Origin of the sequence: Barrientosiimonas humi, assembly GCF_006716095.1 — a bacterium.
In the GTDB taxonomy this organism is placed as follows: domain Bacteria; phylum Actinomycetota; class Actinomycetes; order Actinomycetales; family Dermatophilaceae; genus Barrientosiimonas; species Barrientosiimonas humi.
Map to the genome: position 1 here is coordinate 3,346,091 of NZ_VFOK01000001.1, position 40,801 is coordinate 3,386,891.

The 40,801-nt window shown below is 72.5% G+C and carries 41 protein-coding genes (1 of these 41 only partly in view); 24 read left to right on the top strand and 17 right to left on the bottom strand.

What is annotated here, in order from left to right; all coding sequences use genetic code 11:
* Nucleotides 1–302 carry the 3' portion of a glycosyltransferase 87 family protein gene (locus FB554_RS15545; RefSeq protein ID WP_170206922.1) on the top strand. 985 nt of this gene lie to the left of the window's left edge, so 302 of the gene's 1,287 nt are visible here — the last part of the coding sequence; its start codon lies beyond the left edge, outside the window; it ends in the stop codon at nucleotides 300–302.
* On the opposite strand, the gene FB554_RS15550 is transcribed toward FB554_RS15545, so the two are convergent.
* Nucleotides 184–2,310 (bottom strand): hypothetical protein, encoded by a 2,127-nt coding sequence (locus FB554_RS15550; protein ID WP_142007287.1) that lies wholly within the window; start codon nucleotides 2,308–2,310, stop codon nucleotides 184–186. The genes FB554_RS15545 and FB554_RS15550 overlap by 119 nt on opposite strands.
* A 306-nt stretch (nucleotides 2,311–2,616) precedes the next feature.
* On the opposite strand from FB554_RS15550, the gene FB554_RS15555 reads away from it, so the two are divergent.
* The 8 genes from FB554_RS15555 (at nucleotide 2,617) to thpD (ending at nucleotide 9,199) form a co-directional block, all read left to right on the top strand.
* A complete protein-coding gene (locus tag FB554_RS15555; protein ID WP_142007288.1) occupies nucleotides 2,617–3,096 on the top strand; it encodes a DUF4446 family protein in 480 nt (159 codons plus the stop codon).
* A complete protein-coding gene (pheA, locus tag FB554_RS15560) occupies nucleotides 3,096–4,016 on the top strand; it encodes a prephenate dehydratase (protein ID WP_142007289.1) in 921 nt (306 codons plus the stop codon). The genes FB554_RS15555 and pheA overlap by 1 nt, the downstream gene beginning before the upstream one ends.
* Before the next feature lie 58 nt (nucleotides 4,017–4,074).
* Entirely contained in the window at nucleotides 4,075–4,395 is a 321-nt protein-coding gene (locus tag FB554_RS15565) for a hypothetical protein (RefSeq protein ID WP_142007290.1), read from the top strand.
* Between the two features lie 137 nt (nucleotides 4,396–4,532).
* Nucleotides 4,533–5,834, top strand: coding sequence for an aspartate kinase (locus tag FB554_RS15570; RefSeq protein ID WP_142007291.1), 1,302 nt, complete (start codon nucleotides 4,533–4,535; stop codon nucleotides 5,832–5,834).
* A complete protein-coding gene (gene ectA, locus FB554_RS15575; protein ID WP_142007292.1) occupies nucleotides 5,831–6,361 on the top strand; it encodes a diaminobutyrate acetyltransferase in 531 nt (176 codons plus the stop codon). The genes FB554_RS15570 and ectA overlap by 4 nt, the downstream gene beginning before the upstream one ends.
* A 97-nt stretch (nucleotides 6,362–6,458) precedes the next feature.
* Nucleotides 6,459–7,760, top strand: a complete 1,302-nt coding sequence (gene ectB / locus FB554_RS15580) for a diaminobutyrate--2-oxoglutarate transaminase (RefSeq protein ID WP_142007293.1) — start codon at nucleotides 6,459–6,461, stop codon at nucleotides 7,758–7,760.
* A 43-nt stretch (nucleotides 7,761–7,803) separates the two neighbouring features.
* Nucleotides 7,804–8,193, top strand: a complete 390-nt coding sequence (locus tag FB554_RS15585) for an ectoine synthase (protein WP_142007294.1) — start codon at nucleotides 7,804–7,806, stop codon at nucleotides 8,191–8,193.
* Between the two features lie 100 nt (nucleotides 8,194–8,293).
* On the top strand, nucleotides 8,294–9,199 hold the full coding sequence (thpD, locus tag FB554_RS15590; RefSeq protein WP_338070575.1) for an ectoine hydroxylase: 906 nt from the start codon (nucleotides 8,294–8,296) through the stop codon (nucleotides 9,197–9,199).
* A 72-nt stretch (nucleotides 9,200–9,271) separates the two neighbouring features.
* Here thpD and FB554_RS15595 read toward each other — a convergent pair whose 3' ends face one another.
* Genes FB554_RS15595 through FB554_RS15620 form a run of 6 tightly spaced genes read right to left on the bottom strand, consistent with a single transcriptional unit; the run spans nucleotide 9,272 to nucleotide 16,137 of the window.
* The gene (locus tag FB554_RS15595) at nucleotides 9,272–10,111 is read right to left on the bottom strand and encodes a bifunctional allantoicase/(S)-ureidoglycine aminohydrolase (RefSeq protein WP_142007296.1); all 840 of its coding nucleotides are present in this window, start codon (nucleotides 10,109–10,111) and stop codon (nucleotides 9,272–9,274) included.
* Entirely contained in the window at nucleotides 10,108–11,442 is a 1,335-nt protein-coding gene (gene allB / locus FB554_RS15600) for an allantoinase AllB (RefSeq protein ID WP_142007297.1), read from the bottom strand. Before allB ends, FB554_RS15595 begins: the two co-directional genes overlap by 4 nt.
* On the bottom strand, nucleotides 11,439–12,581 hold the full coding sequence (locus FB554_RS15605) for a glycerate kinase (RefSeq protein WP_142007298.1): 1,143 nt from the start codon (nucleotides 12,579–12,581) through the stop codon (nucleotides 11,439–11,441). Before FB554_RS15605 ends, allB begins: the two co-directional genes overlap by 4 nt.
* 18 nt (nucleotides 12,582–12,599) lie before the next feature.
* The gene (gene gcl, locus FB554_RS15610) at nucleotides 12,600–14,384 is read right to left on the bottom strand and encodes a glyoxylate carboligase (protein WP_142007299.1); all 1,785 of its coding nucleotides are present in this window, start codon (nucleotides 14,382–14,384) and stop codon (nucleotides 12,600–12,602) included.
* On the bottom strand, nucleotides 14,384–15,292 hold the full coding sequence (locus FB554_RS15615; RefSeq protein WP_142007300.1) for a 2-hydroxy-3-oxopropionate reductase: 909 nt from the start codon (nucleotides 15,290–15,292) through the stop codon (nucleotides 14,384–14,386). The genes gcl and FB554_RS15615 overlap by 1 nt, the downstream gene beginning before the upstream one ends.
* On the bottom strand, nucleotides 15,289–16,137 hold the full coding sequence (locus FB554_RS15620; RefSeq protein WP_142007301.1) for a hydroxypyruvate isomerase family protein: 849 nt from the start codon (nucleotides 16,135–16,137) through the stop codon (nucleotides 15,289–15,291). Before FB554_RS15620 ends, FB554_RS15615 begins: the two co-directional genes overlap by 4 nt.
* 171 nt (nucleotides 16,138–16,308) lie before the next feature.
* On the opposite strand from FB554_RS15620, the gene FB554_RS15625 reads away from it, so the two are divergent.
* Both FB554_RS15625 and FB554_RS15630 read left to right on the top strand, forming a co-directional pair.
* A complete protein-coding gene (locus FB554_RS15625) occupies nucleotides 16,309–17,154 on the top strand; it encodes an arylamine N-acetyltransferase family protein (RefSeq protein WP_142007302.1) in 846 nt (281 codons plus the stop codon).
* 4 nt (nucleotides 17,155–17,158) lie between these two features.
* Complete coding sequence (locus tag FB554_RS15630) at nucleotides 17,159–18,391, top strand: low temperature requirement protein A (protein WP_211344626.1); 1,233 nt, start codon at nucleotides 17,159–17,161, stop codon at nucleotides 18,389–18,391.
* Here the strand turns inward: FB554_RS15630 and FB554_RS15635 are convergent.
* Together FB554_RS15635 and FB554_RS15640 are read right to left on the bottom strand one after the other, a co-directional pair.
* Entirely contained in the window at nucleotides 18,381–19,625 is a 1,245-nt protein-coding gene (locus FB554_RS15635) for a DUF6986 family protein (RefSeq protein ID WP_142007303.1), read from the bottom strand. The two genes, FB554_RS15630 and FB554_RS15635, sit on opposite strands and share 11 nt — an antisense overlap.
* Nucleotides 19,622–21,043: an NAD-dependent malic enzyme gene (locus FB554_RS15640; RefSeq protein ID WP_142007304.1), complete on the bottom strand. Its 1,422-nt coding sequence runs from the start codon at nucleotides 21,041–21,043 to the stop codon at nucleotides 19,622–19,624. Before FB554_RS15640 ends, FB554_RS15635 begins: the two co-directional genes overlap by 4 nt.
* A 170-nt stretch (nucleotides 21,044–21,213) precedes the next feature.
* Between FB554_RS15640 and FB554_RS15645 the strand changes: the two genes are divergently transcribed.
* The 5 genes from FB554_RS15645 (at nucleotide 21,214) to FB554_RS15665 (ending at nucleotide 25,463) form a co-directional block, all read left to right on the top strand.
* Complete coding sequence (locus FB554_RS15645) at nucleotides 21,214–21,990, top strand: IclR family transcriptional regulator (RefSeq protein ID WP_142007305.1); 777 nt, start codon at nucleotides 21,214–21,216, stop codon at nucleotides 21,988–21,990.
* A gap of 215 nt (nucleotides 21,991–22,205) precedes the next feature.
* Entirely contained in the window at nucleotides 22,206–22,727 is a 522-nt protein-coding gene (uraD, locus tag FB554_RS15650; RefSeq protein ID WP_211344627.1) for a 2-oxo-4-hydroxy-4-carboxy-5-ureidoimidazoline decarboxylase, read from the top strand.
* Nucleotides 22,728–22,738: 11 nt separating this feature from the next.
* Complete coding sequence (gene uraH, locus FB554_RS15655) at nucleotides 22,739–23,077, top strand: hydroxyisourate hydrolase (protein ID WP_142007306.1); 339 nt, start codon at nucleotides 22,739–22,741, stop codon at nucleotides 23,075–23,077.
* Nucleotides 23,078–23,082: 5 nt separating this feature from the next.
* Nucleotides 23,083–23,976, top strand: coding sequence for a factor-independent urate hydroxylase (pucL, locus tag FB554_RS15660; RefSeq protein WP_142007307.1), 894 nt, complete (start codon nucleotides 23,083–23,085; stop codon nucleotides 23,974–23,976).
* Between the two features lie 5 nt (nucleotides 23,977–23,981).
* Nucleotides 23,982–25,463 carry a nucleobase:cation symporter-2 family protein gene (locus FB554_RS15665; protein ID WP_142007308.1) on the top strand — a complete coding sequence of 494 codons (1,482 nt, stop codon included), beginning with the start codon at nucleotides 23,982–23,984 and terminating at the stop codon, nucleotides 25,461–25,463.
* A gap of 452 nt (nucleotides 25,464–25,915) precedes the next feature.
* On the opposite strand, the gene thiE is transcribed toward FB554_RS15665, so the two are convergent.
* Nucleotides 25,916–26,560 (bottom strand): thiamine phosphate synthase, encoded by a 645-nt coding sequence (gene thiE / locus FB554_RS15670; protein WP_142007309.1) that lies wholly within the window; start codon nucleotides 26,558–26,560, stop codon nucleotides 25,916–25,918.
* Between the two features lie 27 nt (nucleotides 26,561–26,587).
* Between thiE and thiO the strand changes: the two genes are divergently transcribed.
* Genes thiO through FB554_RS15690 form a run of 4 tightly spaced genes read left to right on the top strand, consistent with a single transcriptional unit; the run spans nucleotide 26,588 to nucleotide 29,833 of the window.
* Nucleotides 26,588–27,676: a glycine oxidase ThiO gene (thiO, locus tag FB554_RS15675; RefSeq protein WP_236022173.1), complete on the top strand. Its 1,089-nt coding sequence runs from the start codon at nucleotides 26,588–26,590 to the stop codon at nucleotides 27,674–27,676.
* 24 nt (nucleotides 27,677–27,700) lie between these two features.
* A complete protein-coding gene (thiS, locus tag FB554_RS15680; RefSeq protein ID WP_142007311.1) occupies nucleotides 27,701–27,940 on the top strand; it encodes a sulfur carrier protein ThiS in 240 nt (79 codons plus the stop codon).
* Nucleotides 27,941–27,992: 52 nt separating this feature from the next.
* On the top strand, nucleotides 27,993–28,712 hold the full coding sequence (locus FB554_RS15685) for a thiazole synthase (protein ID WP_236022414.1): 720 nt from the start codon (nucleotides 27,993–27,995) through the stop codon (nucleotides 28,710–28,712).
* Entirely contained in the window at nucleotides 28,709–29,833 is a 1,125-nt protein-coding gene (locus FB554_RS15690) for a ThiF family adenylyltransferase (protein WP_142007313.1), read from the top strand. The genes FB554_RS15685 and FB554_RS15690 overlap by 4 nt, the downstream gene beginning before the upstream one ends.
* 293 nt (nucleotides 29,834–30,126) lie before the next feature.
* On the opposite strand, the gene FB554_RS15695 is transcribed toward FB554_RS15690, so the two are convergent.
* From FB554_RS15695 to FB554_RS15705, 3 genes are all read right to left on the bottom strand, one after another.
* Nucleotides 30,127–30,531 carry a RidA family protein gene (locus FB554_RS15695; protein ID WP_142007314.1) on the bottom strand — a complete coding sequence of 135 codons (405 nt, stop codon included), beginning with the start codon at nucleotides 30,529–30,531 and terminating at the stop codon, nucleotides 30,127–30,129.
* Between the two features lie 64 nt (nucleotides 30,532–30,595).
* A complete protein-coding gene (locus FB554_RS15700) occupies nucleotides 30,596–31,348 on the bottom strand; it encodes an IclR family transcriptional regulator (protein WP_142007315.1) in 753 nt (250 codons plus the stop codon).
* A gap of 13 nt (nucleotides 31,349–31,361) precedes the next feature.
* The gene (locus FB554_RS15705; RefSeq protein WP_142007316.1) at nucleotides 31,362–32,372 is read right to left on the bottom strand and encodes a sugar kinase; all 1,011 of its coding nucleotides are present in this window, start codon (nucleotides 32,370–32,372) and stop codon (nucleotides 31,362–31,364) included.
* A 174-nt stretch (nucleotides 32,373–32,546) separates the two neighbouring features.
* Between FB554_RS15705 and FB554_RS15710 the strand changes: the two genes are divergently transcribed.
* The 4 genes from FB554_RS15710 to FB554_RS15725 are packed head-to-tail and all read left to right on the top strand — an operon-like array spanning nucleotide 32,547 to nucleotide 37,536.
* On the top strand, nucleotides 32,547–33,824 hold the full coding sequence (locus tag FB554_RS15710; protein ID WP_236022174.1) for a type III PLP-dependent enzyme domain-containing protein: 1,278 nt from the start codon (nucleotides 32,547–32,549) through the stop codon (nucleotides 33,822–33,824).
* Between the two features lie 10 nt (nucleotides 33,825–33,834).
* The gene (locus FB554_RS15715; protein ID WP_142007318.1) at nucleotides 33,835–35,457 is read left to right on the top strand and encodes an N-acyl-D-amino-acid deacylase family protein; all 1,623 of its coding nucleotides are present in this window, start codon (nucleotides 33,835–33,837) and stop codon (nucleotides 35,455–35,457) included.
* A complete protein-coding gene (locus tag FB554_RS15720) occupies nucleotides 35,457–36,095 on the top strand; it encodes a bifunctional 4-hydroxy-2-oxoglutarate aldolase/2-dehydro-3-deoxy-phosphogluconate aldolase (protein WP_142007319.1) in 639 nt (212 codons plus the stop codon). The genes FB554_RS15715 and FB554_RS15720 overlap by 1 nt, the downstream gene beginning before the upstream one ends.
* 49 nt (nucleotides 36,096–36,144) lie before the next feature.
* Nucleotides 36,145–37,536, top strand: a complete 1,392-nt coding sequence (locus FB554_RS15725; protein WP_142007320.1) for a GntP family permease — start codon at nucleotides 36,145–36,147, stop codon at nucleotides 37,534–37,536.
* A 293-nt stretch (nucleotides 37,537–37,829) separates the two neighbouring features.
* On the opposite strand, the gene FB554_RS15730 is transcribed toward FB554_RS15725, so the two are convergent.
* The 4 genes from FB554_RS15730 to FB554_RS15745 all read right to left on the bottom strand — a co-directional run.
* On the bottom strand, nucleotides 37,830–38,420 hold the full coding sequence (locus FB554_RS15730; RefSeq protein ID WP_142007321.1) for a DUF6801 domain-containing protein: 591 nt from the start codon (nucleotides 38,418–38,420) through the stop codon (nucleotides 37,830–37,832).
* A gap of 116 nt (nucleotides 38,421–38,536) precedes the next feature.
* Nucleotides 38,537–39,145: a hypothetical protein gene (locus FB554_RS15735; RefSeq protein ID WP_142007322.1), complete on the bottom strand. Its 609-nt coding sequence runs from the start codon at nucleotides 39,143–39,145 to the stop codon at nucleotides 38,537–38,539.
* 91 nt (nucleotides 39,146–39,236) lie between these two features.
* Nucleotides 39,237–40,292, bottom strand: a complete 1,056-nt coding sequence (locus FB554_RS15740; RefSeq protein ID WP_211344628.1) for a DUF6801 domain-containing protein — start codon at nucleotides 40,290–40,292, stop codon at nucleotides 39,237–39,239.
* 186 nt (nucleotides 40,293–40,478) lie between these two features.
* Nucleotides 40,479–40,801 (bottom strand): hypothetical protein (locus FB554_RS15745; RefSeq protein WP_211344629.1); only part of this gene is annotated, 323 nt, incomplete at its 5' end.

Sequence of the window (40,801 nt, forward strand, 5' to 3'; positions counted from 1 at the left end):
TCGTCGCGACCCGGCGCCGGGCGTACGTCCTCGCCGGCGTGGCCCTGTGGCTCACCTTCGTGCTGCACCTGACCTGGTGGGCGCACTGGCGGCTGGTGGACCAGGTGATCTTCGAGCCGTCGCTCAGCACCGGCGACCCGTTCTGGACGGTGCTGCACAACTCCTACGCGATCGCGGCGGTGCTCACCGTGATCCTGCTGGCGCGTCTTGCCGCGCAGCGGTCTCGGCCGGACGCCGCGCCGCCTGCCGACGCAGCACGTCCTTCGGCGCCGAGCGTCCCTGCCACGCCGCGACGAGGATGACCAGGGGCGCGATCACGAGCATCCCGCTCGGCGGGATCGCGGTGCCGGAGTCGTTGGTGGCGAAGCCGATCAGCCAGCAGATGGTGATCGCGGCGAGGCCGTGACCGAGCAGCGTGACCCGCTCGGTCACGCGCGCGAGCGGTCGGCCGACGCGCGAGGTCGGGCGCATGAGGGCGTACATCGTGAGCACGAGCAGCACGGGCACGAACAGGTTGACCCACTGCGAGGTCAGCATCTGCCAGTTGAGCATCACGTTGCGCTGCAGCGCCGTGGTCTGGCCCGACTCCAGGAAGCCGGCGACGAACGTGCCGATGTGCGTGCGATATTGCGGCGGCCGCAGCGAGTCGAGGTAGCCCAGCCCGCCGACGACGAGCAGACCGATGCCGCCGACCACGACGATGCGCTGCCAGGTGACCTTGATGCCGCCGGCGTTGAGCGCGAGGTAGGCCAGCGCGGGCAGCATCGCGATCGGGCCGCCGGCGTCGGCGCCCCAGCTGGGGTGGCCGTCGACGACGATCGCGGCGAAGCCGATCGCCGCCACGGTGAGCGCGGCGAGGCGGGGGTGGCCGCGCTGCACCCAGCGACCCGCGAGCAGCGCGGCCGCGAAGAGCATGGTGCTGGCGTACATCGCGCTGGCGACGTTGCCCATGCCGAAGTAGCGGCCGCCGTAGACCGGTTGCAGGCCCATGATCGAGATGAGCTGCAGCCGCGAGCTGTGCGTGACGTCGAGCGCGATGGTGAGCGCGGTGACCGACGCCAGGAAGACCGCCGGGCCGGCGACCCAGGTGCGCCACGGGCCGAGCAGCGCGGCCGCCGCGAGCACCACCGCGATGCCGAGGATGCCGCCGACCAGGGCGATCCCGGGCGACGGGGCGTTCCACCACGGCGGGATGCCGATGAGGAACGTCGAGACCGGCACCGCGCCGCACCAGGCCCCGAGCAGGGCGAACCAGCGCCGCCCCGTGGGGCCGCGGGTGCGCAGCAGGAGCAGCCCGACCGCCAGCGCGATGAGCACGACGACGACATAGGTGTAGAAGAACGGCGCGACGAGCTGGTGCTCCTTCTCCAGCGCCTTGCTCACGCCATAGACGTGCTCGATCGAGGCGTCGGCGTCGGTCTCGGGCTGCACGAACGGCTGGCGCCCCTCGAGCAGCACGTCGGCCGGGTCCTTGACGACGCGCTGGACCAGCAGACCGGTGAGGTCGGTGCCCTGGATCAGGCCCTGCTGGCGGGTGATCGGCGAGCGCAGCATGCCCTGCGGCACGCCCGGCCCGGACACGATGACCGTGCGCAGCCGCTCGGGCGTCTTGTCGTCGGCGAGGCCGGTGACGACGATCGTCGCGTCGAGCGGGGCGCGGTTGAGCAGCTGTCGCAGCGCCAGGTCGGAGGTGCTCTCCAGGTCGACGAGGGTGACCGGGCACGCCTCCAGGTCGGCCTGCTGGGCGCTGGGCCAGTAGCGCGCGACCCGGCCGGAGCGGTCGGCCGCGCCGTACGCCGCCATCGGGCCGGCCGCGGCCACGCACTGCCCGCGGGTGTTGAGCATCGTGGCCATCGAGCCGATGTCGGCCTTGATCGCCCGGGCCATCGACTGCTGGCGCCAGGCCGGCCAGCGGGGGAAGACCGCGCCGGCGCCGGACTGCTGGGGGCGCGGGGCGTACGGGCAGGGGTCGACGATGCCGTCGGACCCGGTCTGCCCGGGCGGGTATCCCCAGGTCGCGCGCGCCCCCGCCGACATCGTCATCCAGGCCGCCTGCGAGCAGCTGTGCGGCGCGATGGAGCGGGTGATGACGTTGCCCACCGCGCCCTGCTGGGCCATCGACCACAGGGTGGGGGTGTACTCCGGCGACACGTCGTCCCAGGTGAGGGTCGGCATCGCGACGACGATCGTCGGGCCGGGCTGCTCCATCGGCTGGTGCGCGGGGCGGGCCAGCAGCCAAGAGAGCGCCAGGTTGGCCGCGAAGAAAGCCACTGCGGCCATGGCGGTCAGCAGCAGCCAGCGGCGAGTCACCGGGCAAGGGTACGGGCGGCAACCTGAGCGGGGGCTGCGCACCGGCTGAGGTGACGGAGTCGTGACCTGGGCGTGCTCGGGCGTCACGTGCACGGTGCGGCGGTGGTCCGTCAGGGGGTGCGGTGGGGCGCACGGTGCGGCGGTGGTCCGCGAGGGCGTACGTGCGTGGCGGCCGGTTCCGCTGCGGCGGTTCTCCGTCGGGGGGTGCGCTGAGGCGCACGGTGCGGCGGAGGTCCGGCATCCCGCGCGGGTACGCCGGCGAGACGGGCGACGGGCCGGGCGGGCTCGGTGACTACCCTGCCCAGGGTGAGCCCCACCCTCGTCGCCGCGGTCGCGGCCGTCGTCGCGCTGGTCGCGCTGCTGCTCGCGCTCGGCGCGCAGCTGCGGGTCGCCGCGCTGCGCCGCCGGCTCGCTGCGGTCGGGGCCGACGGCAGCGCCGACCCGGCCGCCGCGGCGGCTCGCGAGCACGAGCGGCTCACCCGGCTCGGGGCCGAGGTCGACGCGCTGCGCACCCGGCTCGACGCGGTCGACGGTCACGTCGCGGCCGGGCTGCGACACGTCGCGGTCGTGCGCTACGACGCGTTCGGCGACATGGGCGGGCGGCTGAGCTTCTCGGCCGCGCTCGTCGACGACGCCGGTGACGGGCTGGTGCTCTCCTCCATCCACGCGCGCGGCGAGTCGCGCACCTATGCGAAGGGCATCGTGGCCGGCAGCAGCGAGATCACCCTGACCCCCGAGGAGCAGCAGGCGCTCGCCGCTGCCCGCACCGACCGGGCCGACGCCTGATGCGCCACGGATACTTCGGCCCGCGCGGCACGTTCACCCAGATGGCCCTCGCCCGGTGGCTGGGCGACGACGACGCGCTCGCGGCGGCGACGGCGTACGCCACCGTGCCGGCGGCCCTCGAGGGGGTGCGCGCCGGCGAGGTCGACGCGGTCATGGTCCCCATCGAGAACTCCGTCGAGGGCGGCGTCTCGGCCACGCTCGACGCGCTCAACAGCGCCGACCCGCTCGCCATCCAGGGCGAGGTGCTGGTGCCGATCACGTTCGTGCTGGCCGCGCCGGGCGGGGTCGAGCTGGCGTCGGTGCGCACCGTCGGCACCCACTCCCACGCCTGGTCGCAGGTGCGCGGCTGGATGGCGCGCGAGCTTCCCGAGGCGGCCTACGTGCCGACCCTGTCGACCGCCGCCGCGGCCGAGGGGCTCGCCGAGGGCGGGGCGACGTACGACGTCGCGGTCTGCGCGCCGCTCGCCGCCGAGGTCTTCGGGCTCGACGTGCTCGCCGACGACATCGGCGACAACCGTTCTGCCGTCACGCGATTCGTGCTCGTCGGCCGGCCGGGCCAGGTGCCCGAGCCGACCGGCGCGGACAAGACGACGCTGGTGCTCTACCAGCACGAGGACCACCCCGGTGGCCTGCTGGAGCTGCTCGAGCAGTTCGCCGCCCGCGGCATCAACCTGAGCCGGCTGGAGTCGCGCCCGACGGGAGCGGCGATGGGGTCGTACTGCTTCTCCGTCGACGTCGACGGGCACCTCGCCGAGGAGCGGGTGGGCGAGGCCCTGGTCGGGCTGCGCCGGGTCTGCGCCGACGTGCGCTTCCTCGGCTCCTACCCCCGCGCCGACGCCCGGCGCGCCCAGGTCCCGGCCACCGCCGACGACGCCGCCTACGCCGACGCCCGCGCCTGGCTCCGCTCCCTGCGCACCTGACTCCCTCAGAACGGGTCGGTACCGACCCGGGGTGGCCGGCGTACGGCACGATCGAGGCATGACCGACCGATACGACGGCAAACCCTTCCAGCGGCTGCTCGACGCCTACGTGCTCGACGTCATCGGCGCGCTCGACCCCCGCACCGACCAGCAGCTCACCGCCGACCTGCCCCGGCTGACCCAGGCGCTCGGCTCCGACGCCGCCACGTGGCAGGCGCTCGTGCGCGAGCAGATGCGGTTCAGCCCCGACGAGGACGAGCGCATCCGCGCCTCGTGGGCCAAGGCGAAGGAGGCCGACGAGATCGCCGGCCGAAGCCCCGACCCGACCAGCTTCGCGCTCGCGCTGGGTGACCTCCTGGCGGGCGACAAGCCGGGCTGACCAAGCGCCGCCGACCCCGCCGTACGACCGGGGCCGGCTCAGTCGTACGACCTCGCCAGGCGTGGACTCGATTAGCCATCAACGAGATTCGCCGTAAACTCGTGCCACGTCCAGACAGCGATCTCTATAGGAGACCTATGGCCCTGGTCGTTCAGAAGTACGGCGGTTCGTCCGTCGGTGACGCTGATTCTCTCCACCGAGTCGCCCGCAGGATCGTGCAGACGCGTGAGGCAGGCCACGACGTCGCGGTCGTGGTGTCCGCGATGGGAGACACCACCGACGACCTGCTCGATCTCACCCGCCAGATCACCCGAGAACCCACTGCCCGCGAGCTCGACATGCTCCTCACCGCGGGGGAGCGCATCTCGATGGCCCTGCTGGCCATGGCGATCCACGAGCTCGACCACCCCGCGGTGTCCTTCACCGGAGCCCAGGCGGGTCTGCGCACCACCGACGACTTCGGGGCGGCGCGCATCCTGGAGGTGACGCCGGACCGCATCACCGAGACCCTGCGCAGCGGCGCCGTCGCGATCGTGGCCGGCTTCCAGGGCTGGTCCGACGACGACGTCACCACCCTCGGGCGCGGCGGCTCCGACACCACCGCGGTGGCGCTGGCCGCCGCCCTCGACGCCGACGTCTGCGAGATCTACACCGACGTCGACGGCCTCTACTCCGCCGACCCGCGCGTGGTCTCGCACGCCCAGCAGCTGCCCGTGCTCACCAGCGAGGAGGCGCTGGAGCTGTCGGCCCACGGCGCCAAGATCCTGCACCTGCGCTCGGTCGAGCTGGCCCGTCGGCACGGCGTGCCGCTGCACGTGCGCTCCAGCTTCGGCACCGGCGCGGGCACCTGGGTCACCGACGACCCGACGGTCGTCCCGCCCGACCACCCCACCGTCCCCGGCAGCAATCGAGAGGAATCTGTGGAAGAACCCGTCATCAGTGGCGTCGCTCACAGCCACGACCAGTCCAAGGTGACCGTCGTCGGGGTGCCCGACGTGCCCGGCACCGCCGCCGCGATCTTCGCCGTCATGACCGGCGCCGTGTCCACCGTCGACATGGTCGGTCAGACCCACACCGCCGCCGACACCGGCCTCATCGACTTCTCCTTCGCCCTCCCGGTCGAGGACGGGCGACGCGCGATGGACGCCCTGCGCGCGGCGCAGGAGCGGCTCGGCTTCGCCGACATCACCTACACCGATGCCGTCGGCAAGGTCTCGGTCGTGGGGGTCGGCATGCGCTCCACGCCCGAGGTGCCCGCGCAGCTGTTCGAGGCGCTGGCCCAGGCCGGCATCACCGTGCACCTCATCGCGACCTCCGAGATCCGCCTGTCGGCCGTCGTCGACGAGGACCAGCTGGAGGAAGCCACCCGCGTCCTGCACGAGGCCTTCGGTCTCGGCGCCGAGGACGAGGCGGTCGTCCACGCCGGGAGCGGCCGATGAGCCTCGACGCCCCCGAGCAGACCGTCGTCCTGCGCCACCCGTGGCTGCACGACGGTGCCGAGATGTGGCGGGTCGCGCGCGACAGCAAGCGGCTCGACCTCAACACGCCGTACGCCTACATGCTGTGGACCCGCGACTTCCACGCGACCAGCCTGGTCGCCGAGGTCGACGGCACCGTGGTCGGGTTCGTCACCGGATACTGGCGGCCCGAGGAGCCGACCACCCTCATGGTCTGGCAGATCGCGGTCGACGAGACCCAGCGCGGGAAGGGCCTGGCCGGCCGGATGCTCGACGAGATCGTGGCCCGCACCGACGCCTACAGCCTCGAGACCACGATCGTCGCCGACAACCCGGCGTCGAACCGGCTCTTCGCGTCGTTCGCCGAGCGGCACGCAGCGCAGCACACCGTCACCGACCTGTTCGCCGAGGAGCACTTCCCCGACGAGGACGAGTGGCAGGCCGAGCTGCTGCACCGCATCACCCCGCTGCGGCGGGAGGGCCTGCGCAGGACCACCGCACTGGCCTGACAGCACGACCCGCAGGGGTCGAATCCCCTTGCGGCTGAACGCGTTTGATCATCTGTCCCCCAGACGGGCACGTCTGCGTGCCCGAGCAAGGAGCACCATGACCATCGCCAACCCCACCGACACCGCCGCGGCTGGCACGAGCGCCGACCAGGCGTCCTCGGTCTTCGAGCGCCGTGAGTCGGTCGTCCGGTCCTACTGCCGCTCCTGGCCGGTCGTCTTCGACCGCGCCTCGGGCGCCGAGCAGACCACCGAGGACGGCCAGACCTTCCTCGACTTCTTCTCCGGAGCGGGTGCCCTCAACTACGGGCACAACCACCCGGTGCTGAAGCAGGCGCTGCTGGACTACCTCGGCACCGACCGGGTCATCCACTCCCTCGACATGTTCTCCGTCGCCAAGCGCGAGTTCCTCGAGGCCTTCGAGGAGCACATCCTCATCCCCCGCGGGCTCGACTACCGGGTGCAGCTGCCCGGCCCGACCGGCACGAACTCGGTCGAGACCGCGCTCAAGATCGCGCGCAAGGCGACGGGCCGCGAGCAGGTCGTCTCGTTCACCAACGCCTTCCACGGCATGACGATGGGTTCCCTTGCGGTCACCGGGAACTCGATGAAGCGCAAGGGTGCCGGCATCCCGCTGCACCACACCACGACCGCGCCGTACGACGACTACCTCGGCGGCGACACGACCGACTTCCTGTGGCTCGAGCGGGTCTGGTCCGACAGCGGGTCCGGCGTCGACCTGCCGGCGGCGGTCATCGTCGAGACCGTGCAGGGCGAGGGTGGCCTGAACGCCGCCCGCGCCGAGTGGCTGCGCGCGCTGGCCGACCTGTGCCGCCGTTTCGAGGTGCTGCTCGTCGTCGACGACGTGCAGGCCGGCTGCGGGCGCACCGGCACGTTCTTCTCGTTCGAGGAGGCCGGCATCGTGCCCGACGTCGTGTGCCTGTCGAAGTCGCTGTCCGGGCTCGGCCTGCCGTTCTCGGTCACCCTCATGCGTCCCGAGCTGGACCTGTGGGAGCCGGGTGAGCACAACGGCACCTTCCGCGGCTTCAACCCCGCGTTCGTCACCGCGACGGCGGCGCTGCGCGAGTTCTGGTCCGACGACGAGCTCGCCGCGACCGTGCGCGAGCGGGGCGACCAGCTGCGCCGCGGGCTCGAGGCGATCGGCGCCGACACCGGCGGTCACTACCGCGGGCGCGGCCTGCTCGCCGGCCTGCACTTCGACGACCCCGAGGTCGCCGAGCGGGTCGCCGCCGAGGCGTTCGACCGCGGCCTGCTGGTCGAGACCTCCGGGCCGGAGAGCGAGGTCGTCAAGGTGATGCCGCCGCTCACGATCTCCGCGGCCGACCTCGACCGCGGCATCGGTCTGCTCGGCGACGCCGTGCGTGCGGCGACGCCCGCCTGACCGGCCGCCACAGACATACCTCGATCTGCGAAAGGACTTGCCCATGAAGGTGATTCACCTCGACGAGCTCAACGACACCGACCGCGACGTCGACCACGGCAACTGGCGCAGCCGCCGGTTCGTGCTCGCCTCCGACAAGGTCGGCTTCTCCTTCCACGACACCCTGCTGCGCGCCGGCACCGAGACCGAGATGTGGTACGCCAACCACGTCGAGGCGGTGTACGTCTACGAGGGCACGGGCACGCTCGTGAACCGCGACACGGGGGAGGAGTTCGCGCTGCGCCCCGGCACGATGTACCTGCTGAACGACCACGACAAGCACACCGTCCGGGCCGACACCGACATCCGCACGGCCTGCGTCTTCAACCCGCCCGTCACCGGGCGCGAGGTGCACGACGAGGACGGCGTCTACCCGCTGCTGCAGGAGGCGTGAGCCTGCACCGGCAGCCATGAACCAGCCGGACAGGGACTCGCCTCCGGGCGGGTCCCTGTCCGTCTGTCCGAGAGAACGAGTGACGACAGAGAGGACCGAGTTGACCATCTCCACCGACACGACGACCGACCTGTACCCCACTCGCCAGGCGGCGCAGCCGACGGTGCTGGACCGGACCGAGCCCGTGGTGCACGGGTCCGCCGGCGACGGCCCGTTCGACGCGGCCGGGCTGGCCGACCTCGAGCGCACCGGCTACGCGCAGATCCCCGACCTGGTCACCGCCGACGAGGTCGCCCGGATGAACGCCGAGCTGGAGCGCCTGGCCCAGGACCCGAAGGTGCTCGACGACGAGCGCACGATCGTCGAGGCCGACAGCGTCGCCGACATCGCGGTGCGCTCGATCTTCCAGGTGCACGAGACCAACGAGGTGTTCCGGGCGATCGCGCACGACCCGCGCGTCGTCGACCGGGCGCGGCAGGTGCTCGGGTCGGACGTCTACCTGCACCAGAGCCGGGTGAACTTCAAGCCGGGATTCTTCGGCAAGGACTTCTCCTGGCACTCCGACTTCGAGACCTGGCACGCCGAGGACGGCATGCCGACCCCGCGCGCGATCAGCGTCTCGATCTCGCTGACCGACAACTACACCTTCAACGGGCCGCTGATGATCATGCCCGGGTCGCACCGCAAGTACGTCTCGTGCGTGGGTGAGACCCCCGACGACAACTACAAGCAGTCGCTGGTGATGCAGGGGGCGGGCACGCCCGACCGGGCGGTCCTGGAGGAGTTCGCGCAGACGTACGGCATCGACGTGCTCACCGGATCCGCAGGCGGGGCAACGATGTTCGACTCCAACTGCATGCACGCCTCGAACGGCAACGTGACGCCGTTCGCGCGCTCGAACGTGTTCCTCGTCTTCAACTCGGTCGAGAACGCCTGCGTCGAGCCGTTCGCGGCGCCGACCCCGCGCCCGGACTTCCTCGGCGCGCGCGACCACACCGCCATCTGATCGAGCGGCCCGTACGTCCGTCGGCGGCGCCGGTGCTCCCGGCGCCGCCGAGCGGCGGGCCTTCGCGGCCGGTCAGTGCAGGTATCCGCGCAGCGGCGCGTGCCGGTTGACGTCCTTGTAGAGCAGGTAGCGGAACGGGCCGGGGCCGCCCGCGTAGCACGCCTGCGGGCAGAAGGCGCGCAGCCACATGAAGTCGCCCTCCTGCACCTCGACCCAGTCGGAGTTGAGCAGGTAGACGGCCTTGCCCTCGAGGACGTACAGGCCGTGCTCCATGACGTGGGTCTCGGGGAAGGGGATCGCCCCGCCCGGCTGGAACGTCACGATGTTGACGTGCATGTCGTGCCGCATGTCGGCGGTGTCGACGAAGCGGGTCGTGACCCACGCACCGTCGGTGTCGGGCATCGGGATCGGCTCGACGTCCTTCTCGTTGGTGACGAAGGCCTCGGGCACGTCGACCCCCTCGACCCGCATGTATGCCTTGCGCACCCAGTGGAACCCGGCCACCTCGTCGCCGGTGTTGCGCAGGGTCCACCGCTGGCCCGGCGGGAGGTAGGCGTAGCCGCCGGCCTCGAGGGTGTGCTGCTGGTCGTCGATCGTCAGGTCGAGCCGGCCGGTGGTCACGAACAGCACGCCCTCGGCGTCGGGGTCGAGCTCGGGCCGGTCGCTGCCGCCGCCGGGGGAGACCTCGACGATGTACTGCGAGAACGTCTCGGCGAAGCCGGAGAGCGGGCGCGCGATGATCCACATGCGCATGCCCTCCCAGAACGGCAGGAAGCTCGTGACGATGTCGGTCATCGTGCGCCGCGGCAGCACGGCGTAGGCCTCGGTGAAGACCGCCCGCTCGGTGGTCAGCTCCTTCTGGCCGGGAAGACCCCCGCGGGGGACGTAGTAGGGCGCGCTCTGCTCGGTCATGCCTCTCCTCGCTCCAGGAAGCGGCCGTCGGCCCGCTCCGTGCTGATCTCGTTGCCGCGCAACCAGACTCGGCGCGCGACGCCGGTCAGGTCGAGCTCGTCGTAGGCGGTCACCGGGTTCTTGTGCTCGAGCCCGGCAGCCGTCACGTGGGTCACCTCGTCGGGGGCGAAGGCCACCAGGTCGGCGTCGGCGCCGACCCGGATGCCGCCCTTGTGCTGCAGCCCGGCCACCTGCGCCGACCGCTCGCTCATCCAGCGCACGACGTCGGCCAGGCCGTGCCCGCGCTCACGCGCGCCGGTCCACACGGCGGCCAGCGCGACCTGCACCGAGGCGACCCCGCCCCAGGCGGTCTGGAAGTCGTCGGTCTTGAGGTCGGCCGTGCTCGGGCTGTGGTCGCTGACGACGCAGTCGATCGTGCCGTCGGCCAGCGCCTTCCACAGCCGAGTCTGGTTCTCGCTGCTGCGGATCGGCGGGCAGCACTTGTGCGCGGTCGACCCGTCGCGGATGGCCTCGGCCGTGAACGACAGGTAGTGCGGGCAGGTCTCGACGGTGAGCGGCAGCCCCTCGCGCTTCGCGTCGCGGATCAGCGGCAGCGCCTCGGCGCTCGACAGGTGCAGGATGTGTGCCCGCGACCCGGTCTCGCGCATCGTGTCGATGACGACCTTGATCGCGCTGACCTCGCTCGCGTCGGGGCGCGAGGCGACGAAGTCGGCATAGCGAGGGCCGGGAACCGTTGGGGCTGCGTCGATCTCGGCGGCGCTCTCGGCGTGCACGATCATCAGCGCGCCGATCAGCGCGGTGCGTCGCATGTGTTCGCGCAGCTGCTTGGGCGACAGCGGCGGGAACTCCGGCACCCCCGAGTCGATGAGGAAGCACTTGAAGCCGAAGACGCCGGCATCGTGCAGCGGCAGCAGGTCCTCGACGTTGCCCGGCACCGCCCCGCCCCAGAAGCCCACGTCGACGAAGCACTGCCCGTCGGCGGCCTTCTGCTTGATCTCGAGCGCGTCGACGGTGGTCGTCGGCGGCAGCGAGTTGAGCGGCATGTCGACGATCGTCGTGGTGCCGCCGCGCAGCGCCGCGCGGGTCGCGCTGGCGAAGCCCTCCCACTCGGTGCGGCCGGGCTCGTTGACGTGCACGTGGGTGTCGACCATCCCGGGGATCAGCACCTCGTCGTCGGCCAGCACCACCTCGGCGGCGGCGGACCAGTCGGCGTCGCGCGGGCCGATCTCGGCCACCCGACCCCGACGTACGCCCACGCTCGCCGGGCGCTCGGCGCCGTCGACGACCGCACGGTCGGCTCGGATCACGAGGTCGAAGGGTTGGGTGCTCATCGTCGGTCCTGCTCTCGGGTCTCGGTCTCGGGTCGGTCGGCCAGGATGCGTGGCGCCAGTGTCTCCAGCAGCGCGCCGGCCCTGGTCATCGACTCCTCCTGGTCGTCGGTCAGCTCGGTGAGGGCGTACGCCCGCTCGATCCCGGCCGCGCGCAGCCGGTCGTCGTCGACGGTGACCCGGCCGGCCACCGCGACGACCGGGACGCCGTGCCGGGCGGCCGCGTCGGCCACGCCCACGGGCGCCTTGCCGTGCAGGCTCTGCTCGTCGAGCGAGCCCTCGCCGGTGATCACCAGGTCGGCGCCGGCGAGGTGGTCGTCGATGCGCGCGAGCTCCAGCACCAGCTCGATGCCCTGCCGGAAGGTGCCGCCGAGCAGGTAGGCGGCGTAGCCGGCGCCGCCGGCCGCCCCCGCGCCCGGCTCGTCGGCGACGTCGCGCCCGGTCGATTCGCGCACCAGCCCGGCGAACCTGCCGAGCGCCGCGTCGAGCCGCGCGACGTCGGCCTCGGTCGCGCCCTTCTGCGGGCCGTAGACGGCGGCCGCGCCGTGCTCGCCGGTCAGCGGGTTGTCCACGTCGCTGGCGAGCACCAGGTCGACGTCGCGCACCCGCTCCAGGGCGGGGTCGAGGTCGACCGTCGCGACCTCGTCGAGCCCGGCTCCGCCGAGCGGGACCTCGGCGCCCGAGGCGTCGAGCAGCCGGGCGCCGAGCGCGGTGAGGATCCCCGCCCCGGCGTCGGTGCTGGCGCTGCCGCCCAGGCCGAAGATGACCGTGCGGCAACCCGACTCGATCGCCGCGTCGATCGCCTGACCGGCGCCGAGCGTCGAGGCGGTCAGCGGCTCGAGCCGCCCGCCGGGGAGCAGCTCGAGACCACAGGTGGCGGCGAGTTCGACGACCGCGGTGCCCTGGCGTACGGCGATGGCGGTGTCGACCGGCTCGCCGGTCGGGCCGCTCACCCGCACCGGCACCCGCTCGAAGCCGGCGGCCAGCGCCGCCTCGAGCGTGCCGTCGCCGCCGTCGGCGACGGGCACCCGGACGACCTCGACGTCCGGACGCCCGTCGCCCAGCCCGCGGGCCAGGTGCTCGGCAGCCTCGGCTGCGGTGAGCGAGCCCTTGAACTTGTCGACGGCGACGACGATGCGCATGGTGCGATCCTGCCTCGCTCAGTCCAGCAGCGCGACGGTTGCGGTCGGGGCGTCCTCGCCGGCGGCGGCGAGCTCCTCGAACTCGACGACGTTGTCGATCTCGGTGCCCATCGACACGTTGGTGACGCGCTCGAGGATGACCTCGACGACGACCGGGACCTCGAACTCGACGAGCAGCTTCTTCGCCGTCTCCAGCGCCGGCAGGATCTCGTCGGGCTCGGTGACCCGGATCGCCTTGCAGCCCAGGCCCTCGACGACCTTGACGTGGTCGACGCCGTAGCCGGCCGGGGCGTCGCCCTCGGCGTTGACGTTGTCGAACGACAGCTGCACGCAGTAGTCCATCTCGAACCCGCGCTGCGCCTGCCGGATCAGGCCGAGGTAGGCGTTGTTCACCAGCACGTGGATGTACGGGATCTTGAACTGCGCGCCGACCGCGAGCTCCTCGATGAGGAACTGGAAGTCGTAGTCGCCGGACAGCGCGACGACCGTCGCCTCGGGGTCGGCCGTGGCCACCCCGAGCGTCGCCGGGACGGTCCAGCCCAGCGGGCCGGCCTGGCCGGCGTTGATCCAGTGCCGCGGCTTGAACACGTGCAGCAGCTGGGCCGCCTGGATCTGCGACAGGCCGATGGTCGAGACGTAGCGGGTGTCGGGCCCGAACGCCTTGTTCATCTCCTGGTAGACCCGCTGCGGCTTGATCGGCACGGCGTCGAAGTTGGTCTTGCGCTGCATCGTCGCCTTGCGCTGCCGGCACTCCTCGGCCCACACGGTGCGGTCGGGCAGGCTGCCGGCCGCCTGCTGCTCGCGCGCGACCGCGACGAGCTGCTCGAGAGCGGCCCGGGCGTCGGACACGATGCCCAGGTCGGGCGCGAAAACCCTTCCGATCTGGGTGGGTTCGATGTCGATGTGCACGAACGTGCGGTCCTTGGCGAAGACCTCGACGCTGCCGGTGTGCCGGTTCGCCCAGCGGTTGCCGACGCCCATCACGAAGTCGGAGGCGAGCATCGTCGCGTTGCCGTAGCGGTGCGACGTCTGCAGCCCGACCATGCCGGCCATCAGGTGGTGGTTGTCGGGGATCGTGCCCCAGCCCATCAGGGTCGGGATCACCGGCACGCCGGTGACCTCGGCGAGCTCGACCAGCAGGTCGGAGGCCTCGGCGCTCACGATGCCGCCGCCGGCCACGATGAGCGGACGCTCGGCGGCGTTCATCATCGCCAGCGCCTTCTCGGCCTGGGCCCGGGTGGCCGCCGGCCGCGCGACCGGCAGCGGCTCGTAGGCGTCGATGTCGAACTCGATCTCGGTGAGCTGCACGTCGATCGGCAGGTCGATGAGCACCGGCCCGGGCCGGCCCTCACGCATCAGCCAGAAGGCGCGCTGGAAGGTGCCCGGGACCTGCCCGCCCTCCATCACCGTGACCGCCCACTTGGTGACGGGCGCGGCGATCGAGGCGATGTCGACGGCCTGGAAGTCCTCCTTCTGCAGCTTGGCGACCGGAGCCTGACCGGTGAGGGCCAGGATCGGGATCGAGTCGGCGGAGGCGGCGTACAGCCCGGTGATCATGTCGGTGCCGGCCGGGCCGGACGTGCCGACGCAGACGCCGATGTTGCCGGCCTTCGCGCGGGTGAACCCCTCGGCCATGTGCGACGCCGCCTCGACGTGGCGCGCCAGCACGTGCTTCAGTCCGCCGTGCGCGCGCACCGCGCTGTAGAACGGGTTGATCGCCGCGCCGGGGAGCCCGAAAAGCTGTGTGGCGCCTTCCTTCTCGAGGATCAGGCAAGCCGCGTCGACTGCTCGCATCCGTGCCATCACGCACCCCTCCCGTCGTTCGTCGTGCCGGTCGCCCCGCTCAGGCGTTCGACGCCGCGCAGGAGCCCGCTGTGGTCGAGCCCGCCGTCGCCGTTGGCCCGGGCCGACGCCATGAGCTGTGCGACGACCGCGCCCATCGGCAGCACGACCCCGACCTCGCGGGCAGCGGAGGTCACGATGCCCAGGTCCTTGTGGTGCAGGTCGATCCGGAAGCCCGGGTCGAACGAGCGGGTCAGCATGTTCTCCCGCTTCTGGTTCAGCACGGCGCTGCCGGCGAGTCCGCCGCCGAGCACGTCCATCGCCGCCGCGGTGTCGACGCCGTACGCCTCGAGGAAGACCAGCGCCTCGGCGAGGGCCTCGATGTTGGCCGCGACGATGAGCTGGTTGGCTGCCTTGACCGTCTGGCCGGCGCCGCTCGGGCCGACGTGCACGACCGTCTTGCCGACGGTCTCCAGCAGCGGCTGGGCCTCCTTGAAGTCGGCCTCGTCGCCGCCGACCATGATCGACAGCGCGGCGTTCTTGGCGCCCGCCTCGCCGCCGGACACGGGGGCGTCGAGCAGGCGTACGCCCGCCTCACCGGCCGCCTCGGCCAGCTCCTTGGTCACGTCGGGGCGGATCGAGGAGAAGTCGATCACCAGCGCGCCCTTCGGCACGTTGGCGAGGACGCCGTCCTCCCCGAGCAGGACGTCCTGCACGTCGGGGGAGTCGGGCACCATCACGCACACGACCTCGGCGTCCTTGACGGCCTCGGCGGTGCTGTCGGCGGCGGTGCCGCCTGCCTCGACCAGCGGCTGGGTGGCCTCCGGCGAGCGGTTGAACCCGGTGACGTCGTAGTCACCGTTCTGCAGGTGGACGGCCATGGGCGACCCCATGATGCCCAGCCCGATGAATGCGACCTTCGTGCTCATGCGTGGCTCCTAGCGGAATCTGCACCGGCGCTGCGCTCGGCGCGCGGCAGCCACGCGTCGAGCCCTTCGGTGGTGGTGGAGGTGGTCTTGTACTCGAGGGCGACGTAGCCGCTGTAGCCCTGCTGGGCCAGCTCGTCGAGGTAGCGGTCGAGATCGAGGTCGCCGGTGCCCGGCTCCCCGCGACCGGGGTTGTCGGCGATCTGCACGTGCGCCGCACGCCCGCCGTACGTCTGCACGGCCGCCTCGACGTCGTCGCCGTTGGCCGCGAGATGGTAGAGATCGCAGAGGAATCCGAGGTTCTCGGCTCCGGTCTCGGCGCGCACGCGGTCGATCACCGCGACGGCCTCGGCGGCGGTCTTGAGCGGGTAGGCGGGGGTGCCGCTCACCGGCTCGATCAGCACGGTGCCGTCGATCTCGGCGACGGCCGCGGCGGCCTCGCCGAGCATCGTCGTGGCCTGGGCGTCGGCGGTCTCGGCGTCGACGCCGTCGATGCGGTTGCCGTACAGGCCGTTGAACGCCCGGCACCCGAGGCGCCGCCCGATCTCGACGACGACCGGGATGTTGGCGCGCAGCTCCTCCTCGCGCTCGGGCCAGGCGAACAGGCCGCGGTCGCCGCCGGGCATGTCGCCGGCGAAGAAGTTGAGGCCGACCAGCTGCACGCCGGCGGACTCGATCGCTTGCACGAACGCGTCGACCTCCTCCTGGCTCGGGGTCGCGGTCGGCCACGGCCACCACGACTCGACGGCGTCGAAACCGGCGTCGGCGGCGGCCTGCGGGCGCTCGAGGAAGGGCACCTCGGTGAACAGGATCGACAGGTTGACCGCGTAGCGGCGTGGGCTCGGCATCTGGCTGGCTCCTTGCTGGATCGTTCTCCGTAGTCCTGCATTCCGTAATGCGGAAGAACTATTCCGATGTGAGGAATCTAGGGGTGACCCGGCGGTAGGTCAAGGTCCGTCCACCCACCGGCTGCGGCGGCTCCGGTCGGCGCCCCCGACGGCGCCCGCGAGGATGAGGTCATGCCCTGGGACTCCTCCGCCCTCGACCTCGACGCCTACCTCACCCGCACCGGCGCGAGCGTCCGGCCGCCGTCGCTCGCCGCGCTCACCGACCTGCTCGTCGCGCACGCGCGCACCTTCCCCTTCGACAACGTCGACGTGCTCCTCGAGCAGCACCCGGGGGTCTCGCTCGAGGTCGTCCAGGAGAAGTTCGTGGGCCGTGGCCGCGGCGGCTACTGCTTCGAGCACGGCACCCTGGTGCACGCGGTGCTCGACCGACTCGGCTATGCGGTCGAGCCCCACCTCGGGCGCGTCGGCGACGTGCGCGAGGGCTCGCGCACCCACCTGACCCTGGTGGTGACGCTCGACGGCGTGCGCTATCTCTGCGACCCGGGGATCGGCGTCCCGCCGCTCGCCCCCGTCGCGCTCGCCGACCACGCGCAGGCACCAGAAGGCTTGTGGCCGCACGAGATTCGCGAGACCGGCAAGGAGCAGCCGGGCGGCTCGGCGTGGGAGCTGTGGCGGCGGCGCACCGACGAGTGGGAGCTGATGCACCTGGTCGACGAGCTCCCCGCGCGACGCATCGACGTCGAGATGGGGCACTTGTGGACCAGCACAGCACCCACGTCGCACTTCCGCAGCGCGCTGATCGCCAACCGGCACCAGGTCGACCCCGACGGCACCCCCGCGCTGGTCACGATCAACGAGCACGCGATCACCGAAGGCCGCGCGGGCGAGGAGCCCGTGCGCCGGACGTACGACCTCGCCGAGCTGCCCGAGCTGCTCACCCGGGTCGGCGCGCACCTGAGCGAGGACGAAGCCGCGCGGCTGATCGAGCGGGTGCGCGAGCTGCGGGGCCTACCGTGAAGCCATGACCACCGAGTCCGCCGGCAGCCGCACGCGGCTGCGCCTGGCGCCGATGCGGCCGCGTGACCCCAGCGAGCCGGGGCGCTCGGCCTCCACCCTCGAGCTGTTCTTCGACCTGGTCTTCGTCGTCGCGGTGAGCATCGCCTCGGTGCAGCTTCACGAGGCGCTCACCGAGGCGCACGTGGTCGACGGCCTGGTGTCCTACGCCCTGATCTTCTTCGCGATCTGGTGGGCGTGGATGAACTTCACCTGGTTCGCGACCTCGTTCGGCACCGACGACTGGCTCTACCGGCTGCTCACGATCGTGCAGATGGCCGGGGTGCTGATCCTCGCCGCGGGGATCCAACCGCTGTTCGCCGACGGCGACTTCACGCTCGCGGTCGCGGGTTACGTCGTCATGCGGGTCGGGTTGGTGGCGCAGTGGATCCGCGCCTCCATCTCCAACCCCGACCTGCGCCGCACGACGCTGACCTACGCCGTCGGCGTGACGGTCATGCAGATCCTGTGGATCGCGACGCTGCCCCTGGAGGGGACGGCACGCTACGTCGTGGTCCCCCTGCTCGTCGCCGGGGAGATCTCGGTGCCGGTGATCGCCGAGCGGCAGCGGGCGCTGCCGTGGCACCCGCACCACATCACCGAGCGCTACGGGCTGTTCACCCTGATCCTGCTCGGCGAGAGCCTGCTCGGCTCGTCCAACGCGATCATCGAGGGGCTGCGCGGCGAGCACGACCTGGTGCAGCTCGTCTCGGTCGCGGTGCTGACCCTGGTGTCGACGGCCGCCCTGTGGTGGATCTACTTCTGGCCGCCGCACCACGAGTCGATCGGCAGCCTGGGCCGGTCGGTGCGCTACGGCTACACCCACTACTTCGTGTTCGCCGCGGCGGGCGCCCTGTCGGCCGGCATCGAGGTCGAGCTCGACGTGATCAACGGCGACTCCAAGCTGTCCGACGTCGCGGCGGCCTTCACCTTCACCGTGCCCGTGGCGGTGTTCATCCTCGGCATCTGGTGGATCGCGATGTGCGACTTCGCCGACCGGTTCACCAACATCGTGATCCCGGCCGGCGCCGCGTTGATCCTGCTCGACCCGATCGTCCCGCTGCCGTTCGCGATCACCTCGGTCGTGCTCGTCGTGATGCTCGTCGTGCTCGTGGTCCACCCGACGGTGCAGCGCGGTCAGGGCGAGGGCGACCGGCCTCTCGTGCAGTACGAACGGGAGCAGCGCGGGCTCAACGAGTGAGCGCCACCAGGTCGGCCTCGGTCAGCCCGGTGGCCGCCGCGACATCGCCGGAATCGACTGCGCCGCAACGCATCCCGCGCAGCAGTGCGTGCGAGAGCATCCGCGCGGTGGCGGGCTCGTCCATCACGTCGCCCTCCACGCGCGCGACGTACGCCTTCAGCCGGGCGGCCGCGCTCGGCGCCGCCCGCCGGAAGAAGGTGTAGGTCGCGAGGTAGCGCGAGACCAGGTGGCCCGGGTGCATGTCCCAGCCCTGGTAGATCCCGCGCACCAGCGACCGGTCGACCAGCCCGGCGTGCAGCCGCCAGGTCGCGGCCGCCTGCTCGGCGTCGCCGAACGCGACGACGTTGGTGGAGCCGTCGCTCATCCGCACGCCGGTCTGGGCGGCGGCCACCTGCATGACGAACTTGGCGTGGTCGGCGGCCGGGTGGTCCAGCGACTGGTAGGCCGCCGCGATGCCGAGCCCGGCGCTGTAGTCGAACGTCCCGTAGTGCAGCGAGCTGGCCCGCCCCTGCGCCGCGCCGATCATCCGCGCGACCGCCGCCGTGCCGTCGGGGGCCATGATCGACTGCGCGGTCTCGACCTGGATCTCGAACGTGATGGCGCCGGCCCCGAGCCCGTACGCCTGCTCCAGCCGCTCGCACGCCGTCACCATCGCCTCGACCTGGGCGATGGACGTGACCTTGGGCAGGGTCAGGGTGAAGCCGTCGGGCAGCGCGCCGCCGTCGGCGAACGCGCCGACGACCTGGGTCAGCGTGCGCACCCCGCGCGCCCGGGTGGGCGCCTCGAAGCTCTTGAACCGCACGCCGAACCACGGCGGCCGGGTGCCGTCGTCGGCCATCCGGCGGAACGCCTCGACGGTGCCGCGCAGGTGGGCGTCCTCGACGTCGTCGGGCCGCAGGCCGTAGCCGTCCTCGAGGTCGACCCGCAGGTCCTCGACCGGCTCGACCTGCAGCTTGCCGCGCACCGCGTCGTACGCCTCGCTCACCTCGCCCGGGTCGAACCCGGTGGCCGCGGCGAGGGTCGGTGCGTCGGGGGCGAAGGTGTCGAGCAGCCGCAGGGCCTCGGTGCCCCACGCGCGCACGGTGCCGGCGCCGAACCGGTCGGCGGGGACGTACACCGTGTGCACGGGCTGCCGGTCGACCCGCTCGCCGGGATAGCGCGCGGCGAGCTCGGCGTCGGCCTGCTGCAGCTGCCGGTCGAGCTCGGCGGTGAGCTCGGTGGTGACGTCGGTCATGAACGGCCCACCTCCGTGGTCTTGCCCTTGGCGATCTCGGCCTTGGCGACGTCGGCGACGGCCTCGGCCACGGCCGGTGCGACCTCGGGGTCGAACACGCTCGGGACGATGAAGCTGGCGTTGAGCTCGTGCTCGCCCACGCACGCGGCGATCGCGCGCGCGGCGGCGGAGAGCATGTCGTCGGTGATGTCGCTCGTGCCGCCGTCGAGCAGCCCGCGGAAGAAGCCGGGGAAGGCCAGCACGTTGTTGATCTGGTTGGCGAAGTCGCTGCGGCCGGTCGCGACGACCGCGGCGTGCTCGGCGGCCGCGACCGGGTCGACCTCGGGCACCGGGTTGGCCATCGCGAACACGATGGCGTCGTCGGCCATCCGGGCGATGTCGTCGCCGGTGAGCAGGTCGGGTGCGGACACGCCGATGAACACGTCGGCGTCGACCAGCACCTCGGCGAGCGTGCCGGTGCGGCGCTCGAGGTTGGTGTGGGCGACGAGCCACTCGCGCATCTCGCCCGAGCCGGGCTTGGCCTCGGTGACGGCGCCGTGCCGGTCGCACCCGATGACGTCGGTCGCGCCCTCGGCCAGCAGCAGCTTGATGATCGCGGTGCCGGCCGCGCCCACGCCGCTCACGACGATGCGCACGTCGCCGATCTTCTTGCCGACGACCTTCAGCGCGTTGACCAGCGCGGCGAGCGTGACGATCGCGGTGCCGTGCTGGTCGTCGTGGAAGATCGGGATGTCCAGCTCGTCGCGCAGCCGCTTCTCGATCTCGAAGCAGCGCGGCGCCGAGATGTCCTCGAGGTTGACCCCGCCGTAGACCGGGGAGATCGCCTTGACGATCTGCACGATCTCGTCGGTGTCCTGCGTCGCGAGGCAGACCGGCCAGGCGTCGACGTCGGCGAACCGCTTGAACAGCGCCGCCTTGCCCTCCATGACGGGCAGCGCCGCCTCCGGCCCGATGTTGCCGAGGCCGAGCACGGCCGAGCCGTCGGTGACGACCGCGACGGTGTTGCGCTTGATCGTGAGTCGCCTTGCGTCCTCAGGCTTCTCGGCGATCGCGGTGCACACTCGGGCGACGCCGGGGGTGTACGCCCGGCTCAGGTCGTCGCGGTGCTTCAGCGACACCTTGGGCGTGACCTCGATCTTGCCGCCGATGTGCAGCAGGAAGGTGCGGTCGCTGACCTTGTCGACGGTGAACCCGTCGAGCGCCTCGATCGTGGCCCTGATCTGCTCCACGTGCTCCTGGCCGGAGGCGTTGCAGCCCACGTCGACGAGGATCGCGTCGTGCCGGCTCTCCGCGACGTCGAGCGCGGTGACCATGGCCCCGGCCTCGGCGATGGCGCTCGACAGGCGCGCGGTGGCCGACGGATCGGTGGGGCAGGCGACCCGCAGGGTGATGGAATAGCCAGGGCTCGGAGCTGACACGTGAATCTCCTGGGGTTCGTGGGTCCGGCTCCTCCTCCGGGAGCCGCTTGCTGCGCTGCGCGTCTCCCGGCATCGTCGCCGAACCGGTGGGGCTCTGGTGCAAATGTTCTGCGATGCGGAGTGTAGATTCCATCCATCGGAATGACGAGTCTGTCTCACGAGGAGCACCCATGGTCGACACCCCGGCCGACAAGACGCGAGCGGGAGGCGTCCAGTCGGTGGCGCGCGCCCTCGACATCCTCGAGGTGGTCGACGCCGCCGGCGGCGAGACCTCGCTGAGCCAGATCAGCGCGGCCACCGGTCTGCCGATGCCGACCATCCACCGCATCGTGCGCACCCTCGTCGACCGGTCGTACCTGCGCCAGCTGCCCGACCGGCGCTACGCCCTCGGAACCCGGCTCATCCCGCTCGGCAACAGCGCCCGCGAGGGGTTCGGCGCCCGGGCCGCGCGCGAGCTCGCCGCGGTGGTGCACGAGTTCGGGGAGACGGTCAACCTCGCGACGCTCGACGGCGACCAGCTGGTCTACGTCGGCCAGGTGCCCTCGCCGCGCGCGATGCGCATGTTCACCGAGCTCGGCCAGCACGTGCAGCCGCACTGCCGTGCGGCCGGCAAGGCCCTGCTGTCGCGGCTGCCCGACGACGAGGTGCGCGCGCTGCTCGACCGGGTCGGCATGCCGGCGATGACGCCCAGCACCATCACCGACCCCGACGTGCTGCTGCGCCAGCTCGCCGACGTGCGCACCGAGGGCTATGCCACCGAGGACGGCGAGATGGAGCTCGGCGTGCGCTGCGTCGCCGTGCCCGTCCCGAGCGAGCAGGGCAACTTCTCGATCTCGCTGTCGGCGCCGGAGTCGCGCCTGACCGACGACGTGCGCGATCGTGCCCTCCCCGTGCTGCGCACCGTCGCCGAGCGGCTGGCCGAGCAGCTGGAGCCCGGCGCAGCCTGAGTCGGCGGCCGGGCGGGGGCGCTCGCCCGGCCGTCGGGCGGGGACGCTCGCCGGCCGCCGTCGCGGCGCCGGTTACCCCCGGGTGTGAGGTATATCTCGAAAACCCTTGACGGCACTGACCGTCTCCGGTCTACTTTCTGGATACGGAATACAGATTCCGCATCGCGAAACATCCAGCAGGCCGCGCGGGAGCGCCAAGACCGGGAGACGACCCAGTGCCGGACGACCAGCAGCTGACCCTCGAGCGGCTCAACGCCGCTCCCGCCGAGCAGCTGCGCGAGACCCTGCGGGCCTGCTGCGCCAGCGACGCCTGGGTCGACCAGCTGCTCGCCCACCGCCCCTACGCGGACCGAGCCGCCGCGCTCGCCGGCTCCGACACCGCCATGGGCGAGATCGCCGACGCCGACGTCGACCAGGCGCTCGCCGGCCACCCGCGCATCGGGGACCGCGCCGAGGGCGAGGGCACCGACGCTCGCTGGAGCCGCGAGGAGCAGGCGTCGGTCGCCGACGCCGGCGATGACGTACAGCAGCAGCTGCGCGACGGAAACCTTTCCTACGAAAGGCGATTCGACCGCGTCTTCCTCATCCGTGCCGCGGGCCGCAGCCCGCAGGAGATGCTCACCGAGCTGACCCGCAGGCTCGACCAGGACGACGAGACCGAGCGCGCCGAGGTGCGCGAGCAGCTGCGTCAGATCACCCGGCTGCGCCTCGAGCGGGCGCTGTCGCCCACGGAGTGAAGGAGCGCCCCATGTCCACGCTGTCCACCCACGTGCTCGACGCCGTGTCCGGCAACCCGGCCACCGGCATGCGTGTCGAGGTGCAGTCCCGGTCGCAGACCGGCGCCGACCCGCAGACCGTCGGGTCCGGCACCACCAACGACGACGGCCGGGTCGCCGAGCTGGTCCCAGAGGGACTGGCCCCCGGTGACTACCGGATCGTCTTCGCCACCGGCGAGTGGTTCGCCGCCCAGGGCGTCACGGGGTTCTACCCCGAGGTCGCCATCACGTTCACGGTGGACGAGGAGCGGCACTACCACGTGCCGGTGCTGCTCAGCCCGTTCGCCTTCTCCACCTACCGAGGGAGCTGATCCATATGTCCTACGTGCTCGGGCACAACCAGTACGGCAAGGCCGAGGTGCACGCGGTGCGCGTCTATCGCGACGGCGGGCGCGAGGCGGAGCACGAGATCGTCGACTACAACGTCTCGGTCGCCCACCAGGGTGACTTCGAGGACGCCCACGTCACCGGCGACCAGGCCAAGGTCCTCACCACCGACGCGACCAAGAACACGGTCAACGCGTTCATGAAGGAGCACGGCGACGAGGCCCGTGAGCCCGAGGGTCTGGCCCTCGCGCTCGCCCGCCACTTCGTCGACACCGTCCCGCAGATCACCAGCTGCCGGGTCAACGTCGAGGCCTTCCCGTGGGAGCGGGCGCACGGCACCCCGCACGGCTTCGTGCGCAACAAGGACTACGTGCGCACGGTCACCGTCACCAAGACCCCCGACGCGGAGTACGTCGTCTCCGGGCTGAAGGACCTGACGGTCCTGAAGACCACGGACTCGGAGTTCCACGGGTTCTACGAGGACAAGTACACGACGCTGAAGCCGACGAAGGACCGCATCATGGCGACCGACGTCAAGGCGCAGTGGCTGCACAACGGCACCGACGTCGACTGGGGCAAGAGCTTCTCCACCGTGCTCGACGCGGTGACCAGCTCGTTCGCCAACGCCTACTCGTACGCCCTCCAGCAGACGATCTGGGACATGGGCACCGCGGTGCTCGACGCGGCCGACTCGGTCAGCGAGATCCGTTTCTCCTGCCCCAACAACCACCACTTCGTGATCGACCTGTCGCCGTTCGGGCTCGAGAACGAGTTCGAGGTGCACCACGCCGACGACCGGCCGTACGGCCTGATCGAGGCGACCATCCAGCGCGACGAGTCCTCCTCGAACAGCAAGGCGTTCGACCCCGGCCAGGCCTGGTGATCTGAATGAGCGAGGCCAGCGGCACCAGCACCGCCACGCGTCACCCGGTCGACACCCCGATGGCCCCCGGGCCCTCGATCCTCTACGGCCTGCAGCACGTCCTGAGCATGTACGCCGGCGTCGTCGCCGTGCCGCTCATCATCGCCGGGGCGTTCAAGCTCTCGACCGCCGACACGATCTACCTGGTCTCGGCCTCGCTCTTCATGGCCGGGCTGGCGACGATCCTGCAGACGATCGGCGTGTGGAAGATCGGCGCCCGGCAGCCGATCGTGCAGGGCACCTCGTTCGTCGCGGTGTCCACGATGCTCGCGATCGGTGCCGCCACCGGCGGCGGCGCGGCGGGGCTGCAGCGGATCTACGGCGCGCTGATCGTCGCCGGCGTGGCCGGCTTCCTGATCGCGCCGATCTTCACCCGGCTGCTGCGCTTCTTCCCCGAGGTCGTCACCGGCACGGTCATCACGATGATCGGTCTGTCGCTGATCCCGGTCGGTGTCGGCTGGGCGATGGGTGGCGTCGGCACGCCGGAGTTCGGCCAGCCGAAGCACCTGGCGCTCGCCGGCGCCACGCTGGTGCTGATCGTGCTGATCTATCGCTTCCTGCCCGGCTTCTTCAGCCGCATCGCGATCCTGCTCGGCCTGGTGCTCGGCACGCTCGTGGCGCTGCCGTTCGGGATGGCCGACTTCGGCGCGATCGGCGAGGCGCGGGCGTTCCAGGTGCCGACGCCGTTCCACTTCGGCGCCCCGACCTTCGAGGTCAGCGCGATCGTCTCGATGTTCATCGTGATGCTGGTGATCATGACCGAGGCCACGGCCGACATCCTGGCCCTCGGCGAGGTCACCGAGAAGCACGCCGACCGCGACACCGTCACCAACGGTCTGCGGGCCGACACCCTCTCGACCGCCGTCGCCGGCGTGTTCAACAGCTTCTCGCTGAGCGCGTTCGCGCAGAACGTCGGGCTCGTCGCGATCACCGGCATCCGCAGCCGCTACGTCGTCGCCGTCGGCGGCGGGATCCTGGTGCTGCTCGGCCTGTTCCCGGTGCTCGGCGCGTTCGTCGCCGCGGTGCCGATGGCGGTGCTCGGCGGTGCGGGTCTGGTGCTGTTCGGCACGGTCGCCGCGAGCGGCATCCGCACGCTGAAGGGCGTCGACTTCTCCGGCAACAGCAACATCGTCATCGTCGCCACCTCGATCGCCTTCGGCATGGCGCCGATCGTGCAGCCGGAGGTGTGGGAGCACTTCCCGGCCTGGTGGCAGACGATCTTCGACTCCGGCATCACCTCGGCCGCGATCATGGCGGTGCTGCTGAACATCGTGTTCAACATCATCGGCCGCGAGACCGACGAGGGCCCGGTGTTCTCCCACGGTGGTGCCCCCGGCGCGATCAGCGACGAGGACGAGGAGCGCCTCGACCCGCGCGGCGAGCGCCGCGACCGCGGCCAGGCCGACCGCAGCGACCTGCCGAGCGGCCGGCGCCGCCGGGAGGACTAGCCCGGCGAAGGCGTACGTCGTCGGGGCGGGGCGACGACGGCGGCCCACAAACCACGACGGCGGCACAGAAAAGATCTGTGCCGCCGTCGTGGTTACTGTGCCGCCCTCGACGATGCCGGGCGGGTGAGCCTGCGAGCCCGGCCGGAGGAGGAGAGGCGGCCAAACGGTATTCCTGTGCCGCCCTCGACGATGCCGGGCGAGTGAGCCTGCGAGCCCGGCCGGAGGAGGAGAGGCGGCCAACGGGCGTTCCTGTGCCGCCGTCGACGATGCCGGGCGGGTGAGCCCTGGGGGTGGGCCGGGCAGCCGGGCGCGGGCGTAGCATCGGTCGCACCACACGGGAGCCCGAGCACGGGCTGAGATCAGGCTGACGCTGCCGAGACCGTCGAACCTGTCCGGGTCATGCCGGCGTAGGAAGTAGGGGTCCGATGAGCATCGTCCCGGGCGCGCCCGCGTCAGGGCAGAGCGGGCAGCCGGTCGCGCAGCCGGCGCGCCGCCTCGGCCGGGTCGTCGGCCTCGGTGATCGCGCGCACCACGACGACCCGGCTGGCGCCTGCCGCGACGACCGCGTCGACGGTGTCGTGGTCGATCCCGCCGATCGCGAACCACGGGCGGCTCGCCCCACTGACCCGGTCGGCCTCGGCAGCGGCGCGCACGAGCTCCAGGCCGGCGGGCGTACGTCCGGGCTTGGTGGGCGTGGCCCACACCGGTCCCACGCAGAAGTAGCCCAGACCGGCCTCGGCGCGGGCGGCGGCCAGCTGCGCTTGGTCGTGGGTGGACAGGCCGAGCGCGACGGCGTCGCCGACAATGCGGCGCGCCTGCGGGCGCGGGAGGTCGCCCTGGCCGAGGTGCAGCACGGGCGCGGCGGAAGCCGCGGCGACGTCGGCCCGGTCGTTGACCGCCCACAGTCGGCCGTGCCGCTCGGCGGCCGCGCGCAGGGTGGCAAGCAGCTCGAGCTCCTCGGCCGCCTCGATGGTCTTGTCGCGCAGCTGGACGATGTCGACCCCGCCGGCGTAGGCCGCGTCGACGAAGGCGGCGAAGTCCCCACGGTCGCGGCGGGCGTCGGTGCAGACGTACAGCTGGGCGCGGGAGAGGTGCACCCGGCGAGCGTAGGCGCGCGGTGCGACGTGGTCGTCGTCGGCGGGGGCGTGGTCGGGCTCGCGATCGCGTGGGAGCTGGTGCGGTCGGGTCGGGACGTGCGTCTGGTCGACCCCGAGCCTGCGTCCGGGGCGACCCACGCCGCGGCCGGGATGATCGCGCCGATCAGTGAGCAGCGGCTCACCGAGCCGGCGCTGCACGCGGCGGCCGAGGCGTCGGCAGCGGCCTACCCCGCCTTCCTCGACGGGGTGCCGGGTGGCGGTGGGTGCGGGTTCGAGGGCGTCGACACGTTGCTCCTCGCGGTCGACGACGCCGACCGGCGAGCGCTCGACGACATCGCCGCCCGGCACCCGGGGGAGGTGGAGCAGGTGGGCCTGCGCGAGGCGCGCCGGCTCGAACCGCTGCTCGGTCCGCGGGTGGTGGCCGCGAGGCGCGTGCAGGAGCACCGCGTCGACCCGCGGGCGCTCGCGGCCGCGCTGCAGGGCGCGCTCGCGGATCGCGTGGTCCGGGCCCGGGTGGTCGGTCTGCTGCCCGCCGACGCCGACGCTGACGCCGGCGCCGTCACCGGGGTGCGGCTCGCGGACGGCACGACGATCTGCGCGGACGAGGTCGTGGTCGCGAGCGGTCTCGGGGCGGCCGACCTGCCGGGGATGCCGTTCGCCCCGCCGCTGCGGCCCGTGCACGGTGACATCCTGCGACTCGAGGCACCCGCCGGGCTCCGGCCTTTCCTGACCCGCACCGTGCGCGCGCACGTGCGCGGCTCCAGGGTCTACCTCGTGCCGCGCCTCGACGGCACGGTGGTGATCGGCGCGACGCAGCGCGAGCACGGCGGCGCCGGGGTGTCGGCGGGCGGGGTCTACGAGCTGCTGCGCGACGCCGTGGCCGTGATCCCTGCCGTGGCCGAGCTGACCCTGCTCGAGACCACGGCCCGCCCGCGTCCGGTCACCCCGGACAACGCCCCGCTGCTCGGCCGCGCGGCGCCCGGGCTGCTCGTCGCGACCGGCTTCGGCCGGCACGGCGTGATGCTCGCACCGCTGGCCGCCCAGGCGGTCGCCCAGCTGGCCGAGGGCCGTACGCCATCCCTCGCCGACCCGTTCCGTCCCGATCGCTTCTCCTGAAGACCCCGCCCCCTTGGAGGTTCCATGATCGACATCCAGCTCAACGGCGCCCCGACGCGCGTGGAGGAGGGCGCGGCCGTCGTGGACCTGGTGGCCGACCTCACCGGTCGCGACATCCGGCCCGACGGCACCGCGGCCGACGGTGCCGCCCTCGGCCTCGCGGTCGCCGTCAACACCGCGGTCGTCCCGCGCAGTCGCTGGAGCGAGGCGCGGCTGGCCGCGGGCGATGAGGTCGAGGTGCTCACGGCGGTGCAGGGTGGCTGAGCAGCTCGACCCGTTCGAGGTCGCCGGGGCCACCTTCTCCTCCCGGCTCATCATGGGCACCGGCGGGGCGGAGAGCCTCGCCGACCTGGACGCCGCGCTCGCGGCCTCCGGCACCGAGCTCACCACGGTGGCCGTACGCCGGTTCGCGCCCGGCGACGGAGCGGGGCTCTATCCGTTGATTGCCGGGCGCGGCATCCGGCTGCTGCCCAACACGGCCGGCTGCTTCACCGCGCGGGAGGCGGTGCTCACCGCCGAGCTCGCCCGTGAGGCGTTCGAGACCGACTGGGTCAAGCTCGAGGTGATCGCCGACGAGGACACCCTGCTGCCCGACGGCGCCGAGCTGATGGACGCGACCGAGCAGCTGGTGCAGCGGGGGTTCTCGGTGTTCGCGTACACCAACGACGATCCCGCGCTCGCGCTGCGGCTGGAGCACCTGGGGGCGGCAGCGGTCATGCCGCTCGGGGCGCCGATCGGCACCGGCCTCGGCATCCTCAACCCGCACAACATCGAGCTGATCGTCGCCCGCGCGTCGGTGCCGGTCGTGCTCGACGCGGGCATCGGCACGGCGTCGGACGCCGCGCTCGCGATGGAGCTCGGCTGCGACGCGGTGCTGCTGGCCACGGCGATCACCCGCGCCGACGACCCGGCCGGGATGGCCGCGGCGTTCCGGCACGCCGTGATCGGCGGACGCCTCGCCGCGCGCTCGGGCCGGATCCCGCGGCGCGAGCACGCCCTCGCCTCCTCGCCGATGACCGGAAGGCCGGACCTGTGAGCGCCCCGCTGGTCGAACCGACCGGCCTGCTGGACGACGCCGCCCGCGACCGCTACGCCCGCCAGCTCGCCCTGCCCGGCATCGGCGAGACGGGGCAGCGCCGGCTCGCCGCGGCGCGGGTGCTCGTGGTCGGCGCCGGCGGGCTCGGTACGCCTGCCCTGGCCGCACTCGCCGCGGCCGGGGTCGGGACGATCGGCGTCGTCGACGACGACGTGGTCGAGACGACGAACCTGCACCGCCAGCTGCTGCACGGCACGTCCGACGTCGGTCGCCCGAAGACGACGTCAGCGCGCGAGGCGATGCTGGAGATCAACCCGACCGTCACGGTGCGCGAGCACCGCGAGCGGCTGACGAGCGCGAACGCGGACCGGGTGCTCGCGGACTACGACGTGGTGGTCGACGGCTCCGACAACTTCGCGACCCGGTACCTCGTCGCCGACGCCGCCGAGCGTCGCGGCATCCCGACCGTCTGGGGTGCGGTGCTCGGCTTCACCGGCCAGGTGAGCGTGTTCTGGCCGCCGCACGGACCCGCCTATCGCGACCTGCACCCCGACGTCCCCGAGGGTGCGGCGACCTGCCAGACCGGTGGCGTGCTCGGGATGGTGTGCCACGCCGTCGGCGCGGTGCTGGCGGCGGAGACGGTCAAGCTCGTCACCGGCGCCGGCACCCCTCTGCTCGGAAGGCTGCTGCTGTTCGACGCGCTCGCGGCCACCTGGCGCACGCTCACCATCACCGCGGACCCCGGGCGCCAGTCGTCCGCGGAGCGCGCGTCGCGTCCTGCGGACGACCGGACCAGCAACAGCGGCAGTACGCCCGCCTCGCCCCGCCCGGGCGTCGTCACCCCGGGCGCGCTCGGCAGGGAGCTCGCCGCAGGCCATGGCCCGGTCGTCATCGACGTGCGCGAGCCGGGCGAGACCGACGGCATCGTGCCCGGCTCGCTGCGGATCCCTCAGGGGCGCATCGCCTCCGCGGCGCAGATCGACGCGCTCGACGTCGCCGACCCGGTGGTGACCGTCTGCGCCTCGGGTGCCCGCGCGGCCCAGGCCGCGGCGCTGCTGGCCGAGCGCGGCTTCCGCGACGTGCGCTCGCTCGCGGGCGCGGTCACCGCGGTCCGCCCCTGACCAGGGTCAGCCGCCGGGAGAGCCGGCGAGGGCGTACGGCACCCGGCGGAGCCGACGACGGCGGCCCACAAACCACGACGGCGGCACAGATCTTTTCTGTGCCGCCGTCGTGGTTCCTGTGCCGCCGTCGACGATGCCGGGCGGGTGAGCCTGCGAGCCCGGCCGGAGGAGGAGAGGCGGCCGAAGGATGCTCCCTTGCCGCCCTCGACGATGCCGGGGCCGGGGCCTGCGTAAGGACCGCCCCTGGTCCGAAGGGGGAGGGGGACCAGGGGCGGGGCACGGGGGTCAGGGCTTCAGTCGGTGGCGGCCAGGGCGTCGATCTCGACGAGCATGACCTCGTGCGGGAGGCCGACGAAAACCGTGGTGCGGCACGGGAGCGTGGCGCCGCTCGGGACGTGCTGCTCGATGAACTCGCCGTAAGCCTCGTTCATCGCGGCGAAGTCCTCGCGCTTGGTGAGGTAGACCCGGAACATCAGCACGTCGGCGACGGACGCTCCGCCCGCCTCCAGGATCGCCTGCACGTTCTGCAGGGTGCGCAGCGTCTGCGCGCGCACGTCTCCCTCGGCGATGTAGGTGTTGGTGGCCGGGTCCATCGGGCCCTGGCCGGAGACCTGCAGCAGGTTGCCGCGCCGCACCCCCTGGCTGAACGTGTGGGCGGGGGCGGGGGCGGCGTCGGTCTGCACGCGGGTGGCGGTCATCGGTGGTCGGCTCCTTCGCTGTCGTGGCCGGACGGTCCGGCCTGGTCGGGGTGGGTCGGGTGGTTCAGGACTCGGGTGGTCGATATCCGCAGTCGACCGAGATCGCGGTGCAGGTCGCGCCCAGGGGGTCGAGCAGCCCGAGCAGCTCCTCGTACGGCAGCACCACGTCGGGCACCGACACCGAGACCGCGCCGAGCACCCGCCCGGACTGGCCGCGCACCGGCATCGCGATGCAGTTGATCGAGGGCTCGTTCTCCTCGCGGTCGGTCGCCCAACCGCGCTCGCGCACCTCGCGCACCTCGCGGAGGAAAACCCCGGGGTCGGTGATGGTGTTGGGCGTCCGGCGTACGAAATCGATCCGGTCGACCTCGAGCTCCAGCTGGTCGTCCGGCAGGTCGGCCAGGATCACCTTGGCGACTCCGGTCGAGTTCAGGTTGGCCGCCGTGCCCACCCGGGAGAACATCCGGATCTGGTCGCGCGACTCCAGCTTCTCGATGTAGACGACGTTGGATCCCTCGCGCTCGGCGAGGTGGGTGGTGCGACCGTACTCCCGGTTGAACGAGGTCAGGTGCGGCGAGGCGATAACGCGCAGCGTGCGCTGCTCGGCCGCTGCCGCGGCGAGCTCGAGCAGCCGGGCGCCGAGGTGATAGCGGTGCTGTTCGTCGCGATAGGTGAAGTGCTCCTCGGTCAGCGGCCTCAGCAGGCGCAGCACCGTCGTCTTGTGCACGCCCAGCTGGCCGGCGAGGTCGTCGAGGCTGGCCGGCTCGTCGCCGAGCAGGGTGAGGATGTGCAGCGCACGCTGCAGGCTCTGGCTCATCGCACGCTCCTTGTCAGCCGACCGGCTCGAGCACGTCGGCGCCGGTGAACCGTATCCCGGCCCACTGCTCGTGGTCGGCGGCCAGCAACCGGCGTACGACGTCGGCGCGAGCGCGGGCGAAGTCGCCGTGCACGGTGAGGGTCGCGGCGGCGCCGATGTGCCCGCGGCGCAGGCAGGTCTGCAGGTGTTCGCCCGCGAGCCAGCCGTGGAGGAAGCCGGCGGCGAACGAGTCACCGGCGCCCACCGCCTCGACCACCTCGACGCGCAGCGCGGGCACCTCGGTCTGCGTCCCGTCGCGGCCGACGGCGACGGCGCGGCGGTCGGCGTCCTTGATCACGAGCAGCTCCGGCTCGGGCAGCAGCGCCCGCAGCCGCGCCGGGTCGCTCTCGCCGAGCACCCGCTCGGCCTCGTCGGCGCCGACGAGCACCAGGTCGGCCAGACCCGCTAGCCGTACGACCTCGGACGGGTCGCCGCTCGGCCACAGCTTCTCGCGCCAGTTGACGTCGAAGCTCACCTGCCCCGCGACGCCGCGGCGCTCGCCGACGAGCGCGTCCATCAGCGCGGCGCACTGCGGGGACAGGGCCGGGGTGATGCCGGAGCAGTGCACGAGGCGGGCGCCGCCGAGGAGGTCGCGCACGGCGGGGTCGACGAGCAGCTCCGGGCCGGCGGCGGAGAAGGCGGAGCCGGCCCGGCGGTAGTCGGCCACGGTGGACGGCTCCCCCGACGCGTCCGGGGTGACGACCTTGGTGAAGCGGCCCGTGGGTCGCTGCGGGTCGACGCCCAGCGCCGAGACGTCGACCCCGGCCTGCTCCAGCGCGGTCACGACGTCACGGCCGGCCGCGTCGGCGCCGACCCGACCGACGTAGCCCACCGGCACCCCCGACCCGGCGAGCCCCACGGCGACATTGGCCTCGGCCCCGCTCAGGCCGGCCTCACCGGGGGCGGGCACGAGGTCGAGGCGCTCGGGCGCGACCAGGGCCAACGGCTCGCCGAGGCAGGCGACGGTGGGCTGGGCAGCGCGCATGCGCGGGCTCCTTCCGGGTCATCGGGTGGGTGATCCGAGCGGGATGTGTGCGTTGCCACACCGCCGCGACGATGCTAACGTCAACGCTGCTCAATACGCAACATGCGTTGCATATTACGCAACACAAGCCGTAGAACCCCCAGATCGACCGGCATCCGAGAAGGACGTGATCGCGTGCCGCACCAGCTCACCGGCCGCCCCGAGGGCCCGCTCTCCGCGACGGACAAGGCCCTCCCGCCGCAGGCCGACGGACTCACCGCCGAGCAGTTCTTGGCCACCGCGCCACGCCTGTCCTCGCTCGCGACCCCGCTGCTCACGTTGTCCGAGCCGGCGATCGCCGCCAATGTCGAGACCCTTGCCGCCTGGTCGAGCGACCACGGCATCGCGCTCTCCCCGCACGGGAAGACCACGATGTCTCCGGTCCTGTGGCGCCGGCAGCTGGAGGCGGGCGCGCACTCGATCACCGTGGCCAACTACCCCCAGCTGCGGGTGGCGGTCGCGGCCGGGGTGCGCTGCATCCAGGTCGCCAACGACCTCGTCGACCCCGCCGCCCTGCGCTGGCTCACCGAGGCTGTCGACACCGACCCCGAGCTGGAGGTCATGGTCTGGGCGGACAGCCTCGAGTCGGTCGCGGTGCTGCGCGAGCACTTCACCGGCAACCGTCCGCTCACCGTGCTGGCCGAGCTCGGCGGGGCGCACGGCCGCACCGGGGCGCGCAGCGTCGAGGTCGCCGTCGCCATCGGTCGCGCCCTCGCCGAGGCCGGCAATCTGCGACTCGGCGGGGTCGCCGGCTACGAGGGCGCCCTCGCCCACGACCCGACGCCCGAGGCGGTCGCCGCGGTCGACGCCTTCCTGCGCAGGATGGCGGCGACGCACCAGGCGCTGCACGACGCGGGGAGTTACCCCGCCGACGGGGAGATCGTGCTCACCGCCGGCGGCAGCGCCTACTTCGACCGGGTCGCCGCAGTGCTCGCGCCCCTGGCGTCCGACCGGGTCCGCGTCGTCATCCGCTCGGGGGCGTACGTCATCCACGACTCCGGCTTCTACACGGCCATGACGCCTTTCGCCCGCACCGACGACGGCGCGACCTATCACCTCACTCCCGCGATGACGGCGTGGGCGCGGGTGGTCTCGCGGCCCGAGCCGGGGCTGGCGCTGCTCGACGTGGGCAAGCGCGACGTGTCCTTCGACGAGGGGATGCCCACGGTGCTCGGCGTCGCCGCGCAGCTCGGCGCGCCCCGCCGGGAGCTCGAGGGCGCACAGGTCACCGCGGTCAACGACCAGCACGCGTTCGTGCAGCTGCCGGCGGAGGCCGACCTCGCCGTGGGGGAGGTCGTCGCGCTGGGCCTGTCGCACCCGTGCACCGCACTCGACAAGTGGCGCACCATCCCGGTGCTCGCCGACGACAGCGACGACCCGGTGGTCGCCGACCTCCTCACGACCTACTTCTGAGGGCAGCACGATGAGCAACGACCTGCGCGCCCCGCGCCTGCTGATCACCGGCGCCACCGTCGTCGACGGCACCGAGACCCCCAGCTTCACCGCCGACGTGCTTGTCGACGGCGACCGCGTCGCAGCCGTCGGGGGTGACCTCGGAGCGCGCGACGCCGACCGGGTGATCGATGCTGCCGGTCTGGTGCTCGCGCCCGGCTTCATCGACATGCACGCCCACTCCGACCTGCAGGTCTTCCTCAACCCCGAGCACCCCTCGCGGCTGACCCAGGGCGTGACGACCGAGGTGATCGGCCAGGACGGCCTGTCCTACGCCCCGGTCACCGACGAGACACTGTCGGTGCTCCGGCGCAAGATCGCCGGCTGGAACACCGACCCCGACGACTTCGACTTCCCGTGGCGCTCGGTTGCCGACTATCTCGACGTCATCGACCGCGGCGTCGCGACCAACCTCGCCTACCTCGCTCCGCACGGCACGATCCGCGCGCTGGCCCGCGGCTGGAACACCGGCGTCGCGACCGACGACGAGATCGACCAGATGGCCCGGATCCTCGACCGCGCGCTCGAGGAGGGGGCGGTGGGCCTGTCGACCGGCCTGACGTACACGCCGGCCATGTACGCCGAACGCGGCGAGCTCGTACGCCTGTGCCAGGTCGTGGCGCGCCGCGGCGGCTTCTTCTCGCCGCACCACCGCAGCTACGGTGCGGGCGCCCTGGACGCCTACCGCGAGATGGTCGAGGTGACGTCGGCGGCCGGCTGCGCGCTGCACCTGTCGCACGCCGCGATGAACTTCCGGCCCAACGCCGGCAAGGGTCAGGAGCTGCTCGCGCTGCTCGCCGAGGGCGCCGCCGGCGGGGCTGACATCAGCCTCGACACCTATCCCTACCTGCCCGGCGCGACCACGCTCTCGGCGATCCTGCCCAGCTGGGCCGGTGCGGGCGACACCGACGAGATCATCGCGCGGCTGCGCGACCCCGACGCGCTGGCACGCATCCACGAGCACCTGGAGGTCACCGGGTCCGACGGCTGCCACGGGGTCGTCGCCGAGTGGGACACCATCGAGATCAGCAGTGTGGGCAACCCCGCGCTCGCCGACCGCGTCGGCCGGACGATCGCGCAGGTCGCCACCGAGACCGGGCGCGAGCCGTTCGACGTGTGCATCCAGCAGCTCGTCGACGACCGGCTCGCGACGGGCATCCTGCAGCACGTCGGGCACGAGGGCAACGTGCGGGCGATTATGACCCACCCGTGGCACACCGGCGGCAGCGACGGTCTGCTCATCGGCGCCAAGCCGCACCCGCGCGGCTTCGGGACGTTCGCCCGATACCTCGGCCGATACTGCCGCGAGCTCGGCATCTTCTCCCTCGAGGAGTGCGTGGGACACCTCACCGGGCGCGCCGCCCGCCGGCTGCGGCTCGTCGACCGCGGCTTGGTCCGCGAGGGCTACGGGGCCGACCTGGTGCTGTTCGACCCCGACACCGTCGCCGACCGCGCGACGTTCGACGCCCCGCGGCAGCCTGCCGCCGGCTTCCACCACGTCCTCGTGCGCGGGCAGCTCGCGCTCGACGACGGCCATCTCACCGGCGCGCGCTCCGGACGGGCCCTGCGCCGCACCGACGAAGGAGTCCGTTGATGACCGCGCCCTCACCGCAGCAGGTGCTCGCAGACCTCACCGCCGACCGGGTGCTGGCCATCGTCCGCGCCCCCGGCATCGCCGACGCCGGCGCCCTGCGCGACGCGCTGGCCGCCGGGGGGATCCGGTGCATGGAGCTGACGTTCACGATCCCCGACGTGCTGCGTCACCTCGAGCGAGCGGCGAGCGCCGCCGGCGGTGACGTGCTGCTCGGCGCCGGCACCGTGCGTTCGGCGGGGGAGGCGCGCGACGCCGTCTCGGCGGGCGCCACGTTCCTCGTCGCGCCTGACGTGAACGAGCAGGTCGCCGAGGCCGCCCGCGACCTCGGCGTGGCCTACTTCCCGGGCGCGATGACCCCGACCGAGGTCGCGCGGGCCGAGACGCTCGGGGCCACCGCGGTCAAGGTCTTCCCGGCCGCGACGCTGGGCGCCCGGTTCCTGCGCGACCTGGCCGGGCCGTTCCCGCAGGTCCCGCTGCTGCCCTCCGGCGGGATCACCGAGCAGAACGCCGCCGACTTCCTGTCCGCCGGCGCGGTCGCCGTCGCCGCGGGCACCGGCGTGGTCCCGCCCGACGCCGTCGCCGGCGGCGACTGGGCCGACATCACGGCTCGCGCGCGCAGCTTCCGCTCCCACCTCTGAGCCCCTCAGCCGGGCTCCACCCGCGAGCCCCGCCCCACCCAGGAGAGTCATGACGTCCTTCATCGACTGGTTGCAGACCAGCACCGGTGGCCTGCTGCTGCTCGCGGCGCTGTCCATCGCGGGGCTGCTCGCGATGATCATCAAGGCCAAGATCGAGCCGTTCATCGCGCTCATCGTGGTCTCTCTCGCGCTCGCGCTCGTCGCGGGCGTACCGGTCGAGGAGCTGGTCGGGACCCCACGAGCGGCCGGCGAGTCGATCCTGGAGACCGGGTTCGGCGGGATCCTCGGCCACATCGCGCCGATCATCGGCCTCGGCACGATCCTCGGCGCGCTGCTCGAACGCTCCGGCGGCGCCGACGTGCTTACCGAGCGGCTCATCCGGCTGTTCGGCGAGCGTGGTGCCCCGCTCGCGATGGGCGTCTCCGGCCTGATCCTCGGCATCCCCGTGTTCTTCGACATCGGCGTGTTCATCCTCGCGCCGCTGGTGTACGTCACCGCGCGCCGTGGCGGGAAGTCGCTCGTGCTCTACGCGATGCCGATGCTCGCCGGACTGTCCATGACGCACGCGTTCCTGCCGCCGCACCCGGGCCCGGTCGCGGCCGCGGGCGTGCTGGAGGTCTCGCTCGGCTGGATCATCGTGATGGGCCTCGCGTGCGGCATCCCCGCGTGGTTCGTCGCCGGCATCCTGTGGGGTTCGTGGATCGGCAAGCGGGTGCAGGTCGAGGTGCCCGAGGACCTCGTGCCCGAGGAGCGCAACGCCTCGGCCCAGCCGCCCGGCATCGGCACGATCGCGTTCATCATCGCGGTGCCCATGCTGTTGATCCTCGGCGCGACGTTCGGCGACGTGCTGCTCACCCCGGGCACCACGCTGCACGGCGTGCTGATCTTCCTCGGCACCCCTGCGGTCGCGCTGACCATCGCCGTGCTCATCGCGCTGTACCTCCTCGCGCTGCGGCGGGGCACCTCCGCCAAGGAGGTTGCCGAGATGACCTCGAACGCGCTGAAGCCGATCGGCATGATCCTGCTGGTCGTCGGCGCCGGAGCGTTCTTCGGCGCGGTGCTCAAGGCGACCGGGGTCGGGCAGGCCATCGCCGACTCGATGTCCGACCTCGGCCTGCCGGTGATCGTGTCGGCCTACATCATCAGCTCGGCCCTGCGCATCGCCCAGGGCTCGGCGACGGTGGCGATCGTGACCACCGCGGGCATCGTCGCCCCGACCGTCACCGCCGGCGGGTTCAGCTCGGCGCAGGTCGCCCTGATCGCGATCGCCATCGCGGCCGGCTCGATCATCCTCAGCCACGTCAACGACGGCGGCTTCTGGATCGTCTCGCGCTACTTCAACATGTCGGTCAAGCAGACCCTGCTGACCTGGACCGTCCTCGAGACGGTGCTCTCGCTCGTCGGCTTCGGCGTCGCGATGGTGATCTGGGCCTTCGTGTAGCTCGCAGGACGAACCCGGCACGGACGGCTCCGGACGTACGCCTCGCCCGGCGAGGGCGTACGGCACCCGGCGGAGCCGACGACGGCGGCCCACAAACCACGACGGCGGCACAGATCTTTTCTGTGCCGCCGTCGTGGTTACTGTGCCGCCCTCGACGATGCCGGGCGGGTGAGCCTGCGAGCCCGGCCGGAGGAGGAGAGGCGGCCAAAGGATGCTCCCTTGCCGCCCTCGACGAGGAGCGGCCCCGTCCCTGACGGAGGTCCAGGACGGGGCCGCCGGTGCTGCAGCGGGAATCAGGAGACGCTGATCGTGTCGATTACCCGGTTGCCCGACTTGTAGGTGCAGCTGGACTGGATGACCGGCTGGGGTTCGCCCGCGGCGTCGTACGGCGTGATGTCCATGGTCACCGTGGTCGGGGCGAGCAGCGTCCAGTCGCCGGCGACGTCGGCGACCGGGGTGGTGCCGGCGGCGCCCGTGGCGTTGAGCGTGGTGCCCGAGCCGTTCAGCTTCACCTTCGGGGCGTCGAGCGAGGAGTCCATCGTGGCGCGGGTGGCGCCGGTCGGGTCGACGACCTGCACGCTCGTGCCGGCGACGCCGGAGATGCTGTCGTAGCCGAGGAACATCAGGCCCGTCGACAGGGAGCTCGGCAGGGTCGCGGCGACGGTGCCGGTGCCTCCGGAGAACGACTCCCCCATGGGCAGGGTGGCCGGCGCGTTGGTGTCGATGGTGGTCGACACGTCGGCCGGCCCGACCGGGCTGGTGCAGCTGTAGACCAGCGTGGTCGCGGCCGACGCCGAGGGGGAGCCCGCGGCGACCCCCGCCCCGGCGAGGAGCAGGCCGGTGGCGGCGACGCCGAGGGCGCGGGTGGTGCGGTGTGCAGACATGGTGCTGTCCTTTCGAGAGGGGGCGGACACGTGCGGTGGTGCAACCCGCCGACGGCGGGGCGTTGGGGGCGCGCGGTCGGGCCGGGCGCGGTGCGGACCGGCGCAGGCCGGCCTGGTCAGGTCCCGGCGGGTGACAGGTCGACGGTCACCGTGTTGCCCGGGCCGGAGACCGCGGCGGTGACCAGCAGGTCGCGGCCGAAGCCGCACCCGGAGAAGCTCGGGATCGTCAGGTCGCCGGTCAGCGTCGCCGGCTCGGTGATGCCGGTGAAGTCGCCGCTCAGCGCCACCGTCCCCGCCGACGTCGTCTTGCACGTGGGCTTGACCAGGTTGATGCCGGGCGCGATGACCGGCCTGATCGACTCGATCTCGACGTTCAGCCGCTGGGTGGTCCTGATCCAGCCCTCGGTCGGGCTCATCGACCCGACGGCCGGTCCGTCGGGGACGATCCGCAGTCGTACGTCCGCGAGCGGCAGACCCGCCAGCGCCAGTCGGGTGGTCGTGGTCTGAGCGGGCATCGTGCTGGTCATCGACCCGTCGTCGGTGTCGATGGTGCTGGTCATCGTGGTGGCCGGGAAGCTCACCGTGCTGCCGAGCTTGGCGAGCCGGGTCGAGGTCGTGGCCTGCTGGGTCGTGGTCAGCTCGACCGCCGACGCGGACGGGGCGGCAGCCAGCAGGAACGCGACGGGCAAGGTGGTGAGCGCGGCGGAGCGGGCGATGGTGGGCATGACGAGATCACCTCTGGTGCGAAGTCGGGCGAAGGCGGGGTGGAACGAGTGCGGGGCAGGCACCGCTGCGGGTGCCTGCCCCGTTCGTGGGCTACTGCCGGGTGAGGCGGCGGCGCGCGGCGAACCCGCTCGCGCCGGCGGCCGCGCCGAGTGCACCGAGCGTCATCAGCGTGGCGGTGTTGCTGCCGCTGCCGACGACTCCGGTCTGCACGGGCGGGCCGCTCACCGACGGCTCGCCGCTGCCGGCGTCACCGGCTCCCGGGCCGGACGGCGCGGTCGTGCCCGGCGCGGTCCCGGTCGGTTCCGACGTGGGCTCGCTGGTGGGCTCCGAGGTCGGCTCGCTCGTGGGCTCAGAGGTCGGCTCGGAGGTCGGCTCGCTCGTGGGCTCAGAGGTCGGCTCGCTGGTCGGCTCGCTGGTCGGCTCCGCGGTGGGCTCGGACGTCGGCTCGCTCGTCGGCTCCGGGCTCGGCTCGCTCACGGCCGGCGCGACCGTCAGGTTGCCGACCACGTCGTCACCCTGCGGCGTGCAGCTCATGAACACGTCGACCTTGGTGCCGTCGGCCTTGGTGACGACCGTGTTGGCCGTGAAGTCCGACACCCGGATCACCAGGTCGCCGGCCTCGGCGGCGGTCAGCCCGGTGGCCGAGCCGGTCCCGGTGGCGGTCATCGTCGACCCGGCCTCCTGAGGCACGTCGGACTCGGGGATCGTGATGTCGCCGCTGATCGTCTGCTCGGAGGCGCTGTCGTCGTTCAGCGTCGTGGTGATCGTGGTGCTGCCCGTGCCGCCGAGCGTCTGGCCCTGCAGGATGCCGCGGGTCGCGTCCATCAGGCCGGCGGGGATCGTCATCGCCGCGGTGATGTCGGTGTCGTACGACTCGCCCGCCACGGGCTCGTCGGGCGCCGTCGCGGAGATGGAGACCGGGAACGGGTCCTGGTTGGCGTCGGTCGCCTCGGGGTCGCCGGGCAGGTACCAGAGCTTGAACGGGCCGGTGTCGTCGGTGCCGAGGTAGACCTCGCAGCCGAAGGTGAGGTCCTTGGAGATCGTTGCGGCCTGCGCCTGGCCGGGGGCGACGGCCATGAGTCCGAGGGCGAAGGCGCCGGCCACGCTCACGCGGGCGGCGGTGGTGAGGGGGTTGCGAGGGGTCACGTGCGGCTCCCTGTCCGAATGGGTGAAGTGGGCACCCCTACGAAACCGTAGCCCGCAACTGTGGGCAAGGTCACAGATGCTGTGAAGTCCTGTGAATCCGGTCGCGGTCCGGACACGACCAGGTGAACGACAGATCCGGCGGATCCTCAACGGGGAGAACGCATTTCGCGTGCGAGTTCGCCGTGCTCAGCCGCGCAGACCGTTGACCGCGTCGACCAGCAGCAGCAGCCCGACGGCCACCGCGACGAGCCCGCCGACCGCGCGCACGACCGGGTTGAAGTCGACGAACATCGAGCGCGACAGGCGCGGGCTGACCAGCACCGTGATGGCGTCGCCGACCGCGGGCGGCAGGTCCGAGTGCCACCGGGCCACCCCCTCGCGCGAGCGGCCGGACCGGTCCTGGAAGGCGTACCGGATCTTCCACCGCACGTCGCCGACGTCGTCGACCCACACGCTGCTCAGGTCACCGGTGGCTCCCACGGCATCCGCATCACCCGGCTCGCGCCGAT

What these genes read in the sequence shown, in the direction of transcription:
- pheA (WP_142007289.1), top strand. Translation starts at nt 3,096, where the DNA reads ATGCGCCACGGATACTTCGGCCCGCGCGGCACGTTCACCCAGATGGCC.
- FB554_RS15565 (WP_142007290.1), top strand. Translation starts at nt 4,075, where the DNA reads ATGACCGACCGATACGACGGCAAACCCTTCCAGCGGCTGCTCGACGCC.
- FB554_RS15570 (WP_142007291.1), top strand. Translation starts at nt 4,533, where the DNA reads ATGGCCCTGGTCGTTCAGAAGTACGGCGGTTCGTCCGTCGGTGACGCT.
- ectA (WP_142007292.1), top strand. Translation starts at nt 5,831, where the DNA reads ATGAGCCTCGACGCCCCCGAGCAGACCGTCGTCCTGCGCCACCCGTGG.
- ectB (WP_142007293.1), top strand. Translation starts at nt 6,459, where the DNA reads ATGACCATCGCCAACCCCACCGACACCGCCGCGGCTGGCACGAGCGCC.
- FB554_RS15585 (WP_142007294.1), top strand. Translation starts at nt 7,804, where the DNA reads ATGAAGGTGATTCACCTCGACGAGCTCAACGACACCGACCGCGACGTC.
- FB554_RS15595 (WP_142007296.1), bottom strand. Translation starts at nt 10,111, where the DNA reads ATGACCGAGCAGAGCGCGCCCTACTACGTCCCCCGCGGGGGTCTTCCC.
- allB (WP_142007297.1), bottom strand. Translation starts at nt 11,442, where the DNA reads ATGAGCACCCAACCCTTCGACCTCGTGATCCGAGCCGACCGTGCGGTC.
- FB554_RS15605 (WP_142007298.1), bottom strand. Translation starts at nt 12,581, where the DNA reads ATGCGCATCGTCGTCGCCGTCGACAAGTTCAAGGGCTCGCTCACCGCA.
- gcl (WP_142007299.1), bottom strand. Translation starts at nt 14,384, where the DNA reads ATGGCACGGATGCGAGCAGTCGACGCGGCTTGCCTGATCCTCGAGAAG.
- FB554_RS15615 (WP_142007300.1), bottom strand. Translation starts at nt 15,292, where the DNA reads ATGAGCACGAAGGTCGCATTCATCGGGCTGGGCATCATGGGGTCGCCC.
- FB554_RS15620 (WP_142007301.1), bottom strand. Translation starts at nt 16,137, where the DNA reads ATGCCGAGCCCACGCCGCTACGCGGTCAACCTGTCGATCCTGTTCACC.
- FB554_RS15625 (WP_142007302.1), top strand. Translation starts at nt 16,309, where the DNA reads ATGCCCTGGGACTCCTCCGCCCTCGACCTCGACGCCTACCTCACCCGC.
- FB554_RS15630 (WP_211344626.1), top strand. Translation starts at nt 17,159, where the DNA reads ATGACCACCGAGTCCGCCGGCAGCCGCACGCGGCTGCGCCTGGCGCCG.
- FB554_RS15635 (WP_142007303.1), bottom strand. Translation starts at nt 19,625, where the DNA reads ATGACCGACGTCACCACCGAGCTCACCGCCGAGCTCGACCGGCAGCTG.
- FB554_RS15645 (WP_142007305.1), top strand. Translation starts at nt 21,214, where the DNA reads ATGGTCGACACCCCGGCCGACAAGACGCGAGCGGGAGGCGTCCAGTCG.
- uraH (WP_142007306.1), top strand. Translation starts at nt 22,739, where the DNA reads ATGTCCACGCTGTCCACCCACGTGCTCGACGCCGTGTCCGGCAACCCG.
- pucL (WP_142007307.1), top strand. Translation starts at nt 23,083, where the DNA reads ATGTCCTACGTGCTCGGGCACAACCAGTACGGCAAGGCCGAGGTGCAC.
- FB554_RS15665 (WP_142007308.1), top strand. Translation starts at nt 23,982, where the DNA reads ATGAGCGAGGCCAGCGGCACCAGCACCGCCACGCGTCACCCGGTCGAC.
- thiS (WP_142007311.1), top strand. Translation starts at nt 27,701, where the DNA reads ATGATCGACATCCAGCTCAACGGCGCCCCGACGCGCGTGGAGGAGGGC.
- FB554_RS15685 (WP_236022414.1), top strand. Translation starts at nt 27,993, where the DNA reads ATGGGCACCGGCGGGGCGGAGAGCCTCGCCGACCTGGACGCCGCGCTC.
- FB554_RS15695 (WP_142007314.1), bottom strand. Translation starts at nt 30,531, where the DNA reads ATGACCGCCACCCGCGTGCAGACCGACGCCGCCCCCGCCCCCGCCCAC.
- FB554_RS15700 (WP_142007315.1), bottom strand. Translation starts at nt 31,348, where the DNA reads ATGAGCCAGAGCCTGCAGCGTGCGCTGCACATCCTCACCCTGCTCGGC.
- FB554_RS15705 (WP_142007316.1), bottom strand. Translation starts at nt 32,372, where the DNA reads ATGCGCGCTGCCCAGCCCACCGTCGCCTGCCTCGGCGAGCCGTTGGCC.
- FB554_RS15715 (WP_142007318.1), top strand. Translation starts at nt 33,835, where the DNA reads ATGAGCAACGACCTGCGCGCCCCGCGCCTGCTGATCACCGGCGCCACC.
- FB554_RS15720 (WP_142007319.1), top strand. Translation starts at nt 35,457, where the DNA reads ATGACCGCGCCCTCACCGCAGCAGGTGCTCGCAGACCTCACCGCCGAC.
- FB554_RS15725 (WP_142007320.1), top strand. Translation starts at nt 36,145, where the DNA reads ATGACGTCCTTCATCGACTGGTTGCAGACCAGCACCGGTGGCCTGCTG.
- FB554_RS15730 (WP_142007321.1), bottom strand. Translation starts at nt 38,420, where the DNA reads ATGTCTGCACACCGCACCACCCGCGCCCTCGGCGTCGCCGCCACCGGC.
- FB554_RS15735 (WP_142007322.1), bottom strand. Translation starts at nt 39,145, where the DNA reads ATGCCCACCATCGCCCGCTCCGCCGCGCTCACCACCTTGCCCGTCGCG.